The organism is Streptomyces sp. CG4 (genome assembly GCF_041080655.1).
Taxonomy (GTDB): Bacteria; Actinomycetota; Actinomycetes; order Streptomycetales; family Streptomycetaceae; genus Streptomyces.
The window spans coordinates 1,434,068-1,488,099 of sequence record NZ_CP163525.1 but is presented as its reverse complement, the minus strand read 5'-3'; the positions used below and the strand labels follow the sequence as shown (position 1 = coordinate 1,488,099).

The 54,032-nt window shown below is 65.7% G+C and carries 59 protein-coding genes, 1 tRNA gene, 6 pseudogenes and 1 riboswitch (2 of these 67 running past the window's edge); of the genes and pseudogenes, 24 read left to right on the top strand and 42 right to left on the bottom strand.

Annotated elements, in window-relative coordinates; translation table 11 throughout:
* The 5 genes from AB5L52_RS06915 to AB5L52_RS06895 all read left to right on the top strand — a co-directional run.
* A protein-coding gene (locus tag AB5L52_RS06915) for a substrate-binding domain-containing protein (protein WP_351030660.1) crosses the window boundary here: on the top strand, positions 1-29 show its 3' portion. 991 nt of this gene lie to the left of the window's left edge; only the last 29 of its 1,020 coding nucleotides appear in the window; its start codon lies off the left edge, out of view; its stop codon occupies positions 27-29.
* Positions 29-1,105, top strand: a complete 1,077-nt coding sequence (locus AB5L52_RS06910; RefSeq protein ID WP_351030663.1) for an ABC transporter permease — start codon at positions 29-31, stop codon at positions 1,103-1,105. Before AB5L52_RS06915 ends, AB5L52_RS06910 begins: the two co-directional genes overlap by 1 nt.
* A 4-nt stretch (positions 1,106-1,109) precedes the next feature.
* Positions 1,110-2,021 (top strand): ATP-binding cassette domain-containing protein, encoded by a 912-nt coding sequence (locus tag AB5L52_RS06905; RefSeq protein ID WP_351030665.1) that lies wholly within the window; start codon positions 1,110-1,112, stop codon positions 2,019-2,021.
* A gap of 2 nt (positions 2,022-2,023) precedes the next feature.
* Complete coding sequence (locus AB5L52_RS06900; RefSeq protein WP_351030668.1) at positions 2,024-2,932, top strand: sugar phosphate isomerase/epimerase; 909 nt, start codon at positions 2,024-2,026, stop codon at positions 2,930-2,932.
* Between the two features lie 181 nt (positions 2,933-3,113).
* A complete protein-coding gene (locus AB5L52_RS06895; protein WP_351030671.1) occupies positions 3,114-3,308 on the top strand; it encodes a hypothetical protein in 195 nt (64 codons plus the stop codon).
* A 113-nt stretch (positions 3,309-3,421) separates the two neighbouring features.
* Here the strand turns inward: AB5L52_RS06895 and AB5L52_RS06890 are convergent, their stop codons facing one another.
* The 3 genes and pseudogenes from AB5L52_RS06890 to AB5L52_RS06880 form a co-directional block, all read right to left on the bottom strand.
* Positions 3,422-4,426 (bottom strand): Gfo/Idh/MocA family oxidoreductase, encoded by a 1,005-nt coding sequence (locus AB5L52_RS06890; RefSeq protein ID WP_351030672.1) that lies wholly within the window; start codon positions 4,424-4,426, stop codon positions 3,422-3,424.
* A gap of 67 nt (positions 4,427-4,493) precedes the next feature.
* Positions 4,494-5,138, bottom strand: a pseudogene (locus AB5L52_RS06885) (SDR family oxidoreductase).
* Between the two features lie 18 nt (positions 5,139-5,156).
* Positions 5,157-6,323: a phytanoyl-CoA dioxygenase family protein gene (locus AB5L52_RS06880; RefSeq protein ID WP_369363008.1), complete on the bottom strand. Its 1,167-nt coding sequence runs from the start codon at positions 6,321-6,323 to the stop codon at positions 5,157-5,159.
* Between the two features lie 171 nt (positions 6,324-6,494).
* Here AB5L52_RS06880 and AB5L52_RS06875 point away from each other — a divergent pair, with 171 nt between their 5' ends.
* Complete coding sequence (locus tag AB5L52_RS06875; protein WP_351030676.1) at positions 6,495-7,526, top strand: LacI family DNA-binding transcriptional regulator; 1,032 nt, start codon at positions 6,495-6,497, stop codon at positions 7,524-7,526.
* Between the two features lie 9 nt (positions 7,527-7,535).
* On the top strand, positions 7,536-8,141 hold the full coding sequence (locus tag AB5L52_RS06870) for a poly-gamma-glutamate hydrolase family protein (protein WP_369363007.1): 606 nt from the start codon (positions 7,536-7,538) through the stop codon (positions 8,139-8,141).
* A gap of 129 nt (positions 8,142-8,270) precedes the next feature.
* Here AB5L52_RS06870 and AB5L52_RS06865 read toward each other — a convergent pair whose 3' ends face one another.
* The gene (locus tag AB5L52_RS06865) at positions 8,271-9,431 is read right to left on the bottom strand and encodes a Gfo/Idh/MocA family protein (protein ID WP_369363006.1); all 1,161 of its coding nucleotides are present in this window, start codon (positions 9,429-9,431) and stop codon (positions 8,271-8,273) included.
* A 150-nt stretch (positions 9,432-9,581) separates the two neighbouring features.
* On the opposite strand from AB5L52_RS06865, the gene AB5L52_RS06860 reads away from it, so the two are divergent.
* A complete protein-coding gene (locus AB5L52_RS06860; RefSeq protein WP_369363005.1) occupies positions 9,582-10,574 on the top strand; it encodes a LacI family DNA-binding transcriptional regulator in 993 nt (330 codons plus the stop codon).
* A 13-nt stretch (positions 10,575-10,587) separates the two neighbouring features.
* Here the strand turns inward: AB5L52_RS06860 and AB5L52_RS06855 are convergent, their stop codons facing one another.
* A complete protein-coding gene (locus AB5L52_RS06855) occupies positions 10,588-10,932 on the bottom strand; it encodes a cupin domain-containing protein (RefSeq protein WP_369363004.1) in 345 nt (114 codons plus the stop codon).
* A 130-nt stretch (positions 10,933-11,062) separates the two neighbouring features.
* Between AB5L52_RS06855 and AB5L52_RS06850 the strand changes: the two genes are divergently transcribed.
* From AB5L52_RS06850 to AB5L52_RS06835, 4 genes and pseudogenes are all read left to right on the top strand, one after another.
* Positions 11,063-11,578, top strand: coding sequence for a hypothetical protein (locus AB5L52_RS06850; protein ID WP_369363003.1), 516 nt, complete (start codon positions 11,063-11,065; stop codon positions 11,576-11,578).
* A gap of 131 nt (positions 11,579-11,709) precedes the next feature.
* A pseudogene (locus tag AB5L52_RS06845) lies at positions 11,710-11,955 on the top strand (MFS transporter); the annotation flags it as partial.
* A gap of 139 nt (positions 11,956-12,094) precedes the next feature.
* Positions 12,095-12,168 (top strand) — tRNA-Pro (locus tag AB5L52_RS06840).
* 160 nt (positions 12,169-12,328) lie between these two features.
* Positions 12,329-12,418: pseudogene (locus tag AB5L52_RS06835) on the top strand (IS5/IS1182 family transposase); the annotation flags it as partial.
* Positions 12,419-12,472: 54 nt separating this feature from the next.
* Here AB5L52_RS06835 and AB5L52_RS06830 read toward each other — a convergent pair.
* The 10 genes from AB5L52_RS06830 to AB5L52_RS06785 all read right to left on the bottom strand — a co-directional run bounded on the left by AB5L52_RS06830 (position 12,473) and on the right by AB5L52_RS06785 (position 20,860).
* Positions 12,473-13,168, bottom strand: a complete 696-nt coding sequence (locus AB5L52_RS06830) for a hypothetical protein (protein ID WP_369363002.1) — start codon at positions 13,166-13,168, stop codon at positions 12,473-12,475.
* A gap of 339 nt (positions 13,169-13,507) precedes the next feature.
* Positions 13,508-14,209: a hypothetical protein gene (locus tag AB5L52_RS06825; protein ID WP_369363001.1), complete on the bottom strand. Its 702-nt coding sequence runs from the start codon at positions 14,207-14,209 to the stop codon at positions 13,508-13,510.
* Between the two features lie 109 nt (positions 14,210-14,318).
* Positions 14,319-15,521, bottom strand: a complete 1,203-nt coding sequence (locus AB5L52_RS06820; RefSeq protein ID WP_369363000.1) for a tyrosine-type recombinase/integrase — start codon at positions 15,519-15,521, stop codon at positions 14,319-14,321.
* A gap of 94 nt (positions 15,522-15,615) precedes the next feature.
* Positions 15,616-15,897 carry a helix-turn-helix transcriptional regulator gene (locus AB5L52_RS06815; protein ID WP_369362999.1) on the bottom strand — a complete coding sequence of 94 codons (282 nt, stop codon included), beginning with the start codon at positions 15,895-15,897 and terminating at the stop codon, positions 15,616-15,618.
* Positions 15,898-15,969: 72 nt separating this feature from the next.
* Positions 15,970-16,182: a hypothetical protein gene (locus tag AB5L52_RS06810; protein ID WP_369362998.1), complete on the bottom strand. Its 213-nt coding sequence runs from the start codon at positions 16,180-16,182 to the stop codon at positions 15,970-15,972.
* 1,660 nt (positions 16,183-17,842) lie between these two features.
* Positions 17,843-18,595 carry a ParA family protein gene (locus AB5L52_RS06805; RefSeq protein WP_369362997.1) on the bottom strand — a complete coding sequence of 251 codons (753 nt, stop codon included), beginning with the start codon at positions 18,593-18,595 and terminating at the stop codon, positions 17,843-17,845.
* Between the two features lie 218 nt (positions 18,596-18,813).
* Positions 18,814-19,473, bottom strand: a complete 660-nt coding sequence (locus tag AB5L52_RS06800; protein WP_369362996.1) for a class I SAM-dependent methyltransferase — start codon at positions 19,471-19,473, stop codon at positions 18,814-18,816.
* 91 nt (positions 19,474-19,564) lie between these two features.
* On the bottom strand, positions 19,565-20,056 hold the full coding sequence (locus AB5L52_RS06795) for a hypothetical protein (protein ID WP_369362995.1): 492 nt from the start codon (positions 20,054-20,056) through the stop codon (positions 19,565-19,567).
* 319 nt (positions 20,057-20,375) lie between these two features.
* Positions 20,376-20,501, bottom strand: coding sequence for a hypothetical protein (locus tag AB5L52_RS06790; RefSeq protein ID WP_369362994.1), 126 nt, complete (start codon positions 20,499-20,501; stop codon positions 20,376-20,378).
* Entirely contained in the window at positions 20,498-20,860 is a 363-nt protein-coding gene (locus tag AB5L52_RS06785) for a hypothetical protein (RefSeq protein WP_369362993.1), read from the bottom strand. The genes AB5L52_RS06790 and AB5L52_RS06785 overlap by 4 nt, the downstream gene beginning before the upstream one ends.
* A 165-nt stretch (positions 20,861-21,025) precedes the next feature.
* Here AB5L52_RS06785 and AB5L52_RS06780 point away from each other — a divergent pair, with 165 nt between their 5' ends.
* Both AB5L52_RS06780 and AB5L52_RS06775 read left to right on the top strand, forming a co-directional pair.
* Entirely contained in the window at positions 21,026-22,276 is a 1,251-nt protein-coding gene (locus AB5L52_RS06780; RefSeq protein ID WP_369362992.1) for an XRE family transcriptional regulator, read from the top strand.
* Positions 22,273-22,776, top strand: coding sequence for a GNAT family N-acetyltransferase (locus AB5L52_RS06775; RefSeq protein ID WP_369362991.1), 504 nt, complete (start codon positions 22,273-22,275; stop codon positions 22,774-22,776). The genes AB5L52_RS06780 and AB5L52_RS06775 overlap by 4 nt, the downstream gene beginning before the upstream one ends.
* 203 nt (positions 22,777-22,979) lie before the next feature.
* On the opposite strand, the gene AB5L52_RS06770 is transcribed toward AB5L52_RS06775, so the two are convergent.
* From AB5L52_RS06770 to AB5L52_RS06735, 8 genes are all read right to left on the bottom strand, one after another.
* Positions 22,980-23,375 (bottom strand): hypothetical protein, encoded by a 396-nt coding sequence (locus AB5L52_RS06770; RefSeq protein WP_369362990.1) that lies wholly within the window; start codon positions 23,373-23,375, stop codon positions 22,980-22,982.
* Positions 23,376-23,796: 421 nt separating this feature from the next.
* Positions 23,797-24,165, bottom strand: a complete 369-nt coding sequence (locus tag AB5L52_RS06765) for a DUF5615 family PIN-like protein (protein WP_369368829.1) — start codon at positions 24,163-24,165, stop codon at positions 23,797-23,799.
* A complete protein-coding gene (locus tag AB5L52_RS06760) occupies positions 24,158-24,346 on the bottom strand; it encodes a DUF433 domain-containing protein (RefSeq protein WP_369362989.1) in 189 nt (62 codons plus the stop codon). Before AB5L52_RS06760 ends, AB5L52_RS06765 begins: the two co-directional genes overlap by 8 nt.
* 77 nt (positions 24,347-24,423) lie before the next feature.
* Positions 24,424-25,902: a type IV secretory system conjugative DNA transfer family protein gene (locus tag AB5L52_RS06755; RefSeq protein ID WP_369362988.1), complete on the bottom strand. Its 1,479-nt coding sequence runs from the start codon at positions 25,900-25,902 to the stop codon at positions 24,424-24,426.
* On the bottom strand, positions 25,899-26,912 hold the full coding sequence (locus AB5L52_RS06750; protein ID WP_369362987.1) for a replication-relaxation family protein: 1,014 nt from the start codon (positions 26,910-26,912) through the stop codon (positions 25,899-25,901). Before AB5L52_RS06750 ends, AB5L52_RS06755 begins: the two co-directional genes overlap by 4 nt.
* A gap of 68 nt (positions 26,913-26,980) precedes the next feature.
* Positions 26,981-29,521: a type IV secretory system conjugative DNA transfer family protein gene (locus AB5L52_RS06745; protein ID WP_369362986.1), complete on the bottom strand. Its 2,541-nt coding sequence runs from the start codon at positions 29,519-29,521 to the stop codon at positions 26,981-26,983.
* A 90-nt stretch (positions 29,522-29,611) separates the two neighbouring features.
* Positions 29,612-29,989 carry a hypothetical protein gene (locus AB5L52_RS06740; RefSeq protein WP_369362985.1) on the bottom strand — a complete coding sequence of 126 codons (378 nt, stop codon included), beginning with the start codon at positions 29,987-29,989 and terminating at the stop codon, positions 29,612-29,614.
* 442 nt (positions 29,990-30,431) lie between these two features.
* A complete protein-coding gene (locus AB5L52_RS06735; RefSeq protein WP_369362984.1) occupies positions 30,432-31,346 on the bottom strand; it encodes a single-stranded DNA-binding protein in 915 nt (304 codons plus the stop codon).
* Positions 31,347-31,812: 466 nt separating this feature from the next.
* Between AB5L52_RS06735 and AB5L52_RS06730 the strand changes: the two genes are divergently transcribed.
* Positions 31,813-33,333, top strand: a complete 1,521-nt coding sequence (locus AB5L52_RS06730; RefSeq protein ID WP_369362983.1) for a hypothetical protein — start codon at positions 31,813-31,815, stop codon at positions 33,331-33,333.
* Between the two features lie 182 nt (positions 33,334-33,515).
* Here the strand turns inward: AB5L52_RS06730 and AB5L52_RS06725 are convergent, their stop codons facing one another.
* A complete protein-coding gene (locus AB5L52_RS06725; protein ID WP_369362982.1) occupies positions 33,516-33,935 on the bottom strand; it encodes an ATP-binding protein in 420 nt (139 codons plus the stop codon).
* A gap of 290 nt (positions 33,936-34,225) precedes the next feature.
* Between AB5L52_RS06725 and AB5L52_RS06720 the strand changes: the two genes are divergently transcribed.
* The 3 genes from AB5L52_RS06720 (at position 34,226) to AB5L52_RS06710 (ending at position 36,493) form a co-directional block, all read left to right on the top strand.
* The gene (locus AB5L52_RS06720; RefSeq protein WP_369362981.1) at positions 34,226-34,969 is read left to right on the top strand and encodes a hypothetical protein; all 744 of its coding nucleotides are present in this window, start codon (positions 34,226-34,228) and stop codon (positions 34,967-34,969) included.
* 409 nt (positions 34,970-35,378) lie between these two features.
* Positions 35,379-35,705 (top strand): hypothetical protein, encoded by a 327-nt coding sequence (locus AB5L52_RS06715; RefSeq protein ID WP_351030691.1) that lies wholly within the window; start codon positions 35,379-35,381, stop codon positions 35,703-35,705.
* 119 nt (positions 35,706-35,824) lie between these two features.
* On the top strand, positions 35,825-36,493 hold the full coding sequence (locus AB5L52_RS06710) for an undecaprenyl-diphosphate phosphatase (RefSeq protein WP_369362980.1): 669 nt from the start codon (positions 35,825-35,827) through the stop codon (positions 36,491-36,493).
* A 68-nt stretch (positions 36,494-36,561) separates the two neighbouring features.
* Here AB5L52_RS06710 and AB5L52_RS06705 read toward each other — a convergent pair whose 3' ends face one another.
* Both AB5L52_RS06705 and AB5L52_RS06700 read right to left on the bottom strand, forming a co-directional pair.
* A complete protein-coding gene (locus tag AB5L52_RS06705; RefSeq protein WP_369362979.1) occupies positions 36,562-37,005 on the bottom strand; it encodes a sec-independent translocase in 444 nt (147 codons plus the stop codon).
* 37 nt (positions 37,006-37,042) lie between these two features.
* Positions 37,043-38,470 carry an FtsW/RodA/SpoVE family cell cycle protein gene (locus tag AB5L52_RS06700; protein WP_369362978.1) on the bottom strand — a complete coding sequence of 476 codons (1,428 nt, stop codon included), beginning with the start codon at positions 38,468-38,470 and terminating at the stop codon, positions 37,043-37,045.
* Between the two features lie 123 nt (positions 38,471-38,593).
* Between AB5L52_RS06700 and AB5L52_RS06695 the strand changes: the two genes are divergently transcribed.
* Positions 38,594-39,493 (top strand): heavy metal transporter, encoded by a 900-nt coding sequence (locus AB5L52_RS06695; protein WP_369362977.1) that lies wholly within the window; start codon positions 38,594-38,596, stop codon positions 39,491-39,493.
* On the opposite strand, the pseudogene AB5L52_RS06690 reads toward AB5L52_RS06695, so the two are convergent.
* A pseudogene (locus AB5L52_RS06690) lies at positions 39,490-40,146 on the bottom strand (FtsW/RodA/SpoVE family cell cycle protein). The gene AB5L52_RS06695 and the pseudogene AB5L52_RS06690 sit on opposite strands and share 4 nt — an antisense overlap.
* Before the next feature lie 105 nt (positions 40,147-40,251).
* On the opposite strand from AB5L52_RS06690, the gene AB5L52_RS06685 reads away from it, so the two are divergent.
* The 3 genes and pseudogenes from AB5L52_RS06685 (at position 40,252) to AB5L52_RS06675 (ending at position 42,045) form a co-directional block, all read left to right on the top strand.
* Positions 40,252-41,037 carry a hypothetical protein gene (locus AB5L52_RS06685; protein WP_351030700.1) on the top strand — a complete coding sequence of 262 codons (786 nt, stop codon included), beginning with the start codon at positions 40,252-40,254 and terminating at the stop codon, positions 41,035-41,037.
* A gap of 250 nt (positions 41,038-41,287) precedes the next feature.
* Positions 41,288-41,539 (top strand): annotated as a pseudogene (locus tag AB5L52_RS06680) (TerD family protein); the annotation flags it as partial.
* A gap of 143 nt (positions 41,540-41,682) precedes the next feature.
* The gene (locus AB5L52_RS06675) at positions 41,683-42,045 is read left to right on the top strand and encodes an ArsR/SmtB family transcription factor (protein WP_369362976.1); all 363 of its coding nucleotides are present in this window, start codon (positions 41,683-41,685) and stop codon (positions 42,043-42,045) included.
* Between the two features lie 16 nt (positions 42,046-42,061).
* Here the strand turns inward: AB5L52_RS06675 and AB5L52_RS06670 are convergent, their stop codons facing one another.
* The 5 genes from AB5L52_RS06670 to AB5L52_RS06650 all read right to left on the bottom strand — a co-directional run bounded on the left by AB5L52_RS06670 (position 42,062) and on the right by AB5L52_RS06650 (position 46,071).
* Positions 42,062-43,777, bottom strand: a complete 1,716-nt coding sequence (locus AB5L52_RS06670) for an LCP family protein (RefSeq protein WP_351572979.1) — start codon at positions 43,775-43,777, stop codon at positions 42,062-42,064.
* A 287-nt stretch (positions 43,778-44,064) separates the two neighbouring features.
* Entirely contained in the window at positions 44,065-44,430 is a 366-nt protein-coding gene (locus tag AB5L52_RS06665; protein ID WP_369368828.1) for an STAS domain-containing protein, read from the bottom strand.
* Between the two features lie 478 nt (positions 44,431-44,908).
* Positions 44,909-45,178 (bottom strand): hypothetical protein, encoded by a 270-nt coding sequence (locus AB5L52_RS06660; protein WP_369362975.1) that lies wholly within the window; start codon positions 45,176-45,178, stop codon positions 44,909-44,911.
* A 346-nt stretch (positions 45,179-45,524) separates the two neighbouring features.
* Positions 45,525-45,743 (bottom strand): hypothetical protein, encoded by a 219-nt coding sequence (locus tag AB5L52_RS06655; protein WP_369362974.1) that lies wholly within the window; start codon positions 45,741-45,743, stop codon positions 45,525-45,527.
* The gene (locus tag AB5L52_RS06650) at positions 45,715-46,071 is read right to left on the bottom strand and encodes a hypothetical protein (protein WP_369362973.1); all 357 of its coding nucleotides are present in this window, start codon (positions 46,069-46,071) and stop codon (positions 45,715-45,717) included. Before AB5L52_RS06650 ends, AB5L52_RS06655 begins: the two co-directional genes overlap by 29 nt.
* Before the next feature lie 93 nt (positions 46,072-46,164).
* Between AB5L52_RS06650 and AB5L52_RS06645 the strand changes: the two genes are divergently transcribed.
* Positions 46,165-46,353 (top strand): hypothetical protein, encoded by a 189-nt coding sequence (locus tag AB5L52_RS06645; RefSeq protein ID WP_351030712.1) that lies wholly within the window; start codon positions 46,165-46,167, stop codon positions 46,351-46,353.
* On the opposite strand, the gene AB5L52_RS06640 is transcribed toward AB5L52_RS06645, so the two are convergent.
* The 4 genes from AB5L52_RS06640 to AB5L52_RS06625 form a co-directional block, all read right to left on the bottom strand.
* A complete protein-coding gene (locus AB5L52_RS06640) occupies positions 46,347-46,799 on the bottom strand; it encodes a hypothetical protein (RefSeq protein WP_369362972.1) in 453 nt (150 codons plus the stop codon). The genes AB5L52_RS06645 and AB5L52_RS06640 overlap by 7 nt on opposite strands.
* A 107-nt stretch (positions 46,800-46,906) precedes the next feature.
* Positions 46,907-47,638 carry an MgtC/SapB family protein gene (locus tag AB5L52_RS06635; RefSeq protein WP_369362971.1) on the bottom strand — a complete coding sequence of 244 codons (732 nt, stop codon included), beginning with the start codon at positions 47,636-47,638 and terminating at the stop codon, positions 46,907-46,909.
* A 39-nt stretch (positions 47,639-47,677) separates the two neighbouring features.
* Positions 47,678-48,046, bottom strand: coding sequence for a VOC family protein (locus AB5L52_RS06630; RefSeq protein WP_351572964.1), 369 nt, complete (start codon positions 48,044-48,046; stop codon positions 47,678-47,680).
* A 123-nt stretch (positions 48,047-48,169) separates the two neighbouring features.
* Positions 48,170-49,807 (bottom strand): NRAMP family divalent metal transporter, encoded by a 1,638-nt coding sequence (locus AB5L52_RS06625; RefSeq protein ID WP_369362970.1) that lies wholly within the window; start codon positions 49,805-49,807, stop codon positions 48,170-48,172.
* 308 nt (positions 49,808-50,115) lie between these two features.
* A riboswitch (M-box (ykoK) riboswitch) is annotated at positions 50,116-50,289 on the bottom strand.
* Between the two features lie 262 nt (positions 50,290-50,551).
* Between AB5L52_RS06625 and AB5L52_RS06620 the strand changes: the two are divergent.
* Positions 50,552-50,734, top strand: a pseudogene (locus tag AB5L52_RS06620) (TrmO family methyltransferase); the annotation flags it as partial.
* A 75-nt stretch (positions 50,735-50,809) separates the two neighbouring features.
* On the opposite strand, the gene AB5L52_RS06615 reads toward AB5L52_RS06620, so the two are convergent.
* The 6 genes from AB5L52_RS06615 to AB5L52_RS06590 all read right to left on the bottom strand — a co-directional run.
* Positions 50,810-51,271, bottom strand: a complete 462-nt coding sequence (locus AB5L52_RS06615) for a glyoxalase (RefSeq protein ID WP_369362969.1) — start codon at positions 51,269-51,271, stop codon at positions 50,810-50,812.
* Positions 51,272-51,311: 40 nt separating this feature from the next.
* On the bottom strand, positions 51,312-51,578 hold the full coding sequence (locus AB5L52_RS06610) for a hypothetical protein (RefSeq protein ID WP_351030725.1): 267 nt from the start codon (positions 51,576-51,578) through the stop codon (positions 51,312-51,314).
* A gap of 110 nt (positions 51,579-51,688) precedes the next feature.
* Positions 51,689-51,958 carry a hypothetical protein gene (locus AB5L52_RS06605; RefSeq protein WP_369362968.1) on the bottom strand — a complete coding sequence of 90 codons (270 nt, stop codon included), beginning with the start codon at positions 51,956-51,958 and terminating at the stop codon, positions 51,689-51,691.
* Between the two features lie 755 nt (positions 51,959-52,713).
* On the bottom strand, positions 52,714-52,881 hold the full coding sequence (locus AB5L52_RS06600) for a hypothetical protein (RefSeq protein WP_351030729.1): 168 nt from the start codon (positions 52,879-52,881) through the stop codon (positions 52,714-52,716).
* 66 nt (positions 52,882-52,947) lie between these two features.
* A complete protein-coding gene (locus AB5L52_RS06595; protein WP_369362967.1) occupies positions 52,948-53,115 on the bottom strand; it encodes a hypothetical protein in 168 nt (55 codons plus the stop codon).
* 319 nt (positions 53,116-53,434) lie between these two features.
* Positions 53,435-54,032: the 3' end of a sigma-70 family RNA polymerase sigma factor gene (locus tag AB5L52_RS06590; RefSeq protein WP_369362966.1), read on the bottom strand. Its footprint extends 1,169 nt past the window's final position; 598 of the gene's 1,767 nt are visible here — the last part of the coding sequence; its start codon lies off the right edge, out of view — the gene reads right to left on this strand; it ends in the stop codon at positions 53,435-53,437.

The following is a 54,032-nucleotide window of genomic DNA, read 5'->3' as shown; positions in this document are numbered from 1 at the left end:
CCGAGTACGCCGCGAAGGGGACCCGGTGATGAGCATGGCGCAACAGGCTGAGCCGGCCCTCGGCAGGCCGCCGGCGTCCGATCCCGAGGAGAAGGACGGCCGTACCGCCCGGCGCCCGCTGGCGCTGCGGCTGCTGGCCCGCCCCGAAGTGGGTGTCTTCCTCGGCGCGGCCGCCGTACTGGTCTTCTTCCTGATCGCCGCCCCCGCGGTGCGTCAGGGCAGTTCGATGGCGACGATCCTGTACCAGTCCTCGACGATCGGGATCATGGCGCTGCCGGTGGCCCTGCTGATGATCGGCGGCGAGTTCGACCTGTCCTCCGGTGTCGCGGTGATCTCCTCGGCACTGACCGCGAGCATGCTCAGCTACCAGCTGACCCTGAACGTGTGGACGGGCGTGATCGTCGCCCTGGTCGTGTCGCTCGCCATCGGGTTCTTCAACGGCTGGATGGTGGTCAAGACCGGCCTGCCCAGCTTCCTGATCACCCTGGGCACCTTCCTGATCCTGCAGGGCGTGAACCTGGCCGTCACCAAACTGGTCACCGGCAATGTCGCCACGGACGACATCAGTGACATGGACGGCTTCGCGCAGGCGAAGAAGATCTTCGCGTCGTCGTTCGACGTGGGCGGGGTCCAGGTGAAGATCACGATCGTGTGGTGGCTGGTCTTCGCGGCGCTGGCGACCTGGGTGCTGCTGCGCACCAAGTACGGCAACTGGATCTTCGCGGTCGGCGGGAACAGGGAGTCGGCGCGGGCGGTGGGCGTGCCGGTGACGTTCACCAAGATCTCGCTGTTCATGCTGGTCGGCCTGGGAGCCTGGTTCGTCGGGATGCACAACCTGTTCTCCTTCAACACCGTGCAGTCCGGCGAGGGCGTGAGCAACGAGCTGATCTACATCGCGGCGGCGGTGATCGGCGGCTGTCTGCTCACCGGCGGCTACGGCTCCGCGATCGGCCCGGTCTTCGGGGCGTTCATGTTCGGCATGGTCAACCAGGGCATCGTCTACGCCGGCTGGAACCCCGACTGGTTCAAGGCCTTCCTCGGCGTGATGCTCCTGGGCGCCGTCCTGATCAATCTGTGGGTCCAGCGCACGGCGACCCGGAGGTAGCGCGATGACTGACAACGGAACCGGAACGCACGGCGCCGTCCTCCAGGACGCGGCACCCCAGCAGGACGGCCCGCTGGCCGAGCTGCGCAAGGCGGGCAAGGCCTACGGCAACATCCGTGCCCTGCACGGCGTCGACCTGACCGTCCACGCCGGCCAGGTCACCTGCGTCCTCGGCGACAATGGCGCCGGCAAGTCCACCCTGATCAAAATCATCTCCGGGCTGCACCAGCACACCGAGGGCGAGTTCCTCGTGGACGGCGAGCCGGTGCGGTTCTCCACCCCGCGCGAGGCCCTGGACAAGGGCATCGCCACGGTCTACCAGGACCTGGCGACGGTGCCGTTGATGCCGGTGTGGCGCAACTTCTTCCTCGGCTCGGAGATGACCAAGGGCCCATGGCCCCTGCGCCGCCTGGACATCGCCCGGATGAAGGCCACGGCCGATCAGGAACTGCGCAACATGGGCATCGTCCTGGACGACCTGGAACAGCCGATCGGCACGCTCTCCGGCGGCCAGCGCCAGTGTGTGGCCATCGCCCGCGCCGTCTACTTCGGCGCCCGCGTCCTGATCCTGGACGAGCCGACCGCCGCTCTCGGTGTCAAGCAGTCCGGTGTGGTGCTGAAGTACATCGCCGCCGCCCGCGACCGCGGCCTCGGCGTCATCTTCATCACCCACAACCCCCACCACGCCTACATGGTCGGCGACCACTTCAGCGTCCTGCGCCTGGGCACCCTCGAACTCTCCGCCGCCCGCAGCGAGGTCAGCCTGGAGGAACTGACCAACCACATGGCCGGCGGCGCCGAACTCGCGGCGCTCAAGCACGAACTGGCCCAGGTTCGCGGCGTCGACACCGACGAACTCCCCGAAGAGAGTGACCTCACCGCACCCGTCGCGCCCTCCCCGGAAGGAACCCCCTGACCATGGCCACCCCCACTCCCCTGGACCGTATCCGGGTCGGCTCGGCCCCCGACTCCTGGGGCGTCTGGTTCCCCGACGACCCGCGGCAGGTGCCCTGGGAACGCTTCCTCGACGAGGTCTCCGAGGCGGGCTACGAGTGGATCGAACTCGGCCCCTACGGCTACCTCCCCACCGACCCCGCGCGACTGCGCGACGAGGTGGCCCGGCGGAACCTGAAGGTCTCGGCGGGCACGGTCTTCACCGGCCTGCACCGTGGCCCGTCCGTGTGGGACCAGACCTGGGCCCATGTCAGCCAGGTCGCCGCGCTCACCCAGGCGATGGGGGCGCGGCACCTGGTGGTCATCCCCTCCTTCTGGCGGGACGACAAGACCGCCGAGATCCTGGAGCCGCCGGAGCTGACCGCCGAGCAGTGGGCGCACCTGACCAAGGGCATGGAACGGCTCGGCCACGAGGTCAAGGAGGCGTACGGCCTGGACATCGTCGTCCATCCGCACGCCGACACGCACATCGACACCGAGGACCACGTCGAACGGTTCCTGGACTCGACCGACACGGATCTGGTCAACCTCTGCCTGGACACCGGGCACTACGCCTACTGCGGCGGGGACAGCGTCAAGCTCATCGAGACCTACGGCGAGCGCATCGGATATCTCCATCTCAAGCAGGTGGACCCGCAGATCCTGGCCGAGGTGCAGGCCGAGGGGACTCCGTTCGGACCCGCCGTGGCCCGCGGTGTGATGTGCGAACCGCCGTCCGGAGTGCCGGAGTTGGGGCCGGTGATGGAGGCGGCACAGCGGCTCGGCGTGGACCTGTTCGCGATCGTGGAGCAGGACATGTACCCGTGCGAGCCGGACAGGCCCCTGCCGATCGCGGCCCGCACCCGACGCTTCCTGCGCTCCTGCGGGGCCTGAGGATTCAGGCTGCCGCCCGGCTCGGTTCCCGTGTCCGAGGGAACCGGGCCTTCGGCGTGCCCGGCGGGTCGGTTCCTGCGGTACGGCAACGGATTCGGCCCGGGGACGGCCGGGAACCAACCGGGGGCACGTGGGCGTTGAGCATGATGACGGGGGACGCCCGCGCAGACGGGAGGACGAGATGACACACCGCACGGAATCCGGGAAGACGTCCCACGAGGCCACCGATGCGGCGGCCCTGCGCCGCACCCGCTTCGGCTCGCTGCCCGAGCGGATACGCCCGGAGGACACCGTCGAGACCAAGCCGGCGACGGTGCCGGACCCGGCACGGGACACCTACAACCCGGACGAGTGGCTGGTGCGCTACTGCCTCTGAGCCGCACCGAGCCGGACGGCCCTCTGCACCGCACGAGTGAACGGCACGAGCGGGACGGCGCCGTGGCCGATGAGGCTCACGGCGCCGTCCCGCCCGTCGAGGAGGCGCGGGGGTCAGGCCTGGCGGACTTCCGCCAGTGTCACCGGTCGGTGCTCGTGCAGGGACAAGGTGCAGGCCTCGGCGATCCAGCCTGCCTCCAGGGCGTCCTCGACGGTGCAGGGGGAGGGCCGGGTGCCGGCCACGACCTCGGTGAACGCGGTGAGTTCGGCGCGGTAGGCGTCGGTGAAGCGGTCCATGAAGAACTCGTGCGGGGTGCCGGACGGGAAGGTCACGCCGGGCTCGACCGAGCGCAGCGGCAGCTTGTCGTCCAGGCCGACGGCGATGGAGTCCGCAAAGCCGTGCAGCTCCATACGGACGTCGTAACCCCGGGCGTTGTGACGGGAGTTGGAGATCACCGCGATGGTGCCGTCGTCCAGGGTGAGGAGCGCGCCGGTGGTGTCGGCGTCGCCGGCCTCCTTGATGTAGTCGGCGCCGCGGTTGCCGCCGACCGCGTACACTTCGGTGACCTCGCGGCCGGTCACCCAGCGGATGATGTCGAAGTCGTGCACGGAGCAGTCCCGGAAGATGCCACCGGACGCGGCGACGTACGCGGCCGGCGGCGGCGCCGGGTCCAGGGTCGTGGCGCGCACGGTGTGCAGCTTGCCCAGCTCGCCCGCCCGGACGGCGGCGCGCGCGGCGGTGAAGCCCGCGTCAAAGCGGCGGTTGTAGCCGATCTGGATCGGCACGTCGCTGCCCTGGACGGCCTTGAGCACCCGGACACCCTCGCTCATCGTCTTCGCGACGGGCTTCTCGCAGAAGACCGGGACGCCGGCCTCGACGCCGGCCAGGATCAGGGCGGGGTGGGCGTCGGTCGCGGCCGCCACCACGATGCCGTCCACGCCGGCGGCCAGCAGCGCCTCCGGCGAGTCCACGACCTCGGCCCCGAACCGCTCGGCGGCCGCCTTGGCCGCGTCCGCGAACGGGTCGGTGACGACGAGCGACTCGACGGCGTCGAGGCCGGAGAGGGTCTCGGCATGGAAGGCGCCGATGCGGCCGAGGCCGAGGATTCCGATGCGCATGAGGTGAGGCTCCTTGCAGGTTTTACGGGGACGAGTCAGTTGTCATGGGGACGAGGGAGAGGGAGGTTCAGTCGAGGCCGCCGAGCACGTTCTGGTCCCAGTCGATCACCGGCCCGGTCACCACACCGGAGCGATCCGACAGCAGGAACACCACGAAGTCGGCGATCTCGTCCGGTTGGCCCAGCTTGCCCACCGGCAGCTTCGCCGCGGCCTGCTCCCGCCAGTCGTCACCGGCGTCGTGGAAGGCGCGCTGCGTGGCGTCCTCGCCCTCCGTCGCGGTCCAGCCTTGGCGGCGACGTACGGCGCGAGGAACGGCTGACCGCCGTGCGCCGAGGAGGTGATGATGTCGACGATCGTGCCGGGCGCCCTGCGGGCCACCATGTCGGCGACCGCCGCCTGCATCGCGAAGAACGGCGCCTTGAGGTTGATCGCGATGTGCGCGTCGAACAGCCCAATGGGTCGTGTCCACCACCTCGGCGACCGCCGCCTTCGCCTGCTCGGCGTCCGACAGATCGGCGCGCACGAACATCGCCTTGCCCCCGGCCGCCGCCGGCTCGGCCACCAGCGCCTCACCCGGTTCCGTACGGCGGCCGGTGACCGCCACGGCGGCGCCCTCCCGGACGGCGGCCCGCGCGATCGCGGCACCGACCCCCTGGCTGCCACCGTTGACCAGGACGATCCGGTCCCGGAGAAGGCCGTCGAGAAGTCCCATGATCTGCCCTGCCCTTCCTCAGCTCTCCCGGCGTTCCGTACCGGCCCGCAGCTCCGCACGCAGCCGTTGCGGGGTCCACTCCTCGCGCACCGCCCGCCGCACCATGTCCGCCTGCGTGGGCGGGGCCGGCCCGTCGACCGGCGGGTCACTGTCGAGGTTGGTCGGGAACGGGTAGCCCTCGGCGCTCGCCGCGATCACGTTCTCCAGCCACTCCGCGCCGACGCCCGCGGCCGCACGCCGCAGCAGCACCGGGAACACCGCGTTCGCCACGGCCTCCCGGTCCACCGTCTCCATCGCGCGCCCGAATGCGGAGGACACCTGGAGCAGATTGGCCATGCGCCGCACGTCCGCCGTGCGGTTGGTGCCGGCGGCGTGGAAGAGGGCCGGGTTGAAGAAGACCGCGTCGCCCTTGGCGAGCGGGAGTTGCACATGGCGCGTCTCGAAGTACGCCTGGAACTCCGGCAGTCGCCAGGCCAGATAGCCCGGCTCGTACCGCTGCGAGTACGGCAGACAGCGCGTCGGGCCCGACGCCACCGGCATGTCGCAGTGGGCGACCGCGCCCTGGAGGGTGAGCAGCGGGGAGAGGCGGTGCGCATGGGTGGGGTAGGCGGCCGCGGCCCTGTTGCTCAGGAAGCCGAGGTGGTAGTCCCGGTGCGCGGTCTGCCCGGCGCCGCCCGGGTTGACCACGTTGACCTGCGAGGTCACCTGATAGCCGGGGCCCAGCCAGGCGGCCGAGACCAGGGCCAGCACGTCGTTCGCGTAGTAGTCGGCGAACGCCTCCGGGTCGTACAGCGCCGTCTTCTCCAGCGCGTTCCACACCCGGTCGTTGGCGCCCGGCTGCGCGAAGTGGTCGCCCGCGGCGGCCGCCGAGGCCCGCTGCTCGGCGATCAGCGCCTCGAACACCGAGGTCACCCGGTCGACGACGGACGGGTCGCGAAAGGCGCCCTGCACCACGACGATCCCGGGGCCGTCGGCGAACGCCCGCACCAGCTCGGCCCGCAGCGCGTCCCGGTCCTCGGCGGTGCGCAGCCGCTCACCCTCGTACACCAGGACGTTCTCCGCCACCGAAGCGGCGTGCGGATAGTCCGCCAGGAGCGTCGTGCGGTCGATCAGGGTGCGGAAGGCGGCGAGGTCGCAGTCCTGCTCGGACAACCAGGCACGGCCTGGAGCGGAAGCGACGGACATCGGTGTCCTCTCGGTCAGGGCCGCACGGCCTCGGGCCCGCGATCACGGCAGCCTCAAGCCCGCGATCACGGCATTCGGCCACGGGAACCACGCGGCCCTGTCATTCTTGTCAGTACAAACCCCTCGAACAACCAGCAGCCAGCCATCAAAAACCCCTCAAGGAGCCGGGCCATGGGCCACCCGTTCCCGATCCGGGAGATCGCACGTCAGGCGGGTCTCAGCGAGGCCACCGTGGACCGTGTGCTGAACGGCAGGGGAGGGGTGCGCGAGAGCACCGCGCAGGAGGTGCGCCGGGCCATCGCCGACCTCGACCGGCAGCGCACCCAGGTCCGTCTGGTGGGCCGTACCTTCATGGTCGACATCGTGGTGCAGGCACCCGAGCGGTTCTCGACCGCCGTACGCGCCGCCCTGGAGGCCGAGCTGCCCTCCCTGCACCCGGCCGTGGTCCGCTCCCGCTTCCACTTCCGCGAGACCGGCCCGGCCGCCGAGCAGGTCAGAACGCTGGACCGGATCGCCCGCCGCGGCTCCCAGGGCGTGATCCTGAAGGCGCCGGACGTCCCTGAGATCACCGCGGCCGTGGGCCGGCTCACCGCGGCCGGCATCCCGGTCGTCACCCTCGTCACCGACCTGCCCGCCGGCGGCCGGCTCGGCTACGTCGGCAGCGACAACCGCGCGGCCGGCGCCACCGCCGCCTACCTCATGGGCCAGTGGCTCGGCGACCGGCCCGGCAACGTCCTCACCAGCCTCAGCAGCGGCTTCTTCCGCAACGAGGAGGAGCGCGAGATGGGTTTCCGCAGCGTCATGCGCGCTCGGCAGCCGCAGCGGACCCTGGTGGAGATCGCCGAGGGACAGGGCCTGGACGCCACCCAGTACGACCTGGTCCGCGCCGCCCTGGAGCGGGACCCGGAGATCCAGGCCGTGTACTCCATCGGCGGCGGCAACGACGCCACCCTGCGCGCCTTCGCTGACCTCGGCCGCAGCTGCGCGGTGTTCATCGCCCACGACCTCGACCACGACAACACCCGGCTGCTGCGCGAGCACCGGCTGTCCGCCGTGCTCCACCACGATCTGCGCCAGGACATGCGGGAGGCCTGCCATCTCGTCATGCGGGCGCACGGTGCGCTGCCACCGGCCGGCCCGCCGTTGCCGTCCGCGATCCAGGTCGTTACGCCGTACAACATGCCCGCGCCGACGGACGGTTGAGGGGGAGCGATGGCACGCACCGAGCAGATGCCGCGCAGCGAGCAGGTCGAGATCGAGGGCGTCCCCCTCCTCGCGACCCTCGTACCGGGTGACGGCATCGGGTTGCTGGCACTGCACGGCAGCATCGAGGGCGGCACCGCCGAACTCGCCGGGCTCGTCGCCCGCCGCTGCGGCGCCACCAGCCTCGTCTTCACCCAGCCGGGTGCCAGGCAGCCGGTCCACATCCCGTCCCCGCGCATGGCGGTCGACCACTGCGCGCTGCTCCGGGAGTTCCTGCAACGGGTCTCCCTCACGGTCTCGCTGCACGGCCATAGGCGCGCCGAGACCCCGCGCACGATCTTCCTCGGCGGCGCCAACCGCACCGCGGCCCACGTCCTCGCCGGGACCTTCGCCACCCGGGCCCCACAGTTCCCGACCGTCGTCGATCTGGCGGCGATCCCGTCCGCTCTGCGCGGCGTACACCCCCGGAACCCCGTCAACCTGACCCGCCTCGCCGGAGTCCAGGTCGAGCTCCCCCTCCTGGCCCGCACGAGCGGCGGAGCCGACATCCCGCCGGGCCAGGTGACCGACGCGCTGACGGCGGCTGTGGAAGAGCTGAACATGTCAATGCCGTGATGGGCAGCGCCGGGAAGGGGCGCGGGGAACTGCGCGACAAGCCACGACGGAGCCACAGACGCATGACGGAGCCGCAGACGGATAACGGCATATCGCGTAACGGCATGTCGCGGCACTCCAGCGGCGCGCTCAGTCCGGCGCGACCTCCACCCACGAGCCCCGCTCGGCGGCCAGCGTCATCGCGTCCAGCGCGGCAGCGCTCCGCACCGCGTCCGCAAGCGTCGCACCGTACGGCACCCCCTCGGCCACGGACCGTACGAACCGGTACGCCTCGATCACCTTCAGATCGTCGTACCCCATCGCATTGGCCGCCCCCGGCTGGAACGCGGCGAACTCACCGGCACCCGGCCCGACGTACACGGTGCTCACGGGCTGGTCCTGATACGTCGAACCCCGGCTCACCGCCAGCTCGTTGAGCCGCCGGAAGTCCCAGGAGACGGACCCCTTCGTGCCGTGCACCTCGAAGCCGTAGTTGTTCTGCTCGCCGACCGAGACCCGGCAGGCCTCCAGGACCCCGCGGGCGCCGGAGGCGAAGCGCAGCAGACAGCTGACGTAGTCCTCGTTCTCGACCGGGCCCCGCTCGCCGCCGGCGGCGAGGGTGTGGCCGGCGGTGGCGCCGGTCGGCCAGGCCCGCTCCGGGACGAAGATCGCGGTGTCGGCGGTCAGCGAAACGATGTCGCCCAGCAGGAAACGGGCCAGGTCGGCGCCGTGCGAGGCCAGATCGCCGAGCACCCCGCTGCCGCCGCGCGCCCGTTCGTACCGCCAGGTCAGGGCGCCGTCCGGATGGGCCGCGTAGTCGCTGAACAGCCGGATGCGGGCATGGGTCACCGCGCCGATCTCACCGGAGGCGATCAGCTCGCGGGCCGCCTCGACGGCGGGCGCGTTGCGGTAGTTGAAGCCGACCGCGCCCTGCACGCCGGCCTTGGCGACCGCGTCGGCCACCGCGCGGGCGTCCTCGGCGGTCAGCCCGACCGGCTTCTCGATCCAGATGTGCTTGCCGGCCTCGGCCATCGCCACGCCGATCTCCCGGTGCAGGAAGTTCGGGGCGGTGATACTCACGGCCCGCACCCGGGGATCGGCGGCCACCTCCCGCCAGTCGCGGGTCGCGGAGGCGAACCCGAACTGCGCGGCGGCCTCCTCGGCCCGCCCCGGCACCTCCTCGGCCACGGTGATCAGCCGGGGTCGCAGCGGGAGGTGCGGATAGTGGTGCGGCAGCCGCGCATACGCCTGGGAGTGCACCCGGCCCATCCAGCCGAACCCGACGACGGCGACACCCAGCTCATCCACCATGACAGCCCCTCCTGGGCATGTTGGACCGGTCCATGTTCTGTCCAGGTCACCTTTGTTCGGACATGGGCTCGTGTCAACCCTCTGACAAGGAAAGAGCAGGGACGGTTCGCCCTTTGACAGAGCGGTACGTTGCATGGAACGGTCCATGTCATGAGACCGCCGACGATCCGTGACGTGGCCGACCGGGCCGGAGTGTCCAAGTCGCTGGTCTCCCTCGTGCTGCGCGGCTCGGGACCGGTCAGCCCCGAGAAACGCGAGGCCGTGCTGCGGGCCGTGCGCGAGCTGGGCTACCGGCCCAACGCGGCCGCCCGCAGCCTGAGCGAACAGCGCACCCGCACGGTCGGCGTCCTCCTCGACGACCTCCGCAACCCCTGGTTCGTCGACCTCCTCGACGGCCTCAACTCCCTGCTGCACACCGCCGGACTGCACATGCTGCTCGCCGACGCCCGGCTGAACCGGCGGATGGGACACGACCTCGCCGAACCGTTCCTGGACCTGGGCGTCGACGGTCTGGTGATCGTCGGCACGGTTCCGGACCCCGGCGAACTCGGGGCGCTGGCCCGGCGGATGCCGGTCGTGGTGGCAGGGGCCCGCGAGCCGCAGCCGGCGGGTGTGGACGTCGTCGCCGGGGACGACGAGCACGGGGCCCGGCTCGCCACCGAGCATCTGCTCGGCCTCGGCCACCGCAGGATCGCCCACCTGGCGGGCCACGGCGCGGTCGGCGCACTGCGCCGGCGCGGCTTCGAAGCGGCGATGCGGGCCCATGGCGCCGAACCGGTCGTGGAGCCCGGCGACCTGACCGAGGAGGGCGGCTACCGCGGGACCGTACGTCTGCTCAGCCGCCCCGAGCGGCCGACGGCACTCTTCGCCGTCAACGACATGGCTTCGGTGGGCGCCCTCTCGGCGGCCGAGGAACTGGGCCTACGCGTGCCGCGCGACCTCTCGGTGGCCGGCTACGACAACACCAGCATCTCCCGGCTGCGGCACGTCTGGCTGACCACCGTCGACACCGCGCCGTACGAGATCGGCCGGCGCGCCGCCCGCTGTCTGCTCGACCGGTTCGAGCGGCCGGACGGCGAGGGGCGGGTCCACCTCGCCGTGCCGACGCTGGAGATCCGGGGGACGACGGCGCCGTCTTCCTGAAGCCGGGGCGGCCTCACAGGTTGATCGCGTACGCCTTGCGCAGCGTCTCGTGCACCGTCCACGTCGTACGGTCGCCCGCGCGCAGCACCGCCATGTCGCCCGGCCCGACCTTCAGCGTCGGCCCGTCCACGACCTCGATCGTCGCCGAACCGCTGATCACCACGAACAGTTCGTCCGCCTCCGTGTCGGTGACCACGCCGGGCGTGATCTGCCAGACGCCGCGGATCTGCCGGCCGTCCGGTGACTCCCAGACCACCTTCCCGGTGACCTCCGGGTTCCCGGAGACGATCTGCTCCGGGTCGAGGGGCTCGGGTTCGAGATCGGCGTCGGGGATGTGGAGTGCGAAGCTGTGCGTCATGCGGCGAGCCTAGCCAGCGCCCCGCGCCCGCCGCCGTCGACACAGTGTGCGGCATCGGGGCTGGTGGGAGGACACTTCGTCGGTCCGCGTGGACTGGCGGCGCGCCGCACCCCGAGTGATCGTGGGGAGCATGGCTGACTCCCCGGCGGTCGGCGCGGCACCGCCCCGGCAGCGTGACACACGCGAGGCCGTCCTGTTCGGCGGGGTCTACGGCGCCGTCCTCGCCAGCTCGATGGTGGCGGCGCTCACCCAGTACGGCCGGGTCACCCCCGCCGGCCGCCGCTACGACGCCGCCTGGCTGCTGGTGACCGCGCTCGCCTCCGCGCTGGCCCACGGCTACGCCCACTACATCGCGGAACGCGCCCCGCACCACCGCTGGGACGTGCTGCGCACCCTGCGCGACGAGTGGCCGCTGGTCACGGCCGTGCTGCCCACCGTCCTCGTGCTGGCGGGCGCCGGCTGGAAATGGTGGCCCGCGAAGGGCCTCGAGTATCCGGCCTTCGCCCTGAACATCGGCATCCTCTTCGCCCTCGGCCTGGTCACCGCCCGCTGGTCGGCACGGCGATGGCCGGTCGCGGTGCTCATCGGGCTGGGCGACGCGCTGCTCGGGGTGATCGTGGTGGTGGCGAACGCGGTGATCAAGTAGGCGCCGGGCAGGGCCACGCACCCGCTCGGCGCCCGGCGCGCCACCGGTGTCAGCGGGCGGTGCGGACCCCGTCCAGCGCGATCGCCGGCACCCGGTCGCGCTGGGCGTCGTCGTCGAAGGGGCGAGCCACCACCGGCGCCGCCCTCGGCACGCTGGCCTGCGGATTCCTCACCTTCTGGTACGACGCCCAGTGGCAGATAGCCGTGGTCGCCGGACTGTTCGGCCTCGGCATCGGACTGGCCTTAGCCTCGATGGCCAACCTCGTCGTCGGCAGCGTCCCGCCCGAGCAGACCGGCGCCGCGACCGGCATGAACGCCAACATCCGCACCATCGGCGGCTCCATCGGCGCCGCGCTCACCAGCGTCCTGGTCACCGGCCGGCGCCGCCCTCCTGGTCCCGGCCCGCCGCCAGGACCGTACGACCGCCCCCACCGCCACCGGGGCGACACGGGCACCCGCACGGGTGCGGTAGGGTTGACCTGCGCGATCACACGGGGCACCCCGGGTGAGACCGCACCGGGACGTGGCGCAGCTTGGTAGCGCACTTGACTGGGGGTCAAGGGGTCGCAGGTTCAAATCCTGTCGTCCCGACTGGGAGTTCTCTCGTAGTCGCATGTCAGAGCCCTGTTTCGCATCAGCGAGACAGGGCTCTTGATCATTCCCAGGTGTTCTCGTGTCACATTTCGTCACAGACGACTTGACGATCATCGCGCCTAGAGGTCGCGCAGATAGGCGCAATGGAGGGCCTCGGCTGACCGAACCGCTTTGAGACCAATTTGCTGCCGTCCTACCGCGCGAGCAACCGTTGTACCACCCGGCCCATTCGCTCGTCTGCCACCGCCATGCGCTCCCGACCCGCCGCTGACACCAGGCCGGTCGCCACGGCGTCTGCCACTCAGCGCAGTGTAGATAGTGTGCAGCCACCCACGACGGTCAGTGTCCAACCCCCGATCAAGGCGGCTAGCACGTAAACGTGCAGCGGCCAGGCGGCCCATCCGGGTGCGGTGCTCCCCGCAGCGGCACTGGCCATCAGGGTCAAGGCGAAAGCAGCCCACCATCCAAGATTGCGATGGACCAGGTCGATGACAGTGCGTAGGTGCCCGAGAGTGCCGGTGTGGTCGGGGTGCAGCAGGTCTGTGAGGCGAGCGGGCAGAAGCTGAGGGTCGATCAGTTCGGGTTCGAGACTGGGATAGAGGGTGTGGACCGCATTGATCACGTGTCCCATGTGAGGGGTGTCAACCAAGGGCACGGTGAACGTGGAAGCGGGGGTGGGGTCAAAGATGGAAACGCGGTCGGCTAGGACGAACCAGTCCAACCTGGGATGGTCCTGGTCAGTAAGTCGGTGACCGGGCAGGCGCGTGAGCTCGGCCAGAAGATGGTCGGTGGCCTGTTCCCCGACAGCGGCTCGTGTAAGGGTCCGCAGGGTAGGCGTGTGCACGAGTGGCTCATCGCGACCGCTGTCGCGCCCGATCTGTTCCAGCATGGTGCAGAAGGCGTCGAAGCTGGTGCGCTGTGCCTGGGTGAGCAGGTGGAGCGGGGCACCCCCGAGGATGGTACCCAGCGGGTGCTCCGGAGTGTGTGGTTGGCTCATGAGTGGAGCTCCAGGAAATCGTAGACGCTGCCGAAGGGATCAGTGAAGACAATGAGCGGTCCTCGGACAGCAGGTGATCCTATGGGTGTGGTGAAACCGGAGAATCCGAATTAATCGGATACCTTGCGTTTGGTCGTGCTATCGCTGGCTGTGCTTGCACATGGCGGGTGGCGAGATAGCGCAGGACCGTCGGTCCTCAACCAAGAAGTGCTTGAAGGGGCGGTGGGAGCCCAGGCCGTGGTGACCAGTAGGCCGCAGGGCGTAGGGTAGAAGCCCCAGCCAGTTCCAGATCAGTAACAGTGATCTGGATGATGCCCACACGGCCCTCACCGGGGGACGTCAGGACTGGCCACGTACTGCGCGGGCGGCGGCGGCGCCGGCTTCGAACTCCTCGCGAGTGATAGCCCTCATCCCTTCGCAAGTCCCCGCAGAGAATGAGAACTGGTCAGACTCAAAGGGCTTTTCGAAGGCGACGGTGACATTGCGGGGCGGGATCTCCCACACCGGGGTCGCATACGCCACGCCAGGCTGATTCTCCACGATCCGCGTCGTACCCAGGTAGACGTCGTAGATCGCGCTGTAGACAATCAACGACGGATAGTCACGCTCACGCTGTGAGGCGATACAGATGCTCCGTGGCTGCACAGTATCGGAGAGAGTGAAGGTCACATTCGCGTTCAGGCCGGGGCTGAAAGTGTTAGTCAGCTCCCAGGCGTCGATCGTAAACTCGAACTGGCGAAACCCCAGCCCGTTGGTGACCGGCGCTTGGCGGACCAGCCGCATGTACGCATCGAACACCATCACGTCGACCTGGCGGTTAGCTCCGGGTGCTGCACCCTTAAGGTTGAAGGGAATCCGGATGACCGACCGTTCGTACTCGACCTCCCCCTCGGGCGGAAACTCCTCAGGACGCTGGGGTGGTTGTGGGGGACTCCCGGCTCCGGTGCCCCCGGTCGGTCCACCACGGTTTGGGCCAGCCGCACTGCTCGGGTTGGGCCACGAGACCGGTTCGGGTGACCCAGGCGGGTTCTTCTCAGGCACTCTTGATGCTCCTTTCGCTATCGATGCTCACGTTACGTAACGATACGTAACTCTGCGTGACACGCAAGACTCCACGCCGACCGCTCGGGAATGCCAGCTGCGCAACCTCTTAAGACGTAAGCAGCTGCCCGAGCTTGTCCGAGCCCGCCTTAAGACTCTGCGGGTCTGGATGCACATACACGCGCTTGGTGAAGGACAGATCGCTGTGCCCGGCCCAGGCGGAGACCACCGTGTCGGGCACGCCGTTGTTGGCCATCCAAGACAGGCAGGCGTGGCGGGCGTCGTAGAGACGGACGCGCCGAACACCAGCCTGCTCCATCAAGCGGTGAGCAACGCGGCGCAGCTTGTCCGTTTTAAACGGTCGACCCAGCTCATCAACCACCACATAGCCTGAATCCTCGTAGGCCTGCCCTGCCGCGAGGCGCTCCCGTGCCTGCTGCTTATAAAAGCGGACAAGCGCCGCCTGGACTGGCTTGGGGAGGGGCAGGACGCGTCTGCCGTTATGGGTCTTGGGACCCTTTTCAACAACGATGTTGCGAGAGCCTCGGGGACGACTTCGGTCGTAGACGATGGTGCGGGTATTGCCAACAGCGATGGTGCCCGAGCCGGTCAAGTCAACGTCCTCTCGCCACCTCGCGCCGCACACCTCTGCGGGCCGCTCGGCAATGAGGGTGAGGAGCATGACGCCAAAGAGGCGGTCATGCTTAATTGCCTCGATAAAGGATTTGACCTCGGCCTCATCCCATGGGCGCCGGCCGTCCTGCGCGAGCGCATCAGCCCGGACAGCAGAACGGGGAATGCGAACATACTCGGCGACGTTTCGAACAACCCACCCCCGGCGAAGCGCAAGACTCAGGGCACAGCGCAACCGGCTCAGCGTCAAGCGCACTGAGCGGACGGAAAGACCAGTCCCGATCTTTCCTCCGCGCTGTCGTCCACGGGTCAGCATCCAGTCGACAAGTCCCTCAATGTCCTCCTCGGTGAGCTGCTGGACTCGCTTCTGGCCGAGAAACAAACGGGCGGGGCGAAGGGCGTTGTCGTAGTTTGCTGCGGTCGCCTGCTCAACGCCCCGCATGACGCTTACAAGCCACACATCCAGTAGCTCATCAACCGTGAGCTTGCTCGGCACGACATACGAACCGGTAGCGGTCTGGTGCCGTATTCGTGAGAGCTCGTTGAGCGCTTCCTTCTTCGTGTCAAACGTCCGGCGGATCTGACAGCGACTGCCGTCAGGTTTTCGTGGCCCGTCAACCACGAAGCGGTACCGAACGACGCCTGATTTAAGCGTCACCTTGGTGACTGCGGCACCCATGAGATAACACCTGATCCTTTGCCATCCCCCCTGCGGGACGCGAAAGAACCCTCCCCTCGCCCGACCAGAATCCGCCAGCTGGCGGAGAGGCGGGTTACGCCTGTTCCAAATACGCGATCAACGATGCGGTGATGACTCGATACCGTTTGCCAAACGCCACCACCCGAAAGGGGGCGTTGCCACGCTTGATCAACTCATACAGGTGGGATTTGGAGATTCCGATAGCTGAAGCTGCCCTAGCCACATCGACGGTGGCCGCCCAGGAGCGGACTTCAGCGAGTGTCGGATGCGCTTGATCATCAGTACTCAAGTGCACCGGCCTCCTCTTGAGGAAGCCCTCCACTGCGGAGGAAGTGGAGCAGATCGCTCCACGCATACTCAGGATACCCAAATGAGGGGCCATAAAAAAGCGTTGCCGATAACGAACGGGCCAACTTACCACCCTGATCTAACGACCCAAGAGCTGCCGTCGGATCAGCACCCACCAGGACACCCTCCGCAGGCTCAACACCTGCTTCGTCTCTCCAACCGGCCCCTTCACGTAGTCACGCACCAGATAGTCGTGCTCGACGCCCAGTTCTAAGGCCTCCATGAACCGGTTGGTTGCCTGAACCTGGCTCTCTGCCGGTACCCGGTACACCCGAATGATCGTGTACTCCATGTCACTCACCTCCTTTCTGCGCTTCTTCGCGCGCAGTCCAAAGGGCACATGGTGCACTGGCGGGTCTAGACCGACGCCAAAGCGTCGCCGCAGGGAAGTCTTGACGCGACTGTGGAAGCCATGTGACACGCTACGAAAGCGCGAGGAGGCGCAAAGGTGCGCGATACCCCGAAGGTGGGGCGAGCCCCGAAGGGCTCTTCAGACTGCCATCGGCAGTCGCCCACTGGCCGCCATCGCCGGGCCGGTTAATCCGCGTGAGCGGTCTTTTGCTGGCCGGCGGAAGGAAGGTCTGGAAGGAATGCCGCCGAGCCAGCCACTGTGTCCCCCTTTGGGGGTGGCCTCGGAACCTGCGCACCCGAAGGGCTCATCAAAACCTTGATGCGCAGGTGGAGAGGACGGGGGGAGTCAGCCGCGCGCCTGACCGCAGGGAGGCTCTGTTTTCATCCTCGTCGCGGGGCTGACTCCCCCCGTCATGCCATCCCCTCGATCCCCGCTCAGAGCGGGGCGTTTCCTTCCAGCTCTTGATCCCGCCAAAGGTGGCTCCCTGTACCGGCCCACGGGGTACCGGCTGGTGTACCGGCCTGAGACGGTACGACACCCGGCGTGAGTACCAAACGTGCTCGTTCACGTTTTGCCTACGCTTCCGAGCACCATCGGTACTCAAAATCTAGCCTCGCGCCGTTTTTGGGCACGACAAGCAAACCCCCTTAGATCCCCCTTGGAGGCTCCCCTATTCCCCGCTCGCTTCGTTCTCTCGTTTCCCTTCGCTTTCCTATCGACGCTGACGCGTCGCTTCTTAAAAGGCGTACGGGTCAGCGACTCGTCGATGAGGTAACTCAAATCGTCTGGGTGATCCCCAGCGTCCTAGTTCGATCCAGTACGTAACGGATCGACCATGTTGCTTCAGTCACTCGGTCACTTGCTCACGGCCAGCTAGTCCGTCTTTAGTCGCAAACCCCAAAAAGCGGGGGAGACGGCGGCTGCTGTGTCTGCGCATCTATGAGTGAAACAAATATGATGTGGGCTTGCCTAGTTCCGTACGGGACGTACGACCCGTACGGGTCGTCCCGTACCAGGGGTACCCCCCGTACGGGGGGTACTAGGGGTACGGAGTCGGAACTAGCACTAGAACGCGTACCGATACCGGTACGCACAAAAACCGAAATCTTTTCTTCCTTAAAAACCATGCTGCCGCGGTCTCCCTGCGCGTCAAGGGCTTCGCAAGCTGCCTCCGTACCTCCGCCGGCCCTTGACCCGAGAGGGAAGACCGCAAAAAACCTCCTGTAAGGAAGGGAAAGAAAGAGAGAAGTCAGAGGCCTTCGGGTTTACTTGTGGCGACGTTCAGCAATGATCTTATCGATGGCCTCACGAACAATGGCGGACATACTGCCGATGCCGCCTTGTCGGCGTTCCTCAAGTGCAATCTCTTGAAGTGCCTCGTACTGGTCTCTATAGATGTCAAATGGATGACGTTGCTTCATAACGCGCTTTGCAGATTCTGGGGGTACGGGTAGTACGGGTGGTACCCCCCGTACGGGGCGTACTAGGGGTACGGGTGAGCCGTCGCGGGAATCAGGTGGGGCTGCTCTTGCGGGCACCTCCGGAAAGAAAACGGATCCTCGTAGCTCGCTGGCGATAGCATCAGTGTTCAGCTTCTTATTCATACATGGAACAACTCGGCAATCAGTTTGCTGTAGGCGAGTGCTGCTGTCGACTTGGGGTTAAAGGAGAAGATGTCCCGTTTTTGGAAGTGCGCGTCCCGAAGATCAGTGTTGCGAGGAATGACCGTCGTAAGCACTGAGCTGGTATAGGTCTGGCGAAGCAGTTGCAGGGACGTCTTCGTGTTAACGGTCGGGTCGGCCATCGTGAACAAGAACCCGGCCAGCTGCAGGGAGGAGTTAAAGTACTCTCGTACCTCTGCGATTGTCTTGCTGATTTGGACGATGGAGTCGAGTTCAAAGTATCCAGGGGCGACAACAACGAGAACTTTGTCCGCTGCCGTGAAGGCATTGATCGTGAGCCACGACAGGGTGGGCGGGCAATCGATAAAGACGTAGTCGTACTTGCCCTTGACCATGTCCAGCTCGCGCTTCAACCGCTCCTCGCGATGGTCAATCGCGGTAGTCAGCTCCACATCTGTCGTGGAGAGCAGGATGTGAGAGGGAACGATATCGAGGTTCGGAACGCTTGTCGGCTGGCAGGAGAGGGGGTTGCGCTCCAAGATGGTTGTAACGACTGTCTCGTGCTTCTGTATCTGGGGATAGTTGGGTAGAAGCACTTTGCTGCTGTTGGCTTGCGAGTCAATATCGATCAGCAGTACCCGCTTGCCCTTATGGGCGAGGCCGGCGGCGAGTGAGATAGTAGATGATGTTTTTCCAACGCCTCCCTTCTGTGAGGCAACTGCGATAACCATAGGCAAGTTAAACCCACCGAAAGCCCGAGCAGAGGTTCGTTTCAGTGGCGTTTCTCAAACGCATTCACAGAATAGCGAAAAAACGGACATCCTGTCAATAAGGAATAATGGGTATGAAAAAAGCGAGACCTCTCAAGGCTGCCGACATAAAAAGGCCGGTGCTGCCCCATTTCAAGGGAGCACCGGCCGTGGGTTCTGTGCAGGGCCTCAGCGGGAGATCAGCAGAGTCGGGTGGCACTCCCGAAGAGGGTGCCGATGTGCCCCTTGGTGGGAGCTTCGATGACCTTCACGCCCGCTCGTTGGAAGCCGTACCTCAGCAGAAGGTTCCTCCACTTCCGAGGTGTGTAGCTGTACCGGTACATGTAGACGGGCCTTCCAGCAAAGCCACCCTTGTACATGCCCTGTGGACCGTAGGCTCCCGGGATGGCCGGCGGCTGCGAAAAGGCGAAGACACCACCAGGGTTCAGGCGGGGCAAGACCAAGGGGAAGAGCTGTGTCGGGTCCGCGAACCAGGTACAGCCGAAGATCGAGTAGATGGCGTCGTACGTCTCTTCGGTCGTTGCGAGGAAGGACAGCGCCTCGCCCTGGTGGAAGACGGCGCCTGTGCCCGACCACCTGTCTGTGATCTTCTTGACCATGACGGGGGACAGGTCGAGCCCGTGTGCTTCTACGCCCTGCTTCGCGAGGAAGGCGACTGCCCGTCCTGTCCCACAGCCGATCTCCAGAGTCTTGCGTGGTTCGCCGAGGACTTCAGAGCCGGGCCCATGGTTCTTGTACTGAGTCCAGCGGAGTGCGGGTTCCGCGTCCGGCTCGAAGGCCGATTCCGCGTAGGCATCCCAGACCTCGCTCTCGATGGCGTAGTCATGCTGTGCAGGCATGGGCGGTCCTTGTCGTTGGTACGGGAGAGCCCCCGCCCTCGGGAAGCTGGATGAGGGCAGGGGCGAACCTAGCCGGAGAGGCCGGCCACGGTCAGTGGGAGTCGGGCACCTTGTCGTCGCAGGGGCCGCAGTCGGAGGCGTCGACCTCCCACAGCTCCCTGTCGATCGCAAAGCCGTTCTGCCGGATGATCTCGGCGGTACGCATCACGATTCCGTCGCGGCGGCGCTCGATCAGCGGTGCGTGATGTTTGTACCGCCCGCCGTTGTACCGCTCGCAGATGGCGAAGTACACGGGGGTGTCGAGGATGACCTGATGCACGCCTTGGTCGACCTCGAAGCCCGGCCCCATGTCGTTGCCCGGCTTCTCCATGGCGGTGATCAGATAAGCCACACCCTGGCCCAGGACGCGTTCGGCGACGCTGCGCACGCGCACGGCGTCACGCTGCAGGAGCCGCACTTCGCGCTCCCACAGGCCGATGCCGGGATCGGGGATCAGGTGTGGGTTGGCTTCCCCGATCTCGTCCAGGATCGCCTTGGGGTCCCGGACCTTCATAGCCTCGGGAGCCTCAAGCAGTACTGTCATGGTTGTGCCCTCTCTTCGTGTCGTGAGGGTGCGGAACCCATCCGCCTGGCCGACTGCCTAGGAAGTCCAGGCGGGTGGGGACTTGCCCCGCCCAGCTCTGTCGGGGGAAGCAGAGCCGGGACGGGAGTCTGTATGGGCTGCGTGTCCCGTTGCCGGTTGTAGCTGCGGACGAAATTGCGCATATAGGTACAGCAACCGACGCATGCATGGACGGGAGCTGACATGCCGTCTGATTCAACCGGGCCTATGAAGACCACCATGTCGTAGTGGCGACCGAGGACGCACCAGCCCCAACTTAACGTTCTACGCGGTCGACTCGTCACGTCGTCGGCTCCACGAGCGCGTAGTCCTCGTCATTGCCCGAGACACAACGCGCCTTATAGGTGACCTCGCCCAGAGGGTCTCGGGTGGTCTTGTAGTTCACGAAGCGCAGGACCGCTCTCACAGTGCGACGATCCCGTTCTTCTTCGTGTACACGGCCAGGAGCGACCTGGTACGGATCGCCACATCACGCATGAACGCAAAGGCTTCATAGGCTGGAGTGGTCTCGGTAGGTCTCCTACCCATGTCCAGCAGGTAGTACGAGGCCCGAACCAGAGCCATGACCTCTTCGTCCTTCTCCGCGCCGACTTCTTCCGCCAGGAGCATGGAGAGCTGTCCGACGAGCCTGGTCGTCTTGTCATCGATCTGCTGACGGGTCGATGTGCTCAGGCTCATCGCCAGAACTGTGCTCACCGCGTCCAAGATCAGCTCGGCGTCGATCGGCGCGTCCATGCTGGGGTGCACCTGCTGCTGTTCGGTCACGCCCGCCACCACGCTTCTCCCTCCGGTGCGCTTGCCTTGCGACGCCTAGTCAACGGCGGTTGCGGCATCCCGAACAGGTGAAACAGGAGAGAACGCCCTCGCATACCACCGGTGATTTTTACCTTCGCTCGTGTCGCTGACGTTGCTCAGAGCTACCGTGGAGGGATGCCACAGGCGAACCGGAACCTTGCTGCCCGGATGGAAGAACTCAGCCTCAGGCAGGCGGAATTAGCACGCCTGGTCAATGCTGAGATCGGCATCCTGACGGGGAAGCCGGGCAACGTCACTGATGCGGATGTGCGCAGATGGCTACGCGGCGAGACCAAGTGGCCGCAGGATCGCATCAGGTTGTGCCTGGAGAGGGTTCTCTCCGCCCCTGCCGAGGATCTAGGGTTCGTGCCCCGGAAGAAGCGCACTGCACCCCCGGAGGAAGATCCAATGCGTCGTCGCGCGCTGCTCTACGCTGCGAGTGGGGCAGTCTTGGCCGTTGGAACCTCAGGCGCTAGCGACCATGGACGGCTTGGCATCAATGACGTCCGGCGCTTCCACCGGGACTACGTGACGATCCTTCGACACGACGATGCCGGCCGGGGCCCACAGCAGGTGGAGAGCCTTGCGGTGGAACTGGCTGCTCGAATCCAATCCTCTCTCGCTGCGTCCACGGCCTCGACCCGCGTACGTGACATGCTCCATCGGCTCGCCGCGGAGGCACTGAGCACGGCAGCCTTCGCCTCGATTGACGGCAGTGCTCCACAGCGGGCGCGGGCGCATCTCGCCGAGGCCCTGGCGTTGGCTGCCCTGTCCCGAGACAGCGAGACGCAGTATCACGTTTGGAACTACATGTTCCTGGCGTCAAGCCAACGGGAGAATCACGCTGAGGCCGTCGCAGGGGCAGAGGTCATGAAGCGCTCGTCAATCGCACGGCGAGATCCGCTCTACGCCTCGCTTGGGCACCTGCGTAGCGCCAACGCACTCGCGCGCACACGGCGGCAGTCTGAAGCCCTGCGTGCCCTGAAGGATGCCGAGCGGGCCTTTGCGCGCGCTTCCGACCAACAACGCCCCGAGTGGATCAGATTCTACGACCGCAGTGAGTTTGACGCCCTGTCCTCGTTCGTATGGACAGCTCTTGGGGATCACGGAAAGGCTGAGTACTGCCTACACCGGACCCTTGCCTCCATTCCCGGCGAAATGATCCGCAATCGGGCCCTGTATACCGCGCATTTGTCCCTCGCTCAAGCCAAGCAAGGGGAGTTCGAGCTTGCCTGTGCGACCAGTCGGCAGGCATACCTGATGCTGCCGTCGCCCTCCGGATCACAGCGAACAGCCAAGACTCTGGCTGCGACGCGCAGGGTACTCATAGCCTCAGGTTCGAAGACCCCCGAGGTCACCGACTGGATTGAGGAGTCTGCTGAATGAACCTGAAGCGCTACACGCATGCCGACGCGCAGAACGTACGGTCGCTGCTGCTGGACATCCACGATGAGGCATACGCTGACGATCCGAACCCGTTCCACTCGCGTGAGCGCTTCTCCTACTACGTCGACCTCTGGTCTTCACGAAACGACTGGCAGTGCGTTTCAGGCTGGGAGGAGGGTGGTCCGGTCGGCTACGCGTACGGTTCCATGTTCAAGCCGGGAGGCTGGTGGAAGGGCCACAGGCGTCCTTCCGACCTCAGGGGCTCAGTATTCGCCTTGTCGGAACTTATGGTGGTGCCCAAGTGGCGCGGGACAGGGCGGGCACAGCAGCTTCATGACGTGCTGCTCGAAAAAGTGATGGCCGATATGGTCTCGCTCCAGGTGGAGGCTGAGCACTCCCGAGTTCAGGCCCTCTACGAGCGTTGGCATTACAGCAAGGTAGGCGAGACAGAGCCCTCTGGGGACATCCCTCAGTATTCGGTCATGGTTCGGAAGCTGTAACCAGCAGCTGCACGTGTTGAGCCAGTCACAACCTAGAAAAAGGGCACCTAATGGTATGTGTGAGGCGCACGCCTCAATCCAGCAGTAGCTGGATCACATACATAGGTGCCCTAAACGAAAGACTGGGAAGTCTGGTTGATCAAGTCATGGGCACAGCACTGTGTCCACCAGACGTTCCCTGGCCCATAGATCCTTTCCTTCACTCAAAAAGGCGGCTCCGCCCAATCATCCGCTGCCTTACGCAGCAGGAGTATCACCGTCTCGGCGGTCGTATCTGGATCATCGTTCCAAGCCGTTAGACTCGTGATCCCACGATTCCAGGAAAGCCAGCCGAGAAGGTAGGTCGAAGCGTTCACGTAGTCTGCAAGCTTATCCATATCCATAGGGAATGAGTCAAACCGTTTAACCTTGCCCCAGATGGCTCGCCCCATTACCCCCTCGACAGAGGCCGGAGCACATGCGACTGCATTTTCGATGAGTTGCTCCCACGTCGTACCCTTTGTTCGTCGAAGACGAGGGAAGGCATACGCTGCTCCTTTGTTATGACCGTAGCGCTCGATAATGTCCGCTGCTTTCCGCAATACCTCGGCAGGTGTCATCACAAACCCCATTCTTTGAGTAACTTGTAAAAGAACCGGCGAAGCGAAAGGCGTCGCCGAGGGTTTGCTTATACCACCGGTCTATAAGCCGGTTCTGTAAGGTAGATGACAAAAGGCGATCCAGAAGGCGTTCGCTGCCAGGCGCTGAGTCTGGGACAGCAGCAACAACTCAACTATGGGGCTGTCACGGCTTGTTGAGAGCATCGCTAGCCTCGACGGATGGTCGAGGAACATTTCTTGTGCGACATGGGGCGGGAACTACCTTGGACCCTATGAGCTTTCCCTTCCTTCCTTTGCCGTCATGCTGCCGCGGTCTCCCTGCGCGTCAAGGGCTTCGCAAGCCGCCTCCGTGCCTCCGTCGGCCCTTGACCCGAGAGGGAAGACCGCAAAAAACCGTCAATTAAGGGAGGAAAGGAAAATATTAGTCAGAGGTCTTACGGTCCTTGTCGAGCCGAACGTACTGCTGGTGAAGTGAGGTCGGGGGTCGGCCCTTGAAAAACTCGGTTAGTTCGGCGTCGAGTTGAGGCAGGGGAGTGATGTCGGATACTCGAATGACACCAGCGTCAGGCAGAGTACCAACAAGGCGGATATACCCTGTCCGATCATAGGTAATGAGAACCCTTCCCGCCCTCGCTGCTGCCTCGTAGATAACGCGATCGCCTGAACCTCCAAGTCCCCAGTCATCGCGCACGTGCTTAACATCGAAGGCCTCGTTCAGCAAAGGAAGCTTATGACAACGAGGCATGTTCTCGTCGAGAGCTATCTTGTGTGGGAATTGATCTCTAGGCATGGGCTTGCGTGTGAGCATGGAAACGCAGGTCGATCGCTTCATCGATTGCGCCCTTCAGGGTATCCATGTCTACCCACCGATACATATCGTGAATCTCGGTGAGAGTGTGTCCATCCTTCATGCGATGGAAGATGGTGGCAATGGCTATCCTCGTCCCCTTGATGACGAGGTCACCGCCCATGATATTTGAACTGGAACTTAAGTACTTCATATAGCCACTTGTTTATACCAAATTCGGACGTATCAAGTCAACCAGGACTATTTCCCGCGCCGTTGAACCGTAGGAAAGCGAACAACCGTTGCTCTGCGGGAATGTCTCCGACGTGAGATTGAGGGAGATAAGGACGAGGACAGGGGAGCGGACGTCTCCGGCGTGGGCGGCTCGAAGTACCGATGGAGGTAGTCGTGCTCGACCTCGGCCAGGCCGTGGGGGAGACCTTGAAGGTCGGGGAGCAGGGGAGTCTGGACCTTGCGTACCTGGTCGTCGGGAAGACGGATGTACGCCTCTCCGACTCGGAGTTGCTGGATGGACTGGACGTGTCGCTCCCACTGTTCTTGGAGTGGGTAGTACGCGGGGTGAGTGCGCTCCTCGGCGGCCCCGTCCGAGACGACGTGCTTGATGGCGTCTGGATCAACGACACCGAAGAGGCGGGCGGAGTGTTCGGCGTCGGGTCGACCGGCCTTGAGGATGACCTCCATGCCGACGTTCTGCAGCGCCCCCTTGAGCCGGTCTGAGGCCTGGCTCCAGTTCTGGTGTGCCATGACGCAGAACAGCTTGTACTTGCGGGTCTCCGAGAGCATGCGGGTCAGGCTCTCTTCGCTCTGTGCCATGAACTGGGAGAACTCATCCAGCATCAGAACGTGAGGTGTTCTGGCGGCTGTTGCGGCTCGCAGGTTGGCGCGGCTGAGTGCCGCGGTCTCCATGCCCACGGTCAGCAGGCATCCAAAGAGCCGGCGGGCGTCGGGTGAGGCTATCGCCAGGTTCACGATGAGGGAGGTGCCCGAGTCGATGAGCCGACGGAAGTCCAGGACGTTGCGCTCGTTGCCCAGGGCGTAGCGCAGAACAGGGGAGAGGGTGAGGAGGTCGGCTCGGTTGAGGGTCGACTCCTTCATCAGCGGGGCCTCACGTCCCCACTGATCCATGCGAAGCCGAAAGAAGCGGATCACCTGGGGATCGCGGATGCGGGTCTCAAGCAGGTGATGACGGTACGCCGTATCCGTCAGAAGATCTGAGAGTCGAGTGAGGGGAAGGCTTGCCTCCCGCAGTGCGACGACCGAGTGCTTGAGGATGTTCTCAAAGGTCGGGGCTCCCTGGGCCAGCTCGGGCCAGGCGCGCCTTGCGGCCTCTGCGACGTGCTCGGCCATCGCGTGGTCGTCGTAGGGCTGGGCGAGGAAGTTGAAGGGGAGATACCGGTTCTCGGCAGTCGCTGCCGGTACGTCAAGGTAGATGAGGCGTTCTCGCTGCTGCGGTGTCTCAAGCTGCTTCTTGGCAACAAGGTGCATGAGAACCAGCTGGGCCAGGTCGCCGTGGGGATCGATCAGGGTGACGGGTTGGCCGGCGAGGAAGAGGGAGAGGAAGAGTGAGGCGAGGAAGTAGCTCTTGCCCGAGCCCGTCTTTCCCAGGACATGCATGTGGACGCGGGCGGCGGTGAGGGGCAGGTGCAAGGTTCGGCGGATGAACCACGTCCAGTAGGTACCCAGGGGGATCTTGGGTTCACGGGCAGTGGACGTGCTCATTCGATCTCCCGTTCCACCCCCTCCCATGGAAGATCAACATCCAACCATTCCGGCTTGGGCGACGGGGACGGAGGAACGACGAGACGAGGCGCGTCGTCCGTTCCAGCTGGGGGCGGGGCATCCAAAAAGCTCACGGGCTGAGCCTCTCCTGCCGGGTACCAGAGCAGGGAGAAGAACAGCTCGAAGGGATCGGTTGTCACAGGGGACGCCTCGGTGAAGAGAAAGAGCTCCGCAAGTTCCCGCCTGTCGACGGCCTCCAGCTCCTCGACCGTCCACTCGGAGAGTTGGATACGTCGTGCTGCCGTCGGAACGACGACGGCAACCGTCAGGTTGTCGGCCTGGAAGGCTTCGCGATACGGGCCCTCGGCCCAGGCGACCAACGAGGCGACCTTACGGCGCCAGTGCTGCTGGCCTTCAGTGCCCCGGTCTAGCTCCAGCGCGACATAGACAGACTCGTCCTGGACGCGAAGCTCGAACCATGCGTCAGGAATGACGGCCATGCGCGGCGCCTCTGGTCGGCCGAACGGACGGACGCGGACGGGGTTGCGCTTCAGCTCTCGCTCAGTGATGAGGCGGGGCATGGACACGAGGTAGTCCCGACACAGCATCTCGGCGGCAACCAAGACGTCCACCGCAGCGAGGGCGTGCTCCATGAAGGGGTTGTCCCGAGCCTTCGCCCGTTCCTCAGACGGTCGGTAGTACGGACTGGTCAGCGCGATACCACGCGACGAGAGGTGCTTGCGGCCCTGATCGGCGAGCGTGAAGACGTGCGGTGCTGATCCGAAGCGGGGTGTGGGCAGCTCCCGAAGCCTCAAGAGGTAATCGGCCTCAGCGAGTCGGCGCAGACGCCTCTGGACGTACCGGTTCTCGTCGTGAGCTTCGGGATACAGCAGCCGGCCGACCTGGGCAGCCGTCATGTACCCCAGTCGGTTGACGGCTCGCAGGATCGCATCGTCGGCTTCGCCGATGGGAAGAGTTGCCATGGTTGACTCGGAAAATAATCGATCCATCGGGCTACTTTGCCAAATGGGCGTTAGAAAACTCACGGCAAGCCGTACGAATCGCGTAAGAGAACCAGCTACTGTTCCTTCTTGGGTGACCTCCGACCGATGGATGGTGGCCGCGTGGGCGGCTGAGGTGATTTATCTGGCGAGTGTGGTGGCTGCCTTGGTGGCCTACTTTCCCTGCCAGCATCAATAGGCGGAGGACTGATCAGCCCAGGAGGTTGATAGCGCATGACCGGTAGTACCAAGTACCTTCGCATAAGGGTCTTCTCGGGTATCCAATCAGCAGGAGTTCCGTACTGCTCACGGCTACGCATTCGGACTTCAGCGATACGTGCCTCGTCTACGACATCGCCGCTTCTCCCGCTGGCCTTCGCCTGTTTCATAAGCGCAGAAAAATCTTCCTGGAACTGCTGAATCTTAAATGTGTATCCACGTTCGGCAGTCCAAACGCCATATTTGTCAATGTTGAATCCCTCAGCTCCCTTGACCTTCTTGTTGATCCGCAATGCCCTGGCGAAGATATTGTCTTGGGCAGATTGCGCGGGAGGTAGTGTGTCAATCTTGTGCTCGCGAGGAGCGCCGGACGGATCTACGACCTTGCAGTAAGCGACATAGCGGGGTAGTTGTGTAAGAGTGTTGGCTATTTCGCCAGCGCGATCGGCAGGACTCTGCGCAGATTCCTCGATCAAGTCATATAGGGGCTGCGTTACATAGCCTCGTCCAGATTCCCATACCTCGTGGGTGATGGGCCTCTCACCGATGTAGTCCTTTCGATGCCGGTTAATACAATCACGGTTGTAGAGGCGCTGAGATTCGTCTTGAAGGGTCTTGGCCCTCACCTGATCGGCATGGAGGGTCACTATGCGATCAGCAAGCCACCGAACCGCAGCAGGGAAGCGAGCTATGCGCCATTCCCCCTGTACTGCCCAGTTCCTATATGAGCCTGTTCGTGAACGTTCTGCTCCCAGGATGTGATGAGCCGGCCCTTTGTAGAGATCGGTTGCAATGAAGCAAAAATCTGTCGCTGCATACGGGCCAGCCAACACGCATGGCACTTCGTCGATGAATGGCTGCAAGAGCTCCTTATCTTCCGGTAGAGCTTCAGGTGCAAGCCTCAGCACCCATCGAAGCCATGTGAAGTGACAAGAGGCAGGGCTCAGATGATAGGCTTCAAAGACGTAGTTGTACCAAATCAGTCCTGATTCGGTACTTCTTCCAGGAGCTTCTGCCATCGACTCGAAGTAGGCGCCGGCCGGGTTGAATGCTTGGTGCCAATCGAGAGGTGTGCTGTCATCGTTAGGTACCTCGCACGTTCCGGCACATAGCTCCTCAACAGGGAAGCTGCCGGTGTAATCCCACCTTTTGAGGGGCTCGATCTGGCTAAGACAGTGGGACTCATTATTCAGGGCCTTGTCTAGGAGATAGAGTGTGCGCGCAGCGCGTTTGGCGGTCTTCTCGGCATCTGCAGCCTCGTGACGCAGATCCTCATAGCGGCGCTGCGCTGTGGTACTGACCCATACCTCCTCATCCCACTCGCGATATTCGGGTTCCGTACGCTGCTGCAACCTGGTCTTAAAGCGTACTGGTGTTACGTCAAGCTGCTGTGCGACGAGCCTCGCGTCCTCTCCCGAAAGCTGAAACGCAATGAGCGTCTCGACTTTCAAGGCCTCATGTTCTGGAGTCTGAGAAAGATGCTGGTGCGCGAGTGTAACACCTAGTTCGTGCTTACCGAGGTCGTGAATCATGCGCTGGGTAGTAGGTGTCGCAAAACGGCCGTATTCGTCAAGGTAGAGATGTACACGCCTGCGCTGCTGCTTGGGAATATGGGACCTTTGCTCAATCAGATTGCTCAGCACTGACAGGAAGACCATGCCGAGGAAAGATACTGTGTCCCTGTCTACACGAGAAAGATTGAGGAGAAGTATGCCCCCGTTATCCAGCACCTGCTGTATAGGGATGGTCGTCTTGGTCTGACTGACCATGGGAGCAATAAGATCGTCTTCAAGGAAGCGGGCAACCTTGTTCAGGACTGGTTCGCGTTTCTCCTGCTGTCTACGAGGATCGCTTCGCTCATACTCGTCCCAGTAGTCGCTAGGCGTGGGCAAGGCGCGCAAGGCTGCACGGCGAAATGCAGCATCCTTATACAGAAGAGGAAGTTCCGCCATGGTGCACCCGTTCGCTATGAGAGCACGGGCGCTGTTCCGGAGTCCGGAATCAATGAGGGGGCGGTAGGCGGTACTCTCCTGACCCATCAGCTTGTTAAATATATCGATGACGTACCCGACGGTCCTGGTTACTACCTCGGAGTTGGCAGGATCTGGGCACTCGTAGAGATTGAGTCCAAAAGGTCTGTCGCTATTGGGCTCAATGAGACTGATCCCTTCCCGTGACTGCTCGTCAGCAAGTGAAATCAGCCTGTTACTAAGGTCGCCATGGGCGTCGATGATCACGGCAGACGTCCCGTCCTTCATATCGGCCAGCACCAACTGCTCAAGCAGCGTGGTCTTGCCGAAGCGAGACTTGCCCAAGATCGCCACATGAGCCGTGCGGTGACTGTGAAGCAGATGCACGGGCTTGCCTTCGGCGTGACCCAGCAGGACATCAGACGGCATGGCCCCTCCTCTCCGCCAGCACGATGCTGCGGAGGGAGAGATGAAAGCTGACACTCTGAGCGTAAGGCGGTAGGGGAGGTGGCGCAGCTGCTAGCGGTCACCCTCATCAGAGAAGGACTGATCTTCCACCGGCTGATCCACTGCGGACGCATTTCCCTCAGAAGGAGTACGAGCCGGGCGCTCAATACGCGTGCGAGAGAGCGCAGCATTGAAATGCTTCTCAGCCCTGTCAAAGTCTTGCTGACGCTCTTGAGGCGTGCGACTGCTGGTAACCTCACCCGATGAGCCGTGTTGACGCAAAAGTTCAGAAGCACGCTCGGCAGTGATGCCTGAATCGATAAGCCTCTGCCGGATCACTTCATCTGAAAGACGCGAAGCATCCTTCCTCAAACCAGCGAGAACTGAGTCCTCGTCGACTCGTCCGTTCTGGTCTTCAACTGGACGTTGATTTTCTCCCCCTTCTGGCATAACTCCCTGTTTTTCTCATATTGGACATCCAGGTGTCAAGAGGGAAAAAGGGGCCGCTAGAACGGGAGTTTATAGCTGGGGTGGTTCCGGTTTTTCCGTGGGCCCGCTATACGTCAGCTGCACAAAGACACGGCTCTGCGGGTTGGCCTCAGTTGGACTCATGGGGATGGCAAGCGGCGGGATCGCCTCAACGATCCCAGAAAGCAGTGCCTGCGTACGAGCTGTCGCCACATGCTCAAGCTCGGGCTGCTCCACTACACCAAGGTAGGACGTCACAACGTCGGCCGCGCCATCCTCTCCGCGGCGCGTATACGTAACGCGGACAAAGGACATCGCCTCAAGTAAGTCTGCGAAGCGCTGTGCGTGAACCTCTGGTGATTCCCAGCGCTGGTCAAATGGATCGAAACCGTTTACGTGTTCTTTCATAGACGAGGTACGGCGCTCAACGCCGTTTGACGGCCGCCAGGTAGATCTCCTGCGCCGTCTTGGGCGTGCCGTCCCGACCTGTGTACTCGCGGGTGTGGGGGTACCCAACGACTTCGATCTCGTTGCCCTTGGTGAGCTGGCCTGTCTCGACGCGCTTTTGGAGGGTTGCTGCTCGGTCGCCAAAGGCCAGCACGTCGTGCCAGACGGTCTCACCATTCTCGGTGTGGACGGCCAGGGAGAACTTGCCAACGAACTTGCCCGAAGCGGTGGTTCGGAAGGTTGGTGTCCGACCGAGCCGGCCAGTGAGCTTCACGCGCTCGGGCTCGCCCTCGCCGACCTCCGGCTGCGCCTGGTCATCTTGGGCCCTGATACGCCGAGCAGTCGCAAGAGGGTCGTCTTCGGCCACGGCAGCATCTACTGGCTGAGGAGTCTGCAATGGCGGCGTGGGTTCGATCCTTGGCTCGACGACGGCCGGGTCTCCCACGCGCTGGATCATCGGGCGCTCATCGGGGAAGGCCCCGGGCGCACGCACGGGCTTCTCGGGTGGCTTGGGGCCGTTGACTACCGGTGCGGGCTTGTCCTCCTCGGCCGGCGCCGTCACGGCCTCAGCGCGCGTGATGATCTGCTCGGTGTCCTCCAGGTCGTTCGGCAGTCCATCGACAGCAACGGAGCCGGCGTCCACCTGGTAGCCCAGGGTCAGGGCGCCATCGGGATGTAAGGACACCGTCGAGTGCTCATGGCCTGAGTCCTTCTGAAGAAAGACGATGCCCTCGTCCTCGACCTTCGGCAACATGCCGCCGAAGAGCTCGATACGGGCACCCTTGGTCGTGATGCGGGAGACGCCGCTCTCAGGAAAGGTATCGAGGCTGAGGAAGTTCTCGTCTGTCCGGACCTGAAAGTGCTGACCATCGCCGTAAGCGGGGTCTGTCACGTCTTGGACGGTAGTACCAAGTGCCTTCGCGACCGCCTGTTCATCAAATGTAGATCGTGCTCGTTCTGTCATATGAGGACGGATTATACGAGGCCAGAACGAGGAAAGATGTAAGAGAAATTACAAAAATGATGGCGCTTATCCACCGGGGCCAGAATATGATCTCTTCCATTGCTTGCGATAAGCCTTTGATATCGCCTTAATCTCTTTTGGCGTGTACTCCCGTCCTGGGCGATACTCAAGATCTAAGGGTGGACGGAACTTAGCTTTCCATACCGCCCACTTTTGGATGAATCTGATTTCTTTCCGCATGATCCAGTAATTATCTCACTACGGAAAAGGGAAATCAATACCCCCTCGGTAGTCCTTTCGGTTGATACTTATAGCCTCAATGGGGGATGTGATGAAATTTGGGCCTCGATGGGGGGAATAGTTCTCCCTGCCTGATCAAAGAGAGAGATGAACCATGACCGATCACCAAGACTGGGAAGATCAAGTTGCGTTTACTCTGCTTAGGCAGCCAATGAAATGGAGAATGAGGGCGGTCGAACGTATTGAGCTTTCCAGTCATCGATGGTCAGTTCGGAATCGAAGAATTCACGCAAAAGCACTGAAACAGGTCGAGGAGCTTGATCATTTGCTTGGTAGTGTGCCCAAGGAGCTCTACGACGCACCCCATGAAGAAGTAACGCTCGTTCTACCGCTGTCTCAGATGACAAAAAATCCTGTTGTTGATTTTCAAGCACAAGTAAATGGACAAGAAGTCTCGCGCCTATCGCGAGAGGAAGGAGCAAGGATTCAAGCGCGCTACTTCAAAGAGCTCGTTAGGGAGGCCACCGGGATCCAGATCAGCGAAACCCTGGAAGAGACCCTAACTGCGGTCTTCGGATCCACATACCCCCCAAAAGGTGCCGACCATGAATCATATGTACAAGAGCAGCTCCAGCTAGACGAAATTCACCGATCAATCGCAGTCTCAACTGACCAACAAATCATCAGCATTAAAAATGATATCATTGCGAACCGGTCTCTCCCGAAAAGAGAAAGTGCCGCCCAAGATCCTTTGCTTGCGCTTCCGTACCTCAATGAACTCCGTATCGCAAGTGGAGAGGCTGCGCTCGACGACGAAAACCTAGCAACTCGCCTTAGAGAGGTAAAGAATTTTCTGAATGATCTACGGGACCACGGTACGGCAGACCAATTGCTGAGGCTCTATGCAGAATATGGGCGCCACTGGGAAGCGTTTGCGCGTTGCAAAGTGCCTTTGGATCGACCATTCTTTATTACGGTCGCCACCAAGCGGCACATTGAATTCGAAAGTCCCGAAAGAGAGAGTATTTTCTTCAGAGTGGTGCACTGGGTATGGCCGGTCGCATGGTCGCATATGCGATTCGCTGACGCAAGGTCAAATCACGTAAATATCAGAGTCCCTGACATAAATGTCGAGTTCAGCAAGAAAAGATGCGGGGCTCGAAACAACCTCAATAGAAAGTTGGAGGTTCCACCCGAGCATGAACATAAAACAAGTGAACTCTTCGCTATCTATAGCTCAAGAGCCTGTCGGGATAATCGTCTATGGGTCAAAACGCCCCTCCGCCTAACTTGGCTAACAATCTTCATTCATCTGCTGGTAATTGCAACAATCTTGGCAACGCTCGGTGTAACATGGCGTGTCTGGGGAGATTTTGGCAGAAGGCTTACAGCTCAACAACTTGCGTTGCTACTCACCCCAAGCACGTTTGCTGCATCCCTCCTCCTTGTTCGAGACTCTTCTCCCCTGGGTTCAAAATGCACGGCGCCTCGACGAATCGCCATTGCGGTGTCTCTCGCTACTCTCTGGGCAGGAGTCCTGTTCCTCTTCGGTAAAGGTGAAATCCATCTCGATGAAAAAAAACCGACACCCACCCCCTCCTCAACCTTCATTCCAATCGAGAGGAGTATCGGAGCTCGACCTACCGAACCGCGAATCACGCGTTCTCTGCCCTGAGGCTTTGGCCGGTGACCTGTATCGTGCTGGGAGCCAGGTCGGCCGCAGGCTTACCCGCCGTTCGGGCAAGACACCCTGCCCGACAAAGCCCGAACACGGTCGACCTGGCGGAGGGCCCCAGCACGGGAGAGGTGGGTAAAGCCTCAGAGCCAACCCATCGGCGACGCCGACCGTGGCGCTGTCTACGTCGCGCTCTCAGGTCGCTTCCTGCAGGCCAGCTCCGACCAAACGACCTTGCCGCCAGCCTCCTGGCGGATCCCCCACCGCGTGCTCATCGAGGCCACAAGGGGCAACCCCAAGCCCCGGCGACCCTGAAGCGTCGGCCGGTGAAGTACCGGCAGCGCCTCCACCTGATCCCCAACCTCGATGAGCAGGCTCCCCTGCTCCGCCCGAAGGCACACCGTGACATCGGTGCCATCGGGAGCGCTCGCCGCGACGGCATTGGTGACAAGCTCCCCTACAACGAGCTGCACATCAGCAACCAGCCCGAGCAGGCCCCAGCGGTAGAGCGTGTCGATGACGAACCTGCGGCAAGCCCACGCAGTGCTCAGTGTGGAGGGAAACTCGGTCCAGGCGATCTGGATCTTCTCATCCGCTGCCATGACACACCTCGCCTTGGGTGATCACGAACCCGCTGGTACCTCAAGCGTCACGCGGACACCGCGTAACGTCAACAACCAGCATGTGAACCATGCCTCTGCGGCAATATAGATCGAAGAATCAGACCAGGGTCGCGTATCAAATCCGGGGGCTTTGAGCATCGTATTAAGGACCATCGTAGGCATGGTCTGATACACCAGACGAGTGGTGAAGCAGTGTCTTCGGTTGTCGCAGCCAGTCTTGAGTGAAACATGTAAGGGCACTCAACCTCCTCCAGGAAGGATGCTCCCGCATGTCCACCGCCCTCCTCGCTGAGACTCCCGTTCAGCCGTACACGCCCAAGGCGTTCAGCACGCTTCCTCTCTTCCGGGACTCCAAGAGTGCCCTCAAAAAGCAGAGAGCGAATCTCTGCCCAGTAGGTAGCGTCATCGTCAAGCACGGACTTGAAGAGAAGATGGGCGTAAGTCTCCTCCACAAGCACTTCCCGCTGGAAGACGGTGAAATCCTGTCGCGATCTTTTGATACACCGGGTCGCACTATTACCATGCGGCCTGTGCCGAAGCAGCGGAAGAGTAATGCGGTTCCGTATTTGTGGCGAGCGGTTCGTGAGTCCGGCGGAAAATTTGCATACTACCCACTCGAATTTGTGGAACGGGAGTATGCAGAAGAGTTGGATGGTTTCCGACTAGACGAACACCTTGGACTGCTACAAGACATGGCTTACGAGCTTGAGAAGTACAACCTTCTCAATGTCTTTGGGATTGCGACACTCAACATCACCAAGCTTCGGGAAAACGACGACGAGCTACTGGTCGAAACCACGGACAGTGTCACTCGTACATTGACGGTCAAGCCGGAGCCTGGTCCCGTTCCGGAGGACGAAGAGCTGACGGAGACGCTGTGGACCTTCGGCCCGGTAAATCAAGCAAATGAAGAAGCCGCATGTAAAGGAACGCACTGCGCAGGACACTGTCACGGCCACTGCCTTGGGCACTGTGTCGGGCATTGCCACAGCCACAATCCCCACCCACAGTGATGAGCATGGCCCTGCGGGCCGTGTAGCTCCAATAATCAGGCGCTACGCGCCTTCTTGATCAGATCGTCGGTCGCGCGCGACGCGACCTTCCTGGACCCTCTGGTGACCTGTGGCGAGCCCTTCCTGTCACACGGGACGTGTCACCGACGTGTCACACACCCCAACACGCACGCCGAAACGCACCGCCCTGACCTGGACGCTTGCCGGACTGCCTGGACTGGATGGACGCTGCGGACTGGGCGTCAGTTTCTGGGGGTCAAGGGGTCGCAGGTTCAAATCCTGTCGTCCCGACGGTGTGAAGGGTCTTCGCAGGCGAGAGCCTGTGAGGGCCCTTCTTCTGTGTGGGCCGTTTCCGGCTTCGAGGTTGAGCATGCCGCTCATCGGCACCTTTACTCGGAGGCCGGCGAAGATGCCGCTGCTGGACCTGGAGAAGATGACCGCAGGTCTGTCGAAGACCTGGGCGGGGTTCCTACGGGACTGGGACCGCTCGCTGCGGTCGGGGGTGTCCGGCTGGGTGGCCCCGCTCGTCGCGCCTGCCGTGGACCTGTCGGTGCTGGCGTTGTTGTTGGCGATCCGCTACCTCGCCCTGGCCGGTGCTTCCGCGGTGGTACTGCGTCCTGCCCGCAGGCTGCTGCTCCTGACCAGCTTCCTGGCCCTCGCTCTCAATGTCACCGAGCCGCTGCTTGTGGGCGCGTACGGGCGGGCGGCAGACCCACTGGCGGCCGATCTCTGCTGAAACGCTCCGGAAGCGCCTCCACATTGGTGCCGCACGATCCCGCGCACTGGTCGCCGTCCTGCGCACGGCATGCGCGCCGGACGTCGAGAGCGGGCTGCGTGCCGTACCGCGCTAGGAGCATGATCGTCGGATCATGCATGGGGAGGATCGGCGCCCTTGCTCGTGTACGACGCTCGGCAAGCCCGTCCCGACGGCGATCTTCCTGGCGCTCAACGACATCGTGCTCTTCGTCACGGAGCAGCTGCGGCGCGGCGGGACCGGCCGCCGGTGGGCCGGGGCAGCCGCCGCGCCGGGGGAGGAGCATCTGTCGGTGGAGGAGCTGTCGGTCCTGCGGATCACTCGGAGGGGGCCAGATCCTCGCCCTCTGCTCCGGCATCAACCGTTCCGGCTCCACGATCAGCGCGGGCATCTTCAAGGGCCTGGGCCACGAGGACTCCGCGCCCTTCGCGTTCGTGCTTGCCATGCCGGTGATCGACGGAGCCGCGCTGCTCAAGCTGCCGGCGCTGCTCGGCGCACAGGGCAACGGCCTGCGCGAGCCGCTGCTGGCGGGCAGCGTGGCCGCGTTCGTGGCGGCCTGCCTCGCGACCCGCTACCTGGTCCGCTACTTCGAGTACCGCACCCTGATTCCGTTCGCCATCTACTGCTCGGTCGCCGGGCTGGGCTGCCTCGCGTACTTCACGTCGCGCAAGGGGCGTCTGCCTCACGCTGGGCCGTGGGCTGCTACTACACGGGGCGAGGGGGACGCCTTCCGCCTCGGGCGGAGGGCCGGCGCGTTTGCCTTCGAGTGACGGGCCGGTCCTCCGCCGTATCCCTGATCGCTCGGTGCAGCCCAGGTCGCCTGACGGCTCGTCGTGGCTCAGGTGGCGTCGGGATCGTAGGCGTGCGCGGGAGCCTGCTCCGGCGAGGCCGCTCGGCTTGCCCCGCTCCCGGTCCGACCGGTCGGCTCGGTTCGCGCGGCCCGCTCGGTCGACTCGCTCGGCTCGCCGTTCATCGCGTCGGCCAGTTCCGCCAGCTCCGCCCTCGGATCCAGGGCGGAGCGGATCTCCTCGATCGCGAGGCCGTCGCCGTCGAGGAGGTGCTTGCGCACGAACGTCTTCGGGTGCAGGTCCTCCAGCTCCAGGTCCTTGAACTCCGGACCCAGTTCCGAGCGGACGTCCTCCTTGGCGGCCTCGGAGAACGCGCGGACATTCCGAAGGAACCCGGTCACCTTCTGTATGACCTCGGGCAGCTTGTCGGGACCGAAGAGCAGGATGATCATGATCCCCAGGACGAGCAGGTCCAGGGGGCTCACGTCGAACATCGGTGCCTCCACTCGGTCCCCGAACAGGATGCCGGGCTCACGGCCGTACCAACTGGGTCTCGGCGGCGCTGACGTCGGAGGCTGGTTCGGGCGGGGGCCGGCGGGCGGTGTCGCTGACCTTGATCAGGACGGCGACCAGCAGCCAGTTGGCGACCATGGACGAGCCGCCCTGGGCGAGGAAGGGCAGGGCCTTGCCGGTCAGCGGGATGAGCCCGGTGACACCGCCGCACACGACGAAGACCTGCAGGACGAGTGCCGCGGCCAGACCGCCGGCGAGCAGCTTGCCGAACGGGTCGGTGACCGTGAGGGCCGTCCGCAGGCCGCGCTCGGCGAGCAGCGCGTAGAGCAGGATGACGAGCGTCACCCCGACCAGGCCGAGTTCCTCGCCGACCGTGGTGAGGATGAAGTCGCTGCGCCCGGCGAAGCCGATGAGCTCCGGGTGGCCCTGGCCGAGGCCGGTGCCGAGGATGCCGCCCGAGCCGAAGCTGAACAGGGCCTGCGCGGCCTGGTCCGAGATCAGGCCCGGCGGGCGCTTGTCGGGCGGCAGAAAGATGTCCATGGGGTGCAGCCAGGCGACGACACGGCCGTGCACGTGCGGTTCGAAGGAGCCGACGACGAAGGCGCCGACGGCGAACATCGCGACGCCGAACACCACCCAGCTGGTGCGCTCGGTGGCGATGTACAACATGATCACGAACAGGCCGAAGAAGATCAGCGAGGTACCGAGGTCTCGCTCGAAGACCAGGACGAGCAGGCTGAGGATCCACACGGCCGCGACCGGGCCCAGCTGCCTCCCCCGCGGCAGGTACATGCCCATGAGGCGCCGACCGGCGAGCGCGAGGGCGTCCCTGCGCATGGTCAGGTATCCCGCGAAGAACACCACGATGACGATCTTCACAAACTCGCCGGGCTGGAAGGACAGCGGCCCGATGAAGATCCACCGCTTCGCGCCGTAGACATCACCGGGATAGAACGCCGGAGCCATCAGCAGGACCATGCCCACGGCGATCGTGACGTACGGATAGCGTTGCAGCCTGCGGTGGTCCCTGAGCAGCGCCACCGCGGCGGCGAACACCACCACGGCGATGCCGCACCACATCAGCTGCCCGGACACCGCAGCCGTCGCGTGGCGGTAGTGGGCCGCGTAGGCGAGGTCGAGCCGGTGGATGAGGACGAGCCCCAGACCACTGAGCAGGGTGGCCAGCGGCAGGATCAGTGGATCGGCGTTGGGCGCGAACCGGCGTACGGCGACATGGCACACCACGGGCAGTACGACCGACGCCAGGCACGTCAGCGCCATACTCGGCGGCAGCTCGCCGCTGACGGCAAGAGCCGTCTCGGCATAGCCGTAGCAGCAGATGAGGACCGCGCCGAGCAGGAGGACCAGCTCCAGGTTCCGGTCGCTCAGGCGTCCCGACCTGCCCGTCCGCACGGCCAGTTTCGCCGGTCCACGCCGACCAGTCATGCTTTCCCCCTCGATCGGGTCCACCCCCTCGAATCCCGCTCCGGGACCCGGCCAACAGGGTTATATGGTTGCGCAACAATGCAACTGAAACTGTAGCCGAGGCCAGGTAAGAGGAGGGTCGGCGTGGCGGCACGCAGGAGGGGGCGCCGCAAGGCGTGGGCAGTGCTGATCGGGGTGTGCGTGGTCCTGGCACTCGTGAGCTATCTCGCCGTCCGGTTCATCCGCTCGGCGACTCCCGATGAGTGCACCGCGCACGGCCCGGATGGTACGACGGTCACGCTCGATCTGGACCAGGCGTCCCACGCCGCGACCATCGCGGCCGTGGCTCACGCGCGCGGCCTGCCGGAACGGGCCGTAACCATCGCCCTGGCGACCGCGATCCAGGAGTCCAAACTCCGCAATCTCACCTACGGGGACCGGGACTCCCTCGGCCTCTTCCAGCAGCGCCCGTCCCAGGGCTGGGGCAGCCCCGCACAGATCCGCGACCCCGCCTACGCGTCGGGCAGGTTCTTCGACGCGCTGGTCAAGGTGCCGGACTACCTCGGCCTGCCCGTCACCGAAGCCGCGCAGCAGGTCCAGCACAGCGGCTACCCGGAAGCGTACGCCCAGCACGAGGACATGGCGGCGACACTCGCCGACGTACTGACGGGACGAGAGGGACCGGCACTGAACTGCACGGTGAGCGGGGCCGATCCGGCCCCCTCGGACGCAGGAAGCGGTGCGGCGGGCGCCGTGAGCGAGGCCGGTGGCCGTGTCGCCGCAGCCGTCAGGCGGGAGTTCGGCGGGGCGCCGGCCGCCCTGCCCGCGACCGGCGGCAACAGCGTCAGCTACCCGATCGCGACCGATCAGACTTCCACGGGCTGGTCCCTCGCCCTGTGGCTGGTCTGCCACGCCACCGAACTGCACGCCACGTCCGTGACGTTCGACGGCCGACGCTGGAGCAGCACTACTGCGGACCGCGGCTGGACACACACCGCACCCGATCCCGGGCGGACCGGGACGCTGGCGGTGGCGCTGGGCTAGGCCTGCACAGGCCGCTGGACCCTGATGGACTGGAGGAGTCCCACGGCCACCCACACGGCGAACATGGACGAGCCGCCGTAGGAGACGAAGGGCAGCGGGATGCCTGCCATCGGCATGATGCCGAGCGCCATGCCGATGTTCTCGAAGGACTGGAAGGAGAACCAGGCGACGATCCCGCGTCGACCTGCGCCGAGGGCAGCATCGCCATGCCCAGGACGATCGAGACCTTCACGAACTCCGAGGGCTGGAGCGAGAATCCGCCGCCCAGCACGACCGGTTGCGGTTGCCGTTGAGTTCGCGCCGAGCGGGGTGGGCACCGCCGGCACGCCGAGGACGGACAGGCCGTAGAGGGCCGGCACGGCGTTGCGCAGGGCGCGGTGGCCCAGCCGGAGGGTGCCGGCCATCAGGACGAACCCGATGCCGAAGTTCATCAGATGCCGGACCAGGAAGTAGTGCGGGTCGCCCTGGTTGGTGGTGGTCCGGTTGCGGGTCGCCGAGTACACGAGCAGCGGGCCGATGAACGACAGCGCGAGGGCCGACAGCAGTATCGGCCAGTCCAGCCGCCGGACCACGGAATCGCGCGCGAAGAGCCGTGTCCACCGGGGCCGTTCGGGCCCATACCCCGAGACGGAGAAGCTCTTCACGCTGGTCACCTCAGCCTATGTGGCCGGTTACAGGCGCTGCGTGCTTGGACTCCCGCACGGCCAGATAAGTTGCATACTTGCGTAATGCAGCAAGCATCTGGCGAGAATGGGCCCGTGACCACCCATGACACCCCGAACCCGCAGCGTCCTGGCCCCGAGCATTGGACCGAGATACTGCATGTCCGCCTGGAACGGATCGAGGGCCTGCTCGCTCCGGCCGATCAGCTATCCGAGTCCGAGCGTCCCGCGTGGCAGCGGCGTACCCAGGGCGAGCAACGCTGGGCCGTGATGGCGGCGCTGCTGGTCGCCGTCTGGGTGCAGTGGGCGCTTCCGGCACGGCTCAGCATCCACCCGCACTGGCTGCTGCCCGCCCTGGAGCTGGTCATGATGGCGGCGCTGTGGATAGCCCATCCGCACCGGCGGATCGAGCATCGCTCCCGTCTGCTGCGCGCACTGGGCTTGCTGCTGGCCGCCGCGGTCAGCCTGGCCAACGGCTGGTCGGCCGTCATCCTGGTACGCGACTTGCTGCACGGCACCGAGGGCTCCAATGCCGCGGCCTTGCTGACGACGGGCGGCGGCATCTGGCTGACCAACGTCATCGCCTTCAGCCTCTGGTACTGGGAGTGGGACCGGGGCGGCCCGGTGGCCCGCGCCCTGGGCACGCACCAACACCCGGACTTCCTCTTCCCCCAGATGCAACAGGAGGGCATCGCGCCCCAGGACTGGGAGCCGCAGTACATGGACTACCTCTATGTCGCCCTCACCAACGCCACCGCCTTCAGCCCCACCGACACCATGCCGCTGTCCCGGTGGGTGAAACTGCTGATGGCGACACAATCCACGATCTCGCTGCTGACCCTGGCGCTGATCATCTCGCGCGCGGTCGGGGTCCTGCAGTAACCCCGGGCAGATTGGGGCACAGCACGCCCCCAGCGGCACTGATCCATCACCACGTGGCCTATGTCCGTGACCGCGAGATCGCCGATCGGCTCAGTTTGGCGATCCGCAAAGCTGGGGGGTGATCGCGGAAACGCCCGCCGCAGGCGTGCCGCGCAGTCTCACAGCTCTTGGGGCCGTTGCTCCTGAGGGACGGAGTGGACGCCCTGGTCGGCAGTCCGGGCTTCTCCGGCCCCACACCTCCGCAACTGGGGTCTCCAGCTACGAGGCCGAGCAGCGTGGGCAGAGCTTCGGTCAGGTCCGCGACGCCTTCATCCGCGTGGTCAACCAGGCCGACTGCCGCGAGATCGCGCGTGACGACCTGACCGAGGACGCCTCCACCGCGACCGCGATGGTCTTCGGCGAGGTCTACCGTTACGACGGCGAACGGAAGTTCCACGCCATCGGCCGGGGTTATGCCTCCGGTCTGCACGGCATCACCCAGGACTACGGCGTCAACGTCTGAGGCCGGCATCAGCGCCGAGTCAACCCGGTGCGCGGACCCTGATCCGCAGCACGCTGTGGGATGCGAGCGCCCCATGTACGTCCGACTGGGCAACTAGACTGAGCGTCAAGGCACGAAGTGATCCATGCGAAGCGGGAGGAGACGTGGCAGCAGAGGCCGGCAGACGCGTCGATCCGTCTGCCGACGTGCTCGCGGAGGCGGGCGTGCTGTTCGGGCTGCTGGCGTCCTCGGTGCGGCTGCATCTGCTGTGGGTGCTCTCTCAGGGTGAGAACGACGTGACCGGCCTGGCCGACCAGGTGGAGGCGGCGATGCCCGCGGTCAGCCAGCACCTGTCGAAGCTGAAGCTGGCGGGCCTCGTCGGCTCCCGGCGCGAGGGCCGACGCCAGGTCTACTTCGCCGCCGACACCGATGCTTCCACCGTCGTAAGGGAGTTGATCGGCCAGCTGGCCGCTCGGGCCGGGGCGGAGCCCGGCCCGTCTCTCCGATGGCGCGCCCCCGGTGCCTGAGGCGGTTGCCTACGGGTCAGCGGTCTGAGTCGGGCTGGTTGGTGGCGGCGGCGTACGCCTGGGCGGGGGTCATGTGGACGCCGTTCAGCTGGACGGTCTTGTACGGGCTGACCTGGGCGCAGCTCTTGGACTGGTCGGCGGTCTCCGCATGGGCGCCTCCGACCGCGGCATGGGTGTCGGCGGGCGCCGGGGAGGAACTGCCGCCGTTGCCACTGGGGTAGGTGGTGCCGCTGGGCCAGTCGCTGCCGATCACGAGGGTCAGGCCGTCGGCGCTGCCCTGCTTCAGATGTGAGGAGGGCAGGCCGAGCGCCTTGGCCACCGCCTGGGCCTGGGGTTTCTGGTCGGCGCCGTAGGTGAGGGTCGTGGTTGTCGTCGTGCCGGGGGCGTTGGCCGTGGTCGTGCCCGAACTGAAGCCCTTGCCGGTGAGGGCGGTGGCGAGTTCGGAGGCGCGCGGCACGGTGGTGCCGGTGCCGTTCTCGATCTTCACGGCGATCTGGGAGGGGTCGACCGCCTGGGGGGTCGCGGTGGGCGCCGTGGACTTCTTCCCCGAGTCGCCGGTCAGGGACTGGTCGTTGGCGATGGTCGCGAACAATGACTTGGCCCCGGCGCCGGGTACCACGCGGTCCTTGCTGTCGGGGTCGGGGGCGGTCTGCATGGTGGTGAAGGTGATCCGGTGAGAGGGGACCTTGTTCACGGCGGAAGCCAGGCCCGCCAGTTTGCTGATGCTGCCCAGGCCGTCGTCCACGGTCAGGGCCTTGGTCGCCGCGTTGGCCAGGTCGTAGACGGCCGTGGGGTCGGTCAGGGTGCCGGCGCTCTTGAACTTGCGGATCATCGAACTGAGGAACATGTGCTGGGCGTAGGTGCGGCCCAGGTCGCTGCCGTCGCCGAAGCCGTGCCGGGAGCGGACGAACTCCAGGGCCCCGACGCCCTTGAGGGTGTGGGTGCCCTTGGACAGCTTCAGATGCGAGTAGGTGTCGTACACGTTGTCGCTGACGCACACGTCCACACCGCCGACCGCGTCGGACATGCTCACCACACCGGCGAAGTCGAGCTTGACGAAGTGGTCGATGGGGATCCCGGTGAGCTGGTGGATGGTGGCCACCTGGCAGGCCGGGCCGTACGACAGGGCGCTGTTGATCTGGCCGTAGTAGCCGGACGTGGAGGTGCCACCCGCGCTGTCCTTGCAGGCCGGGACGTTGGTCATGGTGTCGCGGGGGATGCTCATCACGGTGGCGTTGGAGCGGTCCGCGGCGATGTGGACCACCATCTCCACGTCCGCGTTCCCGTTGCCGGACTGCACACCGGTCTGCGAACAGCCGCCGCCCAGCTTGCAGTCCTCCGCGCTCGTACGGCCGTCCGAGCCGATCACCAGGATGTTGATCGGGGTGCGGCCGAAGGCGTCTGCCTTCTCGGTGCCACCTTTGCCGTCGAGCGAGACACTCGTGATGTTGCCGTCGAGGTGCTGGTACAACCACCACCCGGCACCACCCGCGGCCAGCACCACGAGAGCCAGGCAGATCCCGGCCGCCCGCAGTATCCGTCTGCCCCGGCTCGCCGGCCGGACACGGCGCCGTGCGCTTCCCTGGCCGGCGGATCGAGAGGCCGCCGCCCGCGCGGCGGCCCGGCCGGGGGGACGACGACCGCCGGAGGGCCCGTCCGTACGCTGGCGGGGCACCTGGGTGCCACGGCGGCGAGTGGCGCGGCCGGTGGAGCCGTCCCGCAGGTCAGGCATCTCCCACTCCCATAAACGGTCAGGCCCAGGACGCCGTCGGGGGCGTCCGTGTCCGTCGGGCGAAGTGAGGCATCGTTGATTAATTAGTTGCGCAATCTAGCAAACGAACTCCCGTTCAGCGCAATGACAGCGTGGGGTAGGCGGGGAGCGTGCATGTGGGGTCGAGCCGGTACCGGTGACCGAGGTGGCGCTCACGCCGGGGTGGCTTTGTTCACGAGAGCCCGGATCTCGTGGACAAAGCCACACCAGGATTTTGCCGAGCAATAACCTGGGATCCACGCGCTTGGTTATGAAGTCCGGTTGGCTGGCCCGCCATTGTCAGGTGCGTCCCCTTCGTGGATGTCGAGCATGCCGCTCAGGCCAAGCCGTTGAAGTGTGCCGCGGGCCTCGGCGCCGGCGTGGGTGACGATGACCCTTATTCCGTACTTGCGTGCCTCAAGCAGTGCAGGGAGGAAGGCGCGGCCGCCGTCAGTGGTCATGAAGGTGACGCGTTGGAGATCCACCTCCAGAACGAGGGGATGCGTTCGGAGGGCGTTGCGCAGGCCCTTGTCGACACGTTCGGCGGCTGCCGCGATGATCTCCCCCGACAGCTGGACCACGACGTGATCCCGGGCCTGCCTTGTGCGGACCGTGCGCCGCCCGAAGCGGCGCAGTGTGCCGCCAGTGGTCTTCCAGAGAGTGCGGTGTCCGCGTGGCGGGGTGGGTGTGGGATCCGGCATCGAGTGTCCCCCTTCGCGTCAGTGCCTGTTCCGTCCGTGGCGCTCGATGATCCACGCTGCGCCCAGTTCGGCCAGTGCTCTCCGTCGTTCCCGGCGCGTGCGTCTCCGGGGCACGGGCGAAATCCCCTGCCTCTGCCCCGGAACGGCCGCGAGCGCCGCAAGGCGTTCGGCGGCGCGTGCCAGTTCGGCCCGCAGTCGCTGGTGCCGTCCGGGAGACCTGGTTCTCAGCAGGGCTGTGTAGAGCCCTTCGATCTCGGCCACGGCGGCTCCCAGCCGGAGATTCGCGTCGCGTTGTTGAGCGTCGCCGTGCGGCATGGATGCTTTCCCTCTCCGGGGCAGTTCCAAGGACGTTGCGGCCCCAGGCTGATGTCGTCTGTTGTGCTACGGCTGGCTTTCTCGTCGGCCGGGACCACTAGATGCCGCCCTGGACGAGCAGGGTGATCCGGTCGGGGTCGTAGACCGCCCAGCACGAAGCCGGGACGCGGGCCAGGCGCAGGCGGCACAGGGTGGTTCCGCAGGGGCCGGTCCACCAGGCGGTGATGGCGCCCGGCCACGGCCATCCGGCGAGGTCGGACACAGTCACGGGCCGGTAGGCGTGCCGGATCTGGTCGTCCGGGCCGAGCGAGGGGCAGACTCCAGCCAGGTCTTCCAGCAGATGCTTCGCCGTGGTCTCGCTTCGCATGGTCGGGCCTTCCCCCTCGGCTCGGTCTACAACGATTTCATTATTGCGCAAGTAACGTAGTTTTCCTGGGGTTCATCTGTGTGAGTGGACGCTGGCTGTCGGGGCCGGCCGTAGGAGAGGTCTGAGCACGGGTCGTCCTGGCGGAGCGAGGGCTGTCGGCCTTGGGAGCGGGACCGGGTGCGGGTGGCTGTGTCGGTGTGGTGGTCGTCCGGCCGAGGATTACGGTGATCCCCGGGTCGGTGGCGGGCTGCGGTTGTGCGCCGGGGAAGAGTCGCGCGACTGTCTCGGCCTCGGCCTGGTGGCCTGGGGCGTACCTGATGAGTCTGGTCGGCATGGATGTCGCCCCTCATCCGCCCTTGATTGCACAAATGCGCGACACAGTAAGCGTTTCTCGCGGCTGCACATCCTGCGGGCGTGCTGCCGCGGCCAGCTGCTGCTTGGCGCGGCCGCAGGCGTCCAGGGCGCGGGTGTAGTCGTCGCGCATCGCGTCCGTGGCCCCCGGCTCGGGCGGCCGGAAGCCGAGACGGTCGAGTTCCTCACCGAAGGCGGTGATGTCCTCGTCCACTGCCACGCGCAGCGTGACCCTTGGCCTGCTGGAGCGCCTGGTCCACGAACGCGTTCACCTCCGCGGAGGCGTCGGAGGCGTACGAACGCCGTACGGCGCCCTTGAGATTGTCGACCGCATCCTTCGGCATCACCTGGCGATCGGCGCCCGCGTTGAACCCGGCGCCGAGCCGGACCGCATACGCGCCCATGATGCCGGTCAGGGAGCGCAGGTCCCGCAGCACGGTGGCCGGCGGATACTCGGGCGCCTGGGGCAGTACGGCAACGAAGGCCGGCTTGTCCGCCTTCTTGATCTTCTCGGCGAGCTGGTCGGCCTCCGTCCTCGGCACCTCAGCACTGACCCGGGGGTCGACGTACACCGGCCCCTTACGGAACGCGTACCCCACGGCGGCAGGCCCCGTTTCGGCGGCCCGTGGGGCCGAGTGACCGCCCGGCTCACCGTCTGGCTGGCGATCGCGCTGGTCACGGGTCTGATCGCGGCCGCAGTGGCCTTCCGCGTTGCCCAGCGGCGCGCGCCCGCACGCCAGGTGCCGGTGATGTCGCAGGCCGAGAAGCTCGCTTGGCAATCCGGCTCGACAGCTCCTGACACCCGCCTCCCGGTCGGTCAGTGACGCTGCCGTTGTCGGGCGGCGTCGACCAGGAGATGGGTGATGCCGGCGGGCAGGTCCAGGTGGCGCTCGATCCATGGGGCGTCCTCGCCGTGAGTGGCGAGGATCCAGGCGGTGTACAGGCGGTTGAGGCTCGGCGCGTCCCTGCCGAGCAGGTACGGGCGTACGGCCTCCATGGGGAAATCTTCCAGCGTGCGGGCCGTGAACCACGAGTCGTCGACCGTCTCGTGCAGGCGCCGATGAGCCTGGCGGGCGGCGTCCCGGTGGGCGTGCCACACGGCTGCCACCAGCATGAACGCGGCGGTGCCCGCGCCCATGAGAGCCCCGCTGACGATCGGCCGGTCCCGGGCCGGCGCGGTCGCCAGTGCGGTGACCTCCAGCATGACCAGCGTGACCACCCCCAGCAGCGCGACGCCCTCGCCCGTGGGCGCATGAGGCAGGGTCCTCATGACTCGGCTCTCCCTTCCAGTTCCATCCTGGCCGGTGACCGGGACGTTGTCCTGAGGCCGCACGACCCCTTTGCGGACTGCGTGGCAGGAGGCGTTGCCCTGGTGTGTCAGGCCAGCGCCGGGGGCCGTTCCCGCTCGGACTCCTCGTCGTCCATGTGCCAGTGCAGGTCGCTCACGCCGGGCTCCAGGGACAGCCGGGAGATGACCTGCTCCAGCGCGGCGGCGACGTCGCCGCTGATCGGGACGGTGGCGCGCAGGCTGGCGGCATCCCCCTCGCGTCGCGCGCGTAGGCCGCTGGGGGCGAGCCCGGAGGCGGCCAGGGTCTGCAACAGCAGGGCGCGCAGATGTGTCTCGGCTTCGCGCTCGCACACCAGGTGCACGGTGGCGCGGACGGTGGCGTCGGGGTCGGTGCCGGCGGCCGGGGCCCGGTCCAGCAGGCGCCCGGCCGGGCGCAGCAGCAGATGGATGCCGAGCACCGTCACGGTGCCGAGCGCGGCCAGGGCGAGCCGGCCGGAGGCGGCCAGCACTCCTGCGGCGGCCGAGCACCACAGGGTGGCGGCGGTGTTGAGGCCGCGTACCCCGGCACCGTCGCGCAGGATCACGCCGCCGCCGAGAAACCCGATTCCGGAGACGACGTAGGAGGCCACCCGGGTCGGGCTGCCGGTGTCGCCCACGGCCACGCTGTAGAGCACGAACAGGGTGGCTCCGGTGGCGACGAGGGCGTTGGTACGCAGGCCCGCCATCCGCGCCCGCCACTGCCGCTCGACGCCGATCAGCGCGCCGCAGCCCGCACCGGTGGCGAGCCGGATCAGGAAGTCCGTTGTGGTCAGGGCGTGCATGGCACACCTCCTTGAAACGCGAGCGGGAAGGGACGGTGGTCAGGCGAGGGGTTCGAGGAACTCCAGGCGGTTGCCGACCGGGTCGGTGCTGTAGAAGCGGCGGTGGCCGGGCAGGTTCTCGTCCCAGGTCACCGAGGCGCCGTGGGCCGTCAGCCGTTCGGCGAACGCGTCGATGTCCTTCACCCGCAGTCCCGGATGGGCCTTCGTCGCGGGCCGGAAGGGCTCCTCGATGCCCAGATGGAGCTGGACGGCGCCGTCGGGGGTCGCGAACCAGGCGCCGCCCCGCGCGGCCAGCACCGGCGGCTTGGGAATCTCGACCAGGCCCAGGGCATCGACGTAGAAGGCTCTCAGGCGGTCCTCGCTGGCGGTCGGGGCGGCGAGCTGGACGTGGTCGAGAGCGACGAGCATGGCGGACCGGCCTTTCGGTAAGGGCGAGAGAGCTTGGCGTATGTGTTGATGTGTTTCTTTCGGGCCGTCCTGGGGGCGCCGGGCCGGCACCCCCAGGACCTCGTTCTGGTGACCGGCTGGTGGTCAGTTGCTCAGCGCGACCTGGACGATCTTGATGACGACCAGGATCATCGCGATGAGCAGGTAGGTCCGCAGGGCGCCCATGCCGATCTTGCGGGCGGTGGACATCGTCGGCCGGGTCAGGGTCTGCAGCGGCGGCATCCGCCAGTCGTCCTTGCCGGTCCGGTCGATCGGGTCCTCCTTGGTGCCCGTACGGCGGCGCGTGAAGGCGTAGCCCGCAGCCAGCACCCCAATGACGCCGCAGGCGGCCATGATGTCGAGGATCGCCCCCGAGGAGATGTCCGGGAACAGGACCGAGGCGGTCAGGATGATGGAGAGGGTGACCAGGACCCCGACCACGGCAGAGGTGAACGCGTTGGTCTTCGGTCCGTTCACCCACGGGCCGAGCACGGCCTTGTCGTTGCAGAGCAGCAGCAGGAAGACCGACGCCGACGGCAGCAGGACCCCGGCCAGGGTCTGGACGCCCTCGGTCAGCAGGCCCAGCGGCGAGCCCGGGATCAGGACGATGGCGGCAGCGGCGGCGACCAGTCCGGCGTAGACGGCGTAGAAGCCCTTCGCGCCGCCCACCCCGCGGTGCAGCGAGTGCTTCATGCCCAGCACGTCACCGATGGCGTAGGCGGTGGACAGCGAGACCGCGAACGCGCCGATGATCGAGGCGTCCAGCAGCGCGATCGCGAACAGCACGCCCGCGAGCTTGCCCGCCTTCGCCTCCAGCCCGTGAGCGACACCGGCGGTGTCGGTGAACTGCCCGAACCCGTGCGTGCCGGCGAACGCGGCGGCGGTGAAGCCCATCATGGCCGCGGCCCCGATGACCACGATCACGATGCCGATCCACAGGTCGATCTTCTCGTACTTCATGAAGCGCGGGGTGATCCGCTTGTCGATGACGTACGACTGCTGGAAGAACAGCTGCCAGGGGGCGACCGTGGTGCCGACGATGCCGATGATCAGCAGCATGACGGTGGAGAGCTGGCCGGTGCCGCCGGGCATGTTCGGTACGACGAAGTCGCGTGCCATCTGCGAGGCGTGCGGGTGGACCATGAAGTAGATCGGCACCAGCAGCAGCGAGGCGGTGCAGAGCGTCATCGCGACCCGCTCGAACCGCTGGAACGATCCGGTGAACGCCGACGCGATGATGATCCCGGCTGCCAGGACCACGGCGGCCACCTTGGGCAGCCCGAGATATCCGGCGGCCAGGGTGATGCCGATGAACTCGGTCACCAGAGTGAGCGCGTTGAGCAGGAACAGGTCGATCACGCTGAACGCGCCCCAGAACTTGCCGAACCGCTCCAGGATCAGGCGGGCGTGGCCGACGCCGGTGACGGCGCCGAGGCGCAGCACCATCTCCTGGTTGACGTACAGCACGGGAACCAGGAGCAGCAGCGTCCACAGCAGGTGGGTGCCGTAGTTCTGGCCGGCCTGGCCGTAAGTGGCGAACGCGCCGGCGTCGTTGTCGCCGACCATCACGATCAGGCCGGGGCCGACTATCGCCAGCAGTGTCTTGAGTTTGGCGGACAGGCCGGTGCGGGGTGCGGTGTCGTCGAGCTTGATGGTGCCGAGGGCGCCACGGATGTCGCCGACGTGCGCGTCGTCGAGGACCGCGGCGCGCGGGGCCTCGGACACAGTGGTCGCGGTGGTCATGTCATACCTCCCGATTCCCCCCAGAGGGGGAGGTAGGGGGGCACGCGAAAGCCGTCCCCCCTGCGCGAGCGCGCAGGACGGCGGCCCGTCACGGCACAGGGCCGTACGGGGCGCAGGACGCGGCTGGGAATCCGCGCAGGGGAGAGGGTTACCGCGTGCCGGAAGAGTGCGAGGACAAGCGGATCAGGGGCCGACTATGGCCCGGACTACTGCTACTGCAGTCCATGTCTCTCGCCTCCTTCCGGCCGGGGACGCGACCTGTGCGCGTCAGCAACGACTCGGCAAGGAGCAACCCGGCCCGTGCGGCCGGCTCACCCCAACTCGTCAGAGCTTTGGCACTCCACGGCGTAATCCCCTTGCGAGGGAAGCCACTTGGGGTCACCCCTTAGTTCGGGGAGACCTGTCCTGACCCTGGGCGTCTCTCGACGTCGTGGGGTCAGTGGCCTGTGTCCGTGAAGACGCCTCACCGAACGAGGTGCCCCTTTTCAAACCTCCACGAGTGTAGCCCCGTACTTGCACATGAACGCAAGTTCTTGGCGGAGTCTTGACCGGGGCCGACTGTGCCTGTAGTGGCGATCACAGCCCTCGCGGACCACGCGTCGACACGGGGTGGGTGATCGATACGGTGAGCCGGCTGTGGGCTGACCTACGCCAACTCCCGGACGCTTTCACGAAAGGCACGACGCATGCCCGAGAACGGCACTGCCGCCGAGGTGGTCTCCGTTCCGGTGGGCCGGGGGGTGGGTGGCCGGCCTCGACGCCTTCTCCCGCCTGGAGGTCGTCTACCACTTCGACCGGGTCCCGGTGGAGAAGATCGAGACCGGGGCCCGCCACCCCCGTGACAACACCGACTGGCCCCAGGCCGGCATCTTCGCCCGGCGCGGGAAGAACTGCCCCAACCGGCTCGGCGTCTCCCGCTGCCGCCTGATCAAGGTCGACGACCTCGATCTGCACGTCCAGGGCCTCGACGCAGTGGACGGCTCCCCGTCCTCGACTCAAGCCCTACATGAGCGAGTTCGGCCCCCAGGGCCCGCTCACCGAGCCGGAATGGGCCACCGCTCTCATGCGCGGGTACTGCTGACCGGCCGGTTCCCCGCCGATGGGCTGGAGGAATTCGAGACGGTTGCCGACGGGATCCTGGCTGTGGAAACGGCGGTGGCCGGGGAGGGTGGTGTCGTCCCAGATCACGAGGGCGCCGAAGGCTTCGAGGCGGGCGGCGAGCGATTCGATGGCCTCGACACGAAGGCCGGGGTGCGCCTTCGCGGACGCCCGGTACGGGGTCTCGATGCCCAGGTGGAGCCGGACCCGCTGGTCGTCGTCGCTGAACCAGCAGCCTCCGCGGGCGGCGAGGCTGGCCGGCCTCGGGACTTCGACGAGGCCGAGCGCGTCGACGTAGTAGGCGCGCAGCAACTCCTCGCTGCCCTGCGGGGCGGCCAGCTGGATGTGGTCGATTGCGGTGATCATGCCGGACCTCCGGTCGGTGATATCGCTGATCTCGGTGATGTCAGTGGCGGGTGTGCCAGGTCGCTTCGAGGTGCCGGACGCCGTCCGGGCTGGTGGCCAAGTGCCAGTGGGCGTGCGGCCGTTGCCTTCCGGCGTCGGCCGCCGTCCGGCGGGCTGTCGGTGCGTCGAGCGCGTGGAGCACGGGTTGCTCCAGGGGGCTGTCGGCGACGCGACGGACGATGCCGACGAGGAGGGCGCGCATCGACTGCCAGGTGCCATGCGGGCGGGTGTCGTGGTGTCGCAACGGATGGTGAACGAAAACGGACATGAGTGGTTGCCTCCGGTGGGGGTGTGCTCGGGGCGTGCTCTGGCGGCCGGGCGCGCAGGGGTGGGCCGGGTGTGCCGGACAGGGCGTGGGTGGTGTGCGGGGTCCGCGTGTCAGGGACGGGTGGCGAGGTTGGTGAGGCGCAGTGCGGCGGCCGGCGGAAGGCCGGTGAACTCGGCGAGCCAGGCAGGGCGGTGGCCCTGTAGGGCGAGGATGTGAGCCAGGTGGACGCGTGGCTCGTAGGTCCCGCATCGGCTCCCGGCGCAGGCGAGGAGGTCGAGCAGGTACGTGCGCTCGACGCCGTCGTCCAGGGTCAGGCGGACGCCTGGGCAGGTGTGACCGGGCGGGTGGGGCGCGGGGGTGAGGTGGTCGGGGAGGCGCATGGCGGTGTCCTCCTTCGCGGGAGAGAGGCGGTCGCCACGCCACCCGCCAGGGCGGCTGTTGCGCCGGTCATGCCGGTGACAGTCGGCGCGGCACGCCGCAGCGGCGGATGGGCCACTGGCGGATCGGCATGGCGGTGATCGGGCTCGACGGCGGGATCATCGTCGTGATGAGGCTGTGTGCTCGCAACTGGTGTGACCCCGAGCGCCATTGACGTCTGATGGACTCCCGGGTGCGGGAGACGGTCTTCTACGGTGACCCCGACAACCGTCCGTCAGGCAGCACTACGGCTTCGGTCAGGGACGCGAGAGAGAGTCCGGACGCGGGGCCGGACTATGACCGGGACTGCAACTGCTGTCCATGTCCGCCCCCTTCCGATCCGGGCGCGGGACGAGACCCGCGCGGTTCACCGGACAGTCGCCCGGGCGGCGCCGCGGCATGCCACTGCGGCACGAGCCGCCTCCAGGCCGGCTCCGCCATACTTGCACATCGACGCAACAAGAGGCAACGCCACCCTCGGCCGTACAGACGGCGCCGGTGAGTGGTTCTGTTCACGAGATCTCGGCATCACCTGAGCCAGGCATGGGCTGATCCTTGGGGAGGAACAGAACGGCCCGTAGCGGCGGCGGTCAGCCGGTGAGCGGGCGTCCGAACATCCCGATCATTGAGGGTGACGCGGTGCGCGGCATGACCGCCGACGGCGCCGGAGCCACCGGGCCACGGATCCGGCGGTCAGCAGCGCGGCGGTGGTGACCGCTCACCGGTTGCCGAGCCAGGCGGCGAGCACGCCCGAGGCCACGCTGACGATCAGCGCGGGCCCCGCGCAGCAGACGATGGCTGCGCCGACGGCGGCCGCGAGCAGGGCTGCTGTTCCTCTCCGGGTGGTCGGGTCGTGGCGTTGGGGCGGGGAAGGGGCAACCCTCAACACGCTTTCCAAACGTTCGTCCGGGGGTTCGGGAGTGATCAGGAGTGCTCACCTGCTGGCGGCCACTCATCGAGTCTCACTCACGACCCGATAAGCCCCATGAGGCTGCTGGGAGGCGGCGGCGTGGCGGCGCGCGAGCAGGTCGCGGTGCCACCGCAGCACCGTGTCCGGACGCATCAGCGGCCGCAGCCTGGGCAGCACGTCCTTCGGGAGCTGGTGCAGCGGCGCCGCCATGAATGCCCGATCACCGGGTGGAACCGCACACTCTTCTTGCCGGGTCGGCGGTCCAGGACGGTGATCTGATGGCGCAGGACGAGGATTTCGACGTCCTTGTCCCTGTCGCTCATCGCCAGAGACGCAGCATGGCGAACGCGTTCGTGACGCCGAAATAGGCCAGTCGCAGCAGCACGGCCGATCACCATGTCGCAGCGATCGCCAACTGCGGGAGAGCACAGGCGCAAGCGGCCGCGGTCGCCGAACCGCACACCGGCTCCCACCAGGGCGGATAAGTTTTCGGCAAGGGCACCGCCCCCGCCGGGGCAATCGCCCATGGTCAGGACACGACGGAGCGCTGGGGCACGGTGCCCGCGTCGGTCGGCGTGGAGCGGGTGGTGTACTGCGGTACGGGGGCGTCGTCGCGGCCGGTGTCGCGCACGAGTCCGTACCGTTCGCGGTCGGCGGAGTTCGGGGCCGGGGGACTGGCGATGTCGTCGGCTGTCTCCTGCCAGGAGGAGGGCAGGACGTCGAGGTTGTAGTCCGCCTGGGTTTCGTTGAGGTGGAGTGTGACGCTGCCGTCGAGGTAGTAGTACTCGTTCTGCCACATCTGCTGGGCTCCCGGCGGCAGGATGATCAGTCCTTGCTGCCGGTTGCCCATCCAGGTGCCGCCGGCGGTCGCGCCCGGCTGACGGTCGTCCATGCGGTGGCCGCCGCCCGAGGCCACGTGGAACAGCCTTCCTTGCAGTCCGGTCCACGAGGGCATGGTCAGCAGCCCGGGGCGCAGCCCGTACATCACGTCCCAGTGGACGGTGAAGTAGCCCTTCCCGCGCAGTACCACCGTGTCCCCGCGGTGGACGAGCTGGTAGCCGTCCAGGTGTCTCTTGAGCCCCGTCATCGTCACCGTGGTCTGCGGGCGGTGGGGCAATGAGGCGGGC

Coding starts and splice junctions, on each gene's coding strand:
- AB5L52_RS06910 (WP_351030663.1), top strand. CDS start 29: ATGAGCATGGCGCAACAGGCTGAGCCGGCCCTCGGCAGGCCGCCGGCG.
- AB5L52_RS06905 (WP_351030665.1), top strand. CDS start 1,110: ATGACTGACAACGGAACCGGAACGCACGGCGCCGTCCTCCAGGACGCG.
- AB5L52_RS06900 (WP_351030668.1), top strand. CDS start 2,024: ATGGCCACCCCCACTCCCCTGGACCGTATCCGGGTCGGCTCGGCCCCC.
- AB5L52_RS06895 (WP_351030671.1), top strand. CDS start 3,114: ATGACACACCGCACGGAATCCGGGAAGACGTCCCACGAGGCCACCGAT.
- AB5L52_RS06890 (WP_351030672.1), bottom strand. CDS start 4,426: ATGCGCATCGGAATCCTCGGCCTCGGCCGCATCGGCGCCTTCCATGCC.
- AB5L52_RS06880 (WP_369363008.1), bottom strand. CDS start 6,323: ATGTCCGTCGCTTCCGCTCCAGGCCGTGCCTGGTTGTCCGAGCAGGAC.
- AB5L52_RS06875 (WP_351030676.1), top strand. CDS start 6,495: ATGGGCCACCCGTTCCCGATCCGGGAGATCGCACGTCAGGCGGGTCTC.
- AB5L52_RS06870 (WP_369363007.1), top strand. CDS start 7,536: ATGGCACGCACCGAGCAGATGCCGCGCAGCGAGCAGGTCGAGATCGAG.
- AB5L52_RS06865 (WP_369363006.1), bottom strand. CDS start 9,431: ATGGTGGATGAGCTGGGTGTCGCCGTCGTCGGGTTCGGCTGGATGGGC.
- AB5L52_RS06860 (WP_369363005.1), top strand. CDS start 9,582: ATGAGACCGCCGACGATCCGTGACGTGGCCGACCGGGCCGGAGTGTCC.
- AB5L52_RS06855 (WP_369363004.1), bottom strand. CDS start 10,932: ATGACGCACAGCTTCGCACTCCACATCCCCGACGCCGATCTCGAACCC.
- AB5L52_RS06850 (WP_369363003.1), top strand. CDS start 11,063: ATGGCTGACTCCCCGGCGGTCGGCGCGGCACCGCCCCGGCAGCGTGAC.
- AB5L52_RS06830 (WP_369363002.1), bottom strand. CDS start 13,168: ATGAGCCAACCACACACTCCGGAGCACCCGCTGGGTACCATCCTCGGG.
- AB5L52_RS06820 (WP_369363000.1), bottom strand. CDS start 15,521: ATGGGTGCCGCAGTCACCAAGGTGACGCTTAAATCAGGCGTCGTTCGG.
- AB5L52_RS06815 (WP_369362999.1), bottom strand. CDS start 15,897: ATGCGTGGAGCGATCTGCTCCACTTCCTCCGCAGTGGAGGGCTTCCTC.
- AB5L52_RS06810 (WP_369362998.1), bottom strand. CDS start 16,182: ATGGAGTACACGATCATTCGGGTGTACCGGGTACCGGCAGAGAGCCAG.
- AB5L52_RS06805 (WP_369362997.1), bottom strand. CDS start 18,595: ATGGTTATCGCAGTTGCCTCACAGAAGGGAGGCGTTGGAAAAACATCA.
- AB5L52_RS06800 (WP_369362996.1), bottom strand. CDS start 19,473: ATGCCTGCACAGCATGACTACGCCATCGAGAGCGAGGTCTGGGATGCC.
- AB5L52_RS06795 (WP_369362995.1), bottom strand. CDS start 20,056: ATGACAGTACTGCTTGAGGCTCCCGAGGCTATGAAGGTCCGGGACCCC.
- AB5L52_RS06780 (WP_369362992.1), top strand. CDS start 21,026: ATGCCACAGGCGAACCGGAACCTTGCTGCCCGGATGGAAGAACTCAGC.
- AB5L52_RS06775 (WP_369362991.1), top strand. CDS start 22,273: ATGAACCTGAAGCGCTACACGCATGCCGACGCGCAGAACGTACGGTCG.
- AB5L52_RS06770 (WP_369362990.1), bottom strand. CDS start 23,375: ATGACACCTGCCGAGGTATTGCGGAAAGCAGCGGACATTATCGAGCGC.
- AB5L52_RS06765 (WP_369368829.1), bottom strand. CDS start 24,165: ATGCCTAGAGATCAATTCCCACACAAGATAGCTCTCGACGAGAACATG.
- AB5L52_RS06760 (WP_369362989.1), bottom strand. CDS start 24,346: ATGGGCGGTGACCTCGTCATCAAGGGGACGAGGATAGCCATTGCCACC.
- AB5L52_RS06755 (WP_369362988.1), bottom strand. CDS start 25,902: ATGAGCACGTCCACTGCCCGTGAACCCAAGATCCCCCTGGGTACCTAC.
- AB5L52_RS06750 (WP_369362987.1), bottom strand. CDS start 26,912: ATGGATCGATTATTTTCCGAGTCAACCATGGCAACTCTTCCCATCGGC.
- AB5L52_RS06745 (WP_369362986.1), bottom strand. CDS start 29,521: ATGCCGTCTGATGTCCTGCTGGGTCACGCCGAAGGCAAGCCCGTGCAT.
- AB5L52_RS06740 (WP_369362985.1), bottom strand. CDS start 29,989: ATGCCAGAAGGGGGAGAAAATCAACGTCCAGTTGAAGACCAGAACGGA.
- AB5L52_RS06730 (WP_369362983.1), top strand. CDS start 31,813: ATGACCGATCACCAAGACTGGGAAGATCAAGTTGCGTTTACTCTGCTT.
- AB5L52_RS06725 (WP_369362982.1), bottom strand. CDS start 33,935: ATGGCAGCGGATGAGAAGATCCAGATCGCCTGGACCGAGTTTCCCTCC.
- AB5L52_RS06720 (WP_369362981.1), top strand. CDS start 34,226: ATGTCCACCGCCCTCCTCGCTGAGACTCCCGTTCAGCCGTACACGCCC.
- AB5L52_RS06715 (WP_351030691.1), top strand. CDS start 35,379: ATGCCGCTGCTGGACCTGGAGAAGATGACCGCAGGTCTGTCGAAGACC.
- AB5L52_RS06710 (WP_369362980.1), top strand. CDS start 35,825: ATGATCGTCGGATCATGCATGGGGAGGATCGGCGCCCTTGCTCGTGTA.
- AB5L52_RS06705 (WP_369362979.1), bottom strand. CDS start 37,005: ATGTTCGACGTGAGCCCCCTGGACCTGCTCGTCCTGGGGATCATGATC.
- AB5L52_RS06700 (WP_369362978.1), bottom strand. CDS start 38,470: ATGACTGGTCGGCGTGGACCGGCGAAACTGGCCGTGCGGACGGGCAGG.
- AB5L52_RS06670 (WP_351572979.1), bottom strand. CDS start 43,777: ATGCCTGACCTGCGGGACGGCTCCACCGGCCGCGCCACTCGCCGCCGT.
- AB5L52_RS06660 (WP_369362975.1), bottom strand. CDS start 45,178: ATGCGAAGCGAGACCACGGCGAAGCATCTGCTGGAAGACCTGGCTGGA.
- AB5L52_RS06640 (WP_369362972.1), bottom strand. CDS start 46,799: ATGAGGACCCTGCCTCATGCGCCCACGGGCGAGGGCGTCGCGCTGCTG.
- AB5L52_RS06635 (WP_369362971.1), bottom strand. CDS start 47,638: ATGCACGCCCTGACCACAACGGACTTCCTGATCCGGCTCGCCACCGGT.
- AB5L52_RS06630 (WP_351572964.1), bottom strand. CDS start 48,046: ATGCTCGTCGCTCTCGACCACGTCCAGCTCGCCGCCCCGACCGCCAGC.
- AB5L52_RS06625 (WP_369362970.1), bottom strand. CDS start 49,807: ATGACCACCGCGACCACTGTGTCCGAGGCCCCGCGCGCCGCGGTCCTC.
- AB5L52_RS06615 (WP_369362969.1), bottom strand. CDS start 51,271: ATGATCACCGCAATCGACCACATCCAGCTGGCCGCCCCGCAGGGCAGC.
- AB5L52_RS06610 (WP_351030725.1), bottom strand. CDS start 51,578: ATGTCCGTTTTCGTTCACCATCCGTTGCGACACCACGACACCCGCCCG.
- AB5L52_RS06605 (WP_369362968.1), bottom strand. CDS start 51,958: ATGCGCCTCCCCGACCACCTCACCCCCGCGCCCCACCCGCCCGGTCAC.
- AB5L52_RS06595 (WP_369362967.1), bottom strand. CDS start 53,115: ATGGCGGCGCCGCTGCACCAGCTCCCGAAGGACGTGCTGCCCAGGCTG.